This window comes from Peribacillus folii, from assembly GCF_030271255.1.
Lineage (GTDB): Bacteria > Bacillota > Bacilli > Bacillales > DSM-1321 > Peribacillus.
Genome location: NZ_JASJOM010000001.1, coordinates 1 through 57,671, shown reverse-complemented (window position 1 = coordinate 57,671; position 57,671 = coordinate 1). Strand labels below are relative to the sequence as shown.

General features: G+C 45.1%; 61 protein-coding genes (1 of these 61 running past the window's edge). 53 read left to right on the top strand and 8 right to left on the bottom strand.

Annotated elements, in window-relative coordinates:
- The 20 genes from mnmA to QNI08_RS00210 all read left to right on the top strand — a co-directional run.
- A protein-coding gene (gene mnmA, locus QNI08_RS00305) for a tRNA 2-thiouridine(34) synthase MnmA (protein WP_285765446.1) crosses the window boundary here: on the top strand, positions 1 to 396 show its 3' end. It extends 720 nt beyond the left edge of the window; only the last 396 of its 1,116 coding nucleotides appear in the window; its start codon lies beyond the left edge, outside the window; the stop codon is at positions 394 to 396.
- 119 nt (positions 397 to 515) lie between these two features.
- A complete protein-coding gene (locus QNI08_RS00300; RefSeq protein ID WP_285765445.1) occupies positions 516 to 1,181 on the top strand; it encodes a tetratricopeptide repeat protein in 666 nt (221 codons plus the stop codon).
- Positions 1,182 to 1,218: 37 nt separating this feature from the next.
- Positions 1,219 to 3,627, top strand: a complete 2,409-nt coding sequence (recD2, locus tag QNI08_RS00295) for an SF1B family DNA helicase RecD2 (RefSeq protein ID WP_285765444.1) — start codon at positions 1,219 to 1,221, stop codon at positions 3,625 to 3,627.
- A 93-nt stretch (positions 3,628 to 3,720) separates the two neighbouring features.
- The gene (locus QNI08_RS00290) at positions 3,721 to 4,287 is read left to right on the top strand and encodes a LemA family protein (RefSeq protein WP_285765443.1); all 567 of its coding nucleotides are present in this window, start codon (positions 3,721 to 3,723) and stop codon (positions 4,285 to 4,287) included.
- Positions 4,287 to 5,072, top strand: coding sequence for a TPM domain-containing protein (locus tag QNI08_RS00285; RefSeq protein WP_285765442.1), 786 nt, complete (start codon positions 4,287 to 4,289; stop codon positions 5,070 to 5,072). Before QNI08_RS00290 ends, QNI08_RS00285 begins: the two co-directional genes overlap by 1 nt.
- 149 nt (positions 5,073 to 5,221) lie before the next feature.
- Positions 5,222 to 5,680: a PRC-barrel domain-containing protein gene (locus QNI08_RS00280; RefSeq protein ID WP_285765441.1), complete on the top strand. Its 459-nt coding sequence runs from the start codon at positions 5,222 to 5,224 to the stop codon at positions 5,678 to 5,680.
- A 16-nt stretch (positions 5,681 to 5,696) separates the two neighbouring features.
- A complete protein-coding gene (locus QNI08_RS00275) occupies positions 5,697 to 5,885 on the top strand; it encodes a hypothetical protein (protein ID WP_285765860.1) in 189 nt (62 codons plus the stop codon).
- Between the two features lie 229 nt (positions 5,886 to 6,114).
- Positions 6,115 to 7,191 carry an AI-2E family transporter gene (locus QNI08_RS00270; RefSeq protein WP_285765440.1) on the top strand — a complete coding sequence of 359 codons (1,077 nt, stop codon included), beginning with the start codon at positions 6,115 to 6,117 and terminating at the stop codon, positions 7,189 to 7,191.
- Positions 7,192 to 7,497: 306 nt separating this feature from the next.
- Positions 7,498 to 10,134 carry an alanine--tRNA ligase gene (alaS, locus tag QNI08_RS00265; RefSeq protein ID WP_285765439.1) on the top strand — a complete coding sequence of 879 codons (2,637 nt, stop codon included), beginning with the start codon at positions 7,498 to 7,500 and terminating at the stop codon, positions 10,132 to 10,134.
- A gap of 66 nt (positions 10,135 to 10,200) precedes the next feature.
- Positions 10,201 to 10,470 carry an IreB family regulatory phosphoprotein gene (locus QNI08_RS00260; RefSeq protein ID WP_285765438.1) on the top strand — a complete coding sequence of 90 codons (270 nt, stop codon included), beginning with the start codon at positions 10,201 to 10,203 and terminating at the stop codon, positions 10,468 to 10,470.
- Positions 10,470 to 10,895, top strand: coding sequence for a Holliday junction resolvase RuvX (ruvX, locus tag QNI08_RS00255; RefSeq protein WP_064463555.1), 426 nt, complete (start codon positions 10,470 to 10,472; stop codon positions 10,893 to 10,895). Before QNI08_RS00260 ends, ruvX begins: the two co-directional genes overlap by 1 nt.
- 11 nt (positions 10,896 to 10,906) lie before the next feature.
- Positions 10,907 to 11,197 carry a DUF1292 domain-containing protein gene (locus QNI08_RS00250; protein WP_034308630.1) on the top strand — a complete coding sequence of 97 codons (291 nt, stop codon included), beginning with the start codon at positions 10,907 to 10,909 and terminating at the stop codon, positions 11,195 to 11,197.
- 648 nt (positions 11,198 to 11,845) lie between these two features.
- Positions 11,846 to 12,988 carry an endolytic transglycosylase MltG gene (gene mltG / locus QNI08_RS00245; RefSeq protein WP_285765437.1) on the top strand — a complete coding sequence of 381 codons (1,143 nt, stop codon included), beginning with the start codon at positions 11,846 to 11,848 and terminating at the stop codon, positions 12,986 to 12,988.
- A 254-nt stretch (positions 12,989 to 13,242) separates the two neighbouring features.
- Positions 13,243 to 13,911, top strand: coding sequence for an O-methyltransferase (locus QNI08_RS00240; RefSeq protein ID WP_285765859.1), 669 nt, complete (start codon positions 13,243 to 13,245; stop codon positions 13,909 to 13,911).
- Entirely contained in the window at positions 13,898 to 14,827 is a 930-nt protein-coding gene (locus tag QNI08_RS00235) for a peptidase U32 family protein (RefSeq protein ID WP_285765436.1), read from the top strand. The genes QNI08_RS00240 and QNI08_RS00235 overlap by 14 nt, the downstream gene beginning before the upstream one ends.
- 32 nt (positions 14,828 to 14,859) lie before the next feature.
- Positions 14,860 to 16,131: a peptidase U32 family protein gene (locus QNI08_RS00230; protein WP_285765435.1), complete on the top strand. Its 1,272-nt coding sequence runs from the start codon at positions 14,860 to 14,862 to the stop codon at positions 16,129 to 16,131.
- 1 nt (position 16,132) lies between these two features.
- Complete coding sequence (gene udk, locus QNI08_RS00225) at positions 16,133 to 16,771, top strand: uridine kinase (protein ID WP_285765434.1); 639 nt, start codon at positions 16,133 to 16,135, stop codon at positions 16,769 to 16,771.
- Between the two features lie 292 nt (positions 16,772 to 17,063).
- A complete protein-coding gene (gene greA, locus QNI08_RS00220) occupies positions 17,064 to 17,540 on the top strand; it encodes a transcription elongation factor GreA (RefSeq protein ID WP_285765433.1) in 477 nt (158 codons plus the stop codon).
- 132 nt (positions 17,541 to 17,672) lie between these two features.
- Entirely contained in the window at positions 17,673 to 19,412 is a 1,740-nt protein-coding gene (locus QNI08_RS00215) for a peptidoglycan D,D-transpeptidase FtsI family protein (RefSeq protein WP_285765432.1), read from the top strand.
- 100 nt (positions 19,413 to 19,512) lie between these two features.
- Positions 19,513 to 20,181, top strand: coding sequence for a YrrS family protein (locus QNI08_RS00210; RefSeq protein ID WP_285765431.1), 669 nt, complete (start codon positions 19,513 to 19,515; stop codon positions 20,179 to 20,181).
- Between the two features lie 54 nt (positions 20,182 to 20,235).
- On the opposite strand, the gene QNI08_RS00205 is transcribed toward QNI08_RS00210, so the two are convergent.
- Entirely contained in the window at positions 20,236 to 20,448 is a 213-nt protein-coding gene (locus tag QNI08_RS00205) for a DUF2536 family protein (protein WP_285765430.1), read from the bottom strand.
- Between the two features lie 269 nt (positions 20,449 to 20,717).
- Between QNI08_RS00205 and QNI08_RS00200 the strand changes: the two genes are divergently transcribed.
- From QNI08_RS00200 to QNI08_RS00175, 6 genes are all read left to right on the top strand, one after another.
- Positions 20,718 to 21,356 carry a class I SAM-dependent methyltransferase gene (locus tag QNI08_RS00200; RefSeq protein ID WP_285765429.1) on the top strand — a complete coding sequence of 213 codons (639 nt, stop codon included), beginning with the start codon at positions 20,718 to 20,720 and terminating at the stop codon, positions 21,354 to 21,356.
- 17 nt (positions 21,357 to 21,373) lie between these two features.
- Positions 21,374 to 22,069 carry a 5'-methylthioadenosine/S-adenosylhomocysteine nucleosidase gene (gene mtnN / locus QNI08_RS00195; RefSeq protein ID WP_285765428.1) on the top strand — a complete coding sequence of 232 codons (696 nt, stop codon included), beginning with the start codon at positions 21,374 to 21,376 and terminating at the stop codon, positions 22,067 to 22,069.
- 94 nt (positions 22,070 to 22,163) lie between these two features.
- On the top strand, positions 22,164 to 23,087 hold the full coding sequence (locus QNI08_RS00190) for a PLP-dependent cysteine synthase family protein (RefSeq protein WP_285765427.1): 924 nt from the start codon (positions 22,164 to 22,166) through the stop codon (positions 23,085 to 23,087).
- Position 23,088: 1 nt separating this feature from the next.
- Positions 23,089 to 24,225: a bifunctional cystathionine gamma-lyase/homocysteine desulfhydrase gene (locus QNI08_RS00185; RefSeq protein WP_285765426.1), complete on the top strand. Its 1,137-nt coding sequence runs from the start codon at positions 23,089 to 23,091 to the stop codon at positions 24,223 to 24,225.
- A 116-nt stretch (positions 24,226 to 24,341) separates the two neighbouring features.
- On the top strand, positions 24,342 to 24,605 hold the full coding sequence (locus QNI08_RS00180; RefSeq protein WP_285765425.1) for a YrhC family protein: 264 nt from the start codon (positions 24,342 to 24,344) through the stop codon (positions 24,603 to 24,605).
- 794 nt (positions 24,606 to 25,399) lie between these two features.
- Positions 25,400 to 25,540, top strand: a complete 141-nt coding sequence (locus tag QNI08_RS00175) for a YrzI family small protein (RefSeq protein WP_285765424.1) — start codon at positions 25,400 to 25,402, stop codon at positions 25,538 to 25,540.
- 199 nt (positions 25,541 to 25,739) lie between these two features.
- On the opposite strand, the gene QNI08_RS00170 is transcribed toward QNI08_RS00175, so the two are convergent.
- Complete coding sequence (locus QNI08_RS00170) at positions 25,740 to 25,925, bottom strand: sporulation protein YjcZ (protein ID WP_285765423.1); 186 nt, start codon at positions 25,923 to 25,925, stop codon at positions 25,740 to 25,742.
- A gap of 190 nt (positions 25,926 to 26,115) precedes the next feature.
- Between QNI08_RS00170 and sigK the strand changes: the two genes are divergently transcribed.
- Entirely contained in the window at positions 26,116 to 26,838 is a 723-nt protein-coding gene (gene sigK / locus QNI08_RS00165; protein ID WP_034308596.1) for an RNA polymerase sporulation sigma factor SigK, read from the top strand.
- Between the two features lie 186 nt (positions 26,839 to 27,024).
- Here sigK and QNI08_RS00160 read toward each other — a convergent pair whose 3' ends face one another.
- Positions 27,025 to 27,327: a hypothetical protein gene (locus QNI08_RS00160; protein ID WP_285765422.1), complete on the bottom strand. Its 303-nt coding sequence runs from the start codon at positions 27,325 to 27,327 to the stop codon at positions 27,025 to 27,027.
- Positions 27,328 to 27,485: 158 nt separating this feature from the next.
- Here QNI08_RS00160 and QNI08_RS00155 point away from each other — a divergent pair, with 158 nt between their 5' ends.
- Positions 27,486 to 29,276 (top strand): M3 family oligoendopeptidase, encoded by a 1,791-nt coding sequence (locus tag QNI08_RS00155; protein WP_285765421.1) that lies wholly within the window; start codon positions 27,486 to 27,488, stop codon positions 29,274 to 29,276.
- Positions 29,277 to 29,339: 63 nt separating this feature from the next.
- Here QNI08_RS00155 and pssA read toward each other — a convergent pair whose 3' ends face one another.
- Positions 29,340 to 29,879, bottom strand: a complete 540-nt coding sequence (gene pssA, locus QNI08_RS00150; protein WP_285765420.1) for a CDP-diacylglycerol--serine O-phosphatidyltransferase — start codon at positions 29,877 to 29,879, stop codon at positions 29,340 to 29,342.
- Between the two features lie 137 nt (positions 29,880 to 30,016).
- Between pssA and QNI08_RS00145 the strand changes: the two genes are divergently transcribed.
- The gene (locus tag QNI08_RS00145; RefSeq protein ID WP_285765419.1) at positions 30,017 to 30,802 is read left to right on the top strand and encodes a phosphatidylserine decarboxylase; all 786 of its coding nucleotides are present in this window, start codon (positions 30,017 to 30,019) and stop codon (positions 30,800 to 30,802) included.
- Between the two features lie 48 nt (positions 30,803 to 30,850).
- On the opposite strand, the gene QNI08_RS00140 is transcribed toward QNI08_RS00145, so the two are convergent.
- Complete coding sequence (locus tag QNI08_RS00140) at positions 30,851 to 30,991, bottom strand: sporulation histidine kinase inhibitor Sda (RefSeq protein ID WP_285765418.1); 141 nt, start codon at positions 30,989 to 30,991, stop codon at positions 30,851 to 30,853.
- Between the two features lie 453 nt (positions 30,992 to 31,444).
- Here QNI08_RS00140 and QNI08_RS00135 point away from each other — a divergent pair, with 453 nt between their 5' ends.
- The 8 genes from QNI08_RS00135 to QNI08_RS00100 are packed head-to-tail and all read left to right on the top strand — an operon-like array spanning position 31,445 to position 36,459.
- Positions 31,445 to 31,966 carry a YqeG family HAD IIIA-type phosphatase gene (locus QNI08_RS00135; protein ID WP_285765417.1) on the top strand — a complete coding sequence of 174 codons (522 nt, stop codon included), beginning with the start codon at positions 31,445 to 31,447 and terminating at the stop codon, positions 31,964 to 31,966.
- Positions 31,963 to 33,072: a ribosome biogenesis GTPase YqeH gene (yqeH, locus tag QNI08_RS00130; protein ID WP_483313727.1), complete on the top strand. Its 1,110-nt coding sequence runs from the start codon at positions 31,963 to 31,965 to the stop codon at positions 33,070 to 33,072. The genes QNI08_RS00135 and yqeH overlap by 4 nt, the downstream gene beginning before the upstream one ends.
- 20 nt (positions 33,073 to 33,092) lie before the next feature.
- On the top strand, positions 33,093 to 33,935 hold the full coding sequence (aroE, locus tag QNI08_RS00125) for a shikimate dehydrogenase (protein ID WP_285765415.1): 843 nt from the start codon (positions 33,093 to 33,095) through the stop codon (positions 33,933 to 33,935).
- Entirely contained in the window at positions 33,929 to 34,219 is a 291-nt protein-coding gene (gene yhbY / locus QNI08_RS00120; RefSeq protein WP_064463503.1) for a ribosome assembly RNA-binding protein YhbY, read from the top strand. Before aroE ends, yhbY begins: the two co-directional genes overlap by 7 nt.
- 12 nt (positions 34,220 to 34,231) lie before the next feature.
- Positions 34,232 to 34,801 carry a nicotinate-nucleotide adenylyltransferase gene (locus QNI08_RS00115; protein ID WP_285765414.1) on the top strand — a complete coding sequence of 190 codons (570 nt, stop codon included), beginning with the start codon at positions 34,232 to 34,234 and terminating at the stop codon, positions 34,799 to 34,801.
- Positions 34,791 to 35,363, top strand: coding sequence for a bis(5'-nucleosyl)-tetraphosphatase (symmetrical) YqeK (yqeK, locus tag QNI08_RS00110; RefSeq protein ID WP_285765413.1), 573 nt, complete (start codon positions 34,791 to 34,793; stop codon positions 35,361 to 35,363). The genes QNI08_RS00115 and yqeK overlap by 11 nt, the downstream gene beginning before the upstream one ends.
- Positions 35,363 to 35,719 carry a ribosome silencing factor gene (rsfS, locus tag QNI08_RS00105; RefSeq protein ID WP_285765412.1) on the top strand — a complete coding sequence of 119 codons (357 nt, stop codon included), beginning with the start codon at positions 35,363 to 35,365 and terminating at the stop codon, positions 35,717 to 35,719. The genes yqeK and rsfS overlap by 1 nt, the downstream gene beginning before the upstream one ends.
- Positions 35,716 to 36,459: a class I SAM-dependent DNA methyltransferase gene (locus QNI08_RS00100; protein ID WP_285765411.1), complete on the top strand. Its 744-nt coding sequence runs from the start codon at positions 35,716 to 35,718 to the stop codon at positions 36,457 to 36,459. Before rsfS ends, QNI08_RS00100 begins: the two co-directional genes overlap by 4 nt.
- Before the next feature lie 103 nt (positions 36,460 to 36,562).
- Here QNI08_RS00100 and comER read toward each other — a convergent pair whose 3' ends face one another.
- Positions 36,563 to 37,393: a late competence protein ComER gene (gene comER, locus QNI08_RS00095; RefSeq protein ID WP_285765410.1), complete on the bottom strand. Its 831-nt coding sequence runs from the start codon at positions 37,391 to 37,393 to the stop codon at positions 36,563 to 36,565.
- Positions 37,394 to 37,506: 113 nt separating this feature from the next.
- Between comER and QNI08_RS00090 the strand changes: the two genes are divergently transcribed.
- The 3 genes from QNI08_RS00090 (at position 37,507) to QNI08_RS00080 (ending at position 41,101) form a co-directional block, all read left to right on the top strand.
- Positions 37,507 to 38,127, top strand: coding sequence for a helix-hairpin-helix domain-containing protein (locus tag QNI08_RS00090; RefSeq protein ID WP_285765409.1), 621 nt, complete (start codon positions 37,507 to 37,509; stop codon positions 38,125 to 38,127).
- A gap of 78 nt (positions 38,128 to 38,205) precedes the next feature.
- Positions 38,206 to 38,766 (top strand): ComE operon protein 2, encoded by a 561-nt coding sequence (locus QNI08_RS00085; RefSeq protein WP_285765408.1) that lies wholly within the window; start codon positions 38,206 to 38,208, stop codon positions 38,764 to 38,766.
- Between the two features lie 16 nt (positions 38,767 to 38,782).
- Positions 38,783 to 41,101 carry a DNA internalization-related competence protein ComEC/Rec2 gene (locus QNI08_RS00080; protein WP_285765407.1) on the top strand — a complete coding sequence of 773 codons (2,319 nt, stop codon included), beginning with the start codon at positions 38,783 to 38,785 and terminating at the stop codon, positions 41,099 to 41,101.
- A 71-nt stretch (positions 41,102 to 41,172) separates the two neighbouring features.
- Here QNI08_RS00080 and QNI08_RS00075 read toward each other — a convergent pair whose 3' ends face one another.
- Positions 41,173 to 41,307 (bottom strand): YqzM family protein, encoded by a 135-nt coding sequence (locus QNI08_RS00075; protein WP_285765406.1) that lies wholly within the window; start codon positions 41,305 to 41,307, stop codon positions 41,173 to 41,175.
- A 335-nt stretch (positions 41,308 to 41,642) separates the two neighbouring features.
- On the opposite strand from QNI08_RS00075, the gene holA reads away from it, so the two are divergent.
- Entirely contained in the window at positions 41,643 to 42,650 is a 1,008-nt protein-coding gene (gene holA / locus QNI08_RS00070; protein ID WP_285765405.1) for a DNA polymerase III subunit delta, read from the top strand.
- A 144-nt stretch (positions 42,651 to 42,794) separates the two neighbouring features.
- On the opposite strand, the gene rpsT is transcribed toward holA, so the two are convergent.
- A complete protein-coding gene (rpsT, locus tag QNI08_RS00065) occupies positions 42,795 to 43,061 on the bottom strand; it encodes a 30S ribosomal protein S20 (protein ID WP_064463485.1) in 267 nt (88 codons plus the stop codon).
- A 275-nt stretch (positions 43,062 to 43,336) separates the two neighbouring features.
- On the opposite strand from rpsT, the gene gpr reads away from it, so the two are divergent.
- The 12 genes from gpr to mtaB all read left to right on the top strand — a co-directional run bounded on the left by gpr (position 43,337) and on the right by mtaB (position 57,652).
- Complete coding sequence (gene gpr / locus QNI08_RS00060) at positions 43,337 to 44,455, top strand: GPR endopeptidase (protein ID WP_285765404.1); 1,119 nt, start codon at positions 43,337 to 43,339, stop codon at positions 44,453 to 44,455.
- Between the two features lie 86 nt (positions 44,456 to 44,541).
- The gene (gene spoIIP, locus QNI08_RS00055) at positions 44,542 to 45,741 is read left to right on the top strand and encodes a stage II sporulation protein P (protein WP_285765403.1); all 1,200 of its coding nucleotides are present in this window, start codon (positions 44,542 to 44,544) and stop codon (positions 45,739 to 45,741) included.
- A 17-nt stretch (positions 45,742 to 45,758) separates the two neighbouring features.
- Positions 45,759 to 46,082, top strand: coding sequence for a YqxA family protein (locus QNI08_RS00050; RefSeq protein WP_285765402.1), 324 nt, complete (start codon positions 45,759 to 45,761; stop codon positions 46,080 to 46,082).
- A 169-nt stretch (positions 46,083 to 46,251) separates the two neighbouring features.
- Positions 46,252 to 48,087 (top strand): translation elongation factor 4, encoded by a 1,836-nt coding sequence (gene lepA / locus QNI08_RS00045; protein ID WP_285765401.1) that lies wholly within the window; start codon positions 46,252 to 46,254, stop codon positions 48,085 to 48,087.
- A gap of 86 nt (positions 48,088 to 48,173) precedes the next feature.
- Entirely contained in the window at positions 48,174 to 49,325 is a 1,152-nt protein-coding gene (gene hemW, locus QNI08_RS00040; protein ID WP_285765400.1) for a radical SAM family heme chaperone HemW, read from the top strand.
- A gap of 125 nt (positions 49,326 to 49,450) precedes the next feature.
- On the top strand, positions 49,451 to 50,479 hold the full coding sequence (hrcA, locus tag QNI08_RS00035; protein WP_285765399.1) for a heat-inducible transcriptional repressor HrcA: 1,029 nt from the start codon (positions 49,451 to 49,453) through the stop codon (positions 50,477 to 50,479).
- Positions 50,480 to 50,578: 99 nt separating this feature from the next.
- A complete protein-coding gene (gene grpE, locus QNI08_RS00030) occupies positions 50,579 to 51,169 on the top strand; it encodes a nucleotide exchange factor GrpE (protein WP_285765398.1) in 591 nt (196 codons plus the stop codon).
- Positions 51,170 to 51,205: 36 nt separating this feature from the next.
- Complete coding sequence (gene dnaK / locus QNI08_RS00025; protein ID WP_285765397.1) at positions 51,206 to 53,041, top strand: molecular chaperone DnaK; 1,836 nt, start codon at positions 51,206 to 51,208, stop codon at positions 53,039 to 53,041.
- Positions 53,042 to 53,335: 294 nt separating this feature from the next.
- A complete protein-coding gene (gene dnaJ / locus QNI08_RS00020; protein WP_285765396.1) occupies positions 53,336 to 54,454 on the top strand; it encodes a molecular chaperone DnaJ in 1,119 nt (372 codons plus the stop codon).
- A gap of 36 nt (positions 54,455 to 54,490) precedes the next feature.
- On the top strand, positions 54,491 to 55,432 hold the full coding sequence (prmA, locus tag QNI08_RS00015; protein WP_285765395.1) for a 50S ribosomal protein L11 methyltransferase: 942 nt from the start codon (positions 54,491 to 54,493) through the stop codon (positions 55,430 to 55,432).
- Between the two features lie 123 nt (positions 55,433 to 55,555).
- Positions 55,556 to 56,308, top strand: a complete 753-nt coding sequence (locus tag QNI08_RS00010) for a 16S rRNA (uracil(1498)-N(3))-methyltransferase (RefSeq protein ID WP_285765394.1) — start codon at positions 55,556 to 55,558, stop codon at positions 56,306 to 56,308.
- Positions 56,309 to 56,314: 6 nt separating this feature from the next.
- On the top strand, positions 56,315 to 57,652 hold the full coding sequence (gene mtaB, locus QNI08_RS00005) for a tRNA (N(6)-L-threonylcarbamoyladenosine(37)-C(2))-methylthiotransferase MtaB (RefSeq protein WP_285765393.1): 1,338 nt from the start codon (positions 56,315 to 56,317) through the stop codon (positions 57,650 to 57,652).
- Positions 57,653 to 57,671 lie beyond the last annotated feature (19 nt).

Sequence of the window (57,671 nt, the reverse complement as noted above, 5' to 3'; positions counted from 1 at the left end):
ATCGGTCAGCGTCACGGCCTTGGGATCGGCGGCAGCGGCGATCCTTGGTTTGTTGCGGGAAAAGACTTAAAGCACAACGTTTTATACGTGTGTCAAGGCTTTGATAATGATGTGCTGTATTCCAATTCGCTTCTTGCCGTTAATGTCAGCTGGGTCGCACAGCATATGCCGGCAAGGGAATTTAGCTGTACGGCAAAATTCAGGTACCGTCAAGAAGATAGCGGCGTTAAAGTGAAGGTCTTGGAAAATGGCGATGTCGAGGTCATCTTTGACGAGGCCGTCCGTGCCATCACACCTGGCCAAGCGGTCGTTTTCTATGATGGCGAAGTGTGCCTTGGCGGCGGTACGATCGATGAAGTATTTAAAAAAGGTGAAAAACTGACTTATGTAGGGTAAAATAAGCAAGTCCCCAGCTGTGTTTGCGGTTGGGGACTTCTTTGGATTGCGTGGTCCGCTGAAATCGACCGTGGGCTTATGCTATACTTTTTATTATGAAAATGGAGTGTGAATGAATAATGGATAAAAATCAACAAGGCATCGAATATATGCAACAAGGAAAATATGAGGAAGCGGCGAAGGTCTTCAATGAGGCAATCGAGGAAAATCCGAATGAGCCTGTTGCCTACATAAACTTTGGGAATGTACTCACGGCCGTGGGTGAAACGGATAAGGCGGTCAAGTTTTACAAAAAGGCGATCGAGCTGGATGAAAAGGCAGCTGCAGCATATTATTCATTAGGGAACTTATATTATGAATCAGATTCTAAATTAGTTGAGGCGAAGGACATGTTTGAGAAAGCGATTCGATTAGGTTTGGAAAACAGTGATGCTTACTTCATGCTTGGATTGACTTTGATGGCATTGGAACAGTCTAAATTGGCGATGCCCTATTTACAGCGAGCGGTGGAGCTGAGCCCAGAGGACGTCGATGCGAGATTCCAATATGCGCTTTGCCTCGCCAATTCTGAATTGTATGATGAATTGATCAATCAGCTGAATGCAGTGGTGGAAAAGGATCCTGGTCATGCCGATGCTTATTATAATTTGGGTGTAGCATTTGCCGGTTATAAGGAAGATGCCCAGGCAGCGATAACATACTTTGAAAAGGCGCTAGAAGCCCAGCCTGACCATATGCTGGCAGCGCACGGTAAAAAACTGATGGAAGAAATGAATGCCGAATAATTAAAAGGCATATGCATGGAAAAGGTGGGGAGTAACGTTGAGCCAGCAAGATTCGTTGGATTTGTTTGCAGAAGAGAAAATGTTCATGAAGGGCAGCCATTTGGTGACGATCTTTCATAATGAGGAAAATATGTACTCGGTTGTTAGAATTCGCGTTCATGAAACGAATCTGGATTATGAAGAGAAGGAAGCTGTCGTAACCGGTTATTTTCCAAGGATGCATGATGACGAGATGTATATTTTTTATGGGGCCATGAAGGAGCACCCCCGTTTTGGCCTTCAATTTCATGTGGAGCATTTTCGCAAGGATTTGCCCCAATCCAAGGAAGGCATCGTCAGTTATTTGTCTGGTGATTTGTTTAAGGGGATTGGGAAGAAAACAGCCGAAAACATTGTTGATACGCTAGGGGAAAAGGCGATTTCCAAGATTCTGGCTCAGCCCTCGTTACTTGATGATATTCCGAAACTATCCGGCGAAAAAGCGAAAGGGCTCTATGACACACTAGTGGAGCATCAAGGCCTGGAGCAGGTGATGATTGCCTTGAATCAATATGGCTTCGGTCCGCAGCTCTCGATGAAGATTTATCAAATGTATAAGCAGGATACGATTTCTATGGTCCAGGGAAATCCGTATAAGCTTGTCGAGGATATTGAAGGGATTGGCTTTGGCCGAGCGGATGAGCTTGGTCATCAGCTCGGCATTTCCGGCAGCCATCCTGATCGGATCAAGGCGGCTTGCTTATATACGCTGGAATCCCAATGCCTCCAAGACGGGAATATCTACATAGAAGCCGAGCAGCTGTTGGAAGCGGTAAAAAAGCTGCTAGAGGAAAATAAACGGGACCGGATCGAGTTCACGAACATTTCCTCGGAAATAATCGAATTGACGGAAGAAGGAAAAATCGTTGTCGAAGAGCAACGGATTTATCCGCCATCACTGTTTTATTCCGAAAAGGGAATCGTGATGAACATCAAGCGGCTGCTGGATCAAACCGAGTATGAGGATCAGTTCCCGGAATCGGAATTCTTGCTGGCGCTTGGTGAGCTGGAGGAACGCCTTGGTGTTTCATATGCCCCGGCACAAAAGGAAGCGATACAAACCGCGCTGCAGTCGCCGATGCTCATTCTGACCGGGGGACCGGGAACCGGTAAGACGACGGTCATCAAAGGAATCGTCGAGCTTTATGCCGAGCTGCACGGGGTATCAATGGATCTGAATGATTACAAAAAAGAAGGAAGCGACCCATTTCCCTTCGTCCTTGCGGCACCGACCGGTCGTGCGGCGAAGCGCATGGCTGAATCGACCGGGCTCCCCGCCGTCACGATTCACCGTTTGCTGGGATGGAATGGGAGCGAAGGCTTTTCCCATGATGAGGATAATCAGCTGGATGGCCGGATCGTCATCATCGATGAGGTATCCATGGTGGATACTTGGCTGGCCCATCAATTATTCAAGGCCCTGCCGGAAAATGTCCAGGTTATCTTGGTTGGCGATGAAGATCAGCTGCCATCAGTCGGTCCGGGACAGGTGCTGAAGGACTTGCTTGCATCGGATTGTGTACCGACTGTCAGTCTTGAGCATATTTATCGTCAGGCTGATGGGTCATCGATCATTGAATTGGCCCATGATATCAAAAAGGGCAGGCTTCCTGCCGATGTGACGAAACAGCAGGAAGACCGCTCTTTCATTCGCTGCCAAACCGGCCAAATCGCCCAGGTGATCGAGAAGGTGGTCGCAAATGCGCGGACGAAGGGCTTCACGGCCAAGGATATACAGGTCCTCGCCCCCATGTACAGAGGTCCTGCCGGCATTGATGCCTTGAATAAAATGCTTCAGGAAGTGTTCAATGGCAATGCCGATGAAAAACGGCGGGAAATTAAATTTGGTGATGTGATCTACAGGACGGGAGATAAGGTGCTGCAGCTGGTGAACCAGCCTGAGGAGGGCGTCTTTAACGGCGATATGGGAGAAATCGTCTCGATATTGTTCGCTAAGGAAAATACCGATCATGTCGATAAAGTCATCATATCGTTCGAGGGCATCGAAGTGACCTACACGAAACAGGATTTGAACCAGATTACACATGCATATTGCTGCTCGATCCATAAATCGCAGGGAAGTGAGTTTCCCATCGTCATTTTGCCTGTGGTGAAAAGCTATTATCGGATGCTCCGTAGGAACTTATTATATACCGCGATCACCCGCAGCAAGAATTTCCTGATCCTTTGCGGGGAGGAAGATGCATTCCGCCTGGGTATCGAGCGCAATGATGAGATGCGCAGGAAAACGACTTTGCGTGAAAAGCTGCACGAGGTATTGAGTGAAGCGGATGCTCCGGTCGAAAAGGGAATGGTGCAGGAGCAGCAGGCGAGCTATCTTGACATCCTCATGCATGCCGACCCGATGATCGGGATGGAGAATGTCACACCTTATGATTTCATGTAGCTTATTAAATCGCTTAATTTTGTTTTACATTCATAGTTTTGGTGGAATTACTATAAAATATAACTTATATGTGAAAAGGCAGGGGGGACCAGGATGAAAAAAGGTTGGATAATCGGAATAGTCGTTGTCGTTTTGCTCGTGATATATGGGGCAACCTCATACAACGGCCTTGTAAGTGCCAATGAAGACGTCGACAATAAGTGGTCACAGGTGGATAATCAATTGAAGCGAAGGGCGGATTTAATTCCGAACCTCGTCGAAACGGTGAAAGGTTATGCGAAGCACGAAACCGAAGCCATCAAAGCGGTGAGTGATGCCCGCTCCAAGCTGGCGGGTGCCAATACCACAGAAGATGCGATACAAGCTGACCAACAGCTGAGCGGTGCCTTGAGCCGCCTATTAGTTGTCGTCGAGAACTATCCGGATTTAAAGGCTAATGAGAACTTTAAGGGACTCATGGATAGCCTGGAGGGGACGGAAAACCGTCTGACGGTGGCACGAAAAGACTATAATGATGAAGTCACGACATATAATAAGACAATTAAACGCTTTCCGAAGAATGTAATGGCGGGCGCATTCGGGTTCGAAACCAAGCCGTATTTTGAAGTAACCGATCAAGAAAAAGAAACGCCAAAGGTTGATTTCGGGAGCGATAAATAATGAAAAAACTCGCTGTGTTTGCGCTATTCTTCTTTTTCACGCTCCTTTTTGCAAACGTAGCCGCAGCACAACCCAACATCCCGGAACCAGTTGGGGACATCTATGTCCAGGATTTTGCCGGATTGCTTGATGATCAGGAAAAATCGGAATTGATCGAGCTGGGAAAACGCTTGGATGATGCCACCAAGGCACAGATTTCCGTATTGACCGTTGATTCGCTGGAGGACTCTGATATCAATGAGTACTCTGTCGAAGCTTATAGATCCTTCAAGCTTGGGGATGCCGAACTGAACAATGGAGTCCTCATCGTGCTGGCCAAGGAAGAACGGAAGATACGGATCGAAGTCGGGTATGGTCTGGAAGGGGCCATCACCGATATCAGGTCGGGACAGATTTTGGACAACGTTGCGATTCCAGAGCTGAAAAAAGGCAATTATGATTCTGCACTGACTGAGACCTATAAGGCTGTCTATAACGATGTGACGAAAGAATATGATCTAGGCAAAGAGTTTCATCAAGATCTTTCCGTCCAGCCAGAGCCGGAGCCGGATACCTTTCAGCCATCCGGCCTGCAGGTTTTACTCATGATCATCGTCATCATCATCGTGTTCATCCTCGATGCCAAATTCTTCAAAGGGTTTTTTCTTCGAACGCTCCTCAATATCCTCTTGATCTTCATCAGCCGCGGAGGTGGAGGCGGAGGCGGCGGCGGCCGAGGTGGCAGCGGACCGCGCGGCGGAGGCGGCGGAAGCTCCGGTGGGGGCGGTTCCAGCAGAGGTTGGTAAGATCGAATAGCATGGACATGGTTTGCACCCCAGACAAATGGGGTGCTTTTTTTGCCGTCCCATAAGCGAACCGACAATGGAAAACCTTTCAGCACATCTATTTTCATGCTGAAAGGAATAATAAAAATGTTCGGAAAGGCGGGATGACCTTGCGGACGTTTTCTTTATTGAAAGGGATGCCGGTTTTCACGATTAACGGAGAACGGATCGGCACCGTCCATGATTTATCGATTTCAGGATCGGGTCAGGTAACAGGCTTGGTCATTCATCAGCAAGCATTGTTCAAAAGAGCCTTCCATTTGCTTTTAACCGACATACGATCTTTCGGACAAGACGGGATCGTCATCGAGCTCAAAGATTCGCCTATGAGGAAAATTCCCTCGAATTCCATCTGCCTGACCAAGGACGAGCTACTGGGACGGATGCTTTTTTCGGAAATGGGTGAGGAGCTTGGTTTACTGCAGGATGTATACTTCAGGGAAAAAATGGGCACGATTATAGCGTATGAAACAACGGATGGTTTTTTTTCGGAGCCCACAGTGATCGAGTCAAAACAGCCGCCTACGTTTGGGAAGGATACCATCATTGTTTCAGTTAATAAACAGTGAGGTGTCCATTTTGGAAATTAAATGCCCGAATTGCCGCAGCAAAGATGTGGGGAAAATTGGCGTGAATCAATATTATTGTTGGAATTGTTTTATTGAGATGACCTTATCGGAAGGGCTCATCAATACGCACCAGGTCGAGGAAGATGGAAGCTTAAGCTCATTGGACGATTTGTTTGAAGAAAATGACCGCCGCTTCAGTATGTGATTATTGGAAGAGGTGTTTGGTATGGCTAAACGTTCACGCAATAGTCTTATGAACTTCGGTTCGGACATGATGAATTCAAAGATGCTTAAACGGAGCATGAAAAAAATCCGTAAAAGATTAAAGTCATTATTATGACGTGTGCTAGGGTGTCCTCATCAGGACACTCTCTTTTTTATGTATGAAAACCCGCCGCCTTTCGAAGAATAAACGAGCGGGAGGTGTTTTTGAAGTGGGTATTCGTGTTAAGTGGTTTTATCGCCTCGGTTTTTTGCTGCTCTTATTTTTCGTCATTTATATTTTCATGAAACTCAAACCTTTATGGGGGCCGATTGTCACTGTATGTGTGACGGTGCTGATCCCTTTTTTGATTGGCGCATTCATCAGTTACTTACTGCATCCGGTAGTTGAATATTTAAAGGGAAAAGGGATGAGGCGCTGGCTTTCGATTACGATCATTTATTTATTGTTTTTCGGTGGAATCGGCTTTGCCGTGTATAAAGGTATACCGGTGATGGTCAGTCAGGTGCGGGAGCTGTCGGAAAGCGTGCCGGAACTGGTTGAACAATACCGGAGCCGGATAGATAATCTGAATCATCAAACCGCCGCTTGGCCATTCGGGATCCATGAAAGGGTGGAGGAAGGCATTCTCCTGTTCGAGGGCTGGTTGAAGCGTATGCCTGAAAAAGCGATGGAGTATGCCGTGAAATTGATCGACTTCATCGTTCTGATCGCCTTGATTCCCTTCATCGCATTTTATATCCTGAAGGATTTCACCGCCTTGAAAAAAATGGCCTGGTATATGACACCGAAAAAATGGCGCAAGCAAGGACGGGACTTCGTCCGTGACGTCGATGCGTCGCTTGGCAGTTACATTCGCGGTCAAATCATCGTTTGTGCCGTGATCGGCTTGTTATCCTCGCTGCTTTTCTGGATAGTCGGAATGGATTACCCGTTGCTATTGGGTGCAATCATCGGGGTTACGAACGTGATACCGTACTTCGGTCCGATCATCGGCGCCATTCCCGCCGTGATCCTTGCTGCGACGATATCGGTGAAAATGGTGGTGATCATTGCAATCATCGTGGTCGTGCTCCAATTCCTTGAAGGAAATGTGCTGTCTCCGTTAATTGTCGGCAAAAGCCTCCATATGCATCCGCTTTTCATCATGCTGGCATTACTGGCCGGTGGCGAAATCGGCGGCATCACGGGGATGGTCCTGTCCATTCCGATTCTGGCTGTGCTGAAAGTTTTTGTTTTGCATGCCCGCGTTCATTTTAGAAAGAAGCCGCCGCTTATTGACAAATAAAAGTCTTGTGAATATAATCCATTACATAAGATAATTCGTTGAAGGATGAAGTATGCTGAAGTCCACCAAGAAGAGAGGCATCCCCTAGGCTGAGAGGGATGGCCAGGTGAAGAGCGGCAGAAAGCTAGTCCCGAGAGCAGCTAATACCTGCCGTCATGCCGCGTTAAGGCTTTTATGAAGGTGATGGACATAGGATTTCCTGCGTCCGTAATCAGGGTGGTACCGCGAGTTGACTCTCGTCCCTGTTTTGGGATGGGGGTTTTTTGTGTGCTCAAAAATGACAAGACCTTAAAGGAGGATATACATATGAAGTATTTAACTGGTGCTCAAATCCGCCAAATGTATTTAGATTTTTTCAGTGAAAAAGGCCATAACATCGAACCGAGTGCATCCTTGGTTCCTCATGAAGATCCATCATTGCTTTGGATCAACTCCGGGGTGGCGACATTAAAGAAATATTTTGATGGACGGGTGATTCCCGAGAATCCGCGGATCACGAATGCCCAAAAAGCGATCCGTACAAACGATATTGAAAACGTCGGAAAGACGGCACGCCACCATACGTTTTTCGAAATGCTGGGTAACTTCTCGATTGGTGAATACTTCAAAGAAGAAGCCATCACATGGGCTTGGGAGTTCTTGACTGATGAAAAATGGATTGGTTTCGATAAAGATAAATTAGCGGTGACCATCCACCCTGAAGATGATGAAGCGTTTGAACTCTGGAATAAAAAAATTGGTGTTCCTGCTGAAAGAATCATCCGCCTTGAAGAAAACTTCTGGGATATCGGCGAAGGTCCAAGCGGTCCCAACACGGAAATATTCTACGATCGCGGACCAGCATATGGAGATGATCCAAATGATCCGGAACTATATCCAGGCGGGGAAAACGAACGTCATCTAGAAGTATGGAATCTTGTGTTTTCCCAATTCAACCATAATCCGGACGGTTCTTATACACCGCTTCCAAAGAAAAACATCGATACGGGCATGGGGCTTGAGCGTATGGCTTCCGTCGTTCAAGATGTACCGACGAACTATGATACAGATTTATTCATGCCGATCATCCGTGCAGTCGAGGAGATTGCCGATGTGAAATATGGTGTCGATGCAGAAAAGGATGTTGCCTTCAAGGTGATCGCCGACCATATCCGTACGGTGGCATTTGCTGTTGGGGACGGAGCCCTTCCATCCAACGAAGGCCGTGGGTATGTATTGCGCCGCTTGCTCCGCAGGGCCGTTCGCTATGCGAAGCAAATCAACATCAATCGTCCATTCATGTTCGAGCTGGTGACGGTCGTTGGTGAAATCATGAAAGACTTCTACCCTGAGGTCCTCAATAATAAAGATTTCATTGCAAAAGTAATCAAGAATGAAGAGGAACGCTTCCATGAAACCCTTCATGATGGATTGGCCATCCTGTCAGAGGTCATTAAAAAGGAAAAGGAAAAAGGAAACTCGACCATTCCTGGCAGTGATGCCTTCCGTTTATATGACACATATGGCTTCCCGATCGAGTTAACGGAAGAATATGCCGAGGAAGAAGGCATGACGGTCGATCAAGCTGGATTCGAAAAAGAAATGGACGCACAGCGTGAACGTGCACGGTCAGCACGTCAAGATGTGGATTCCATGCAAATCCAAGGCGGAGTATTGGGAGATATCAAGGTCGAAAGTGAATTTGTCGGCTATGATCAAGTTGCGGTCGATGCAAAGGTTGCGGCCATCATAAAAAATGGCGAGCTTGTCACAGAGGCACAGGAAGGGGAGGAAGTGCAGGTCATTCTGGACAAAACTCCTTTCTATGCGGAAAGCGGCGGACAAATAGCGGATAAAGGAACGATGTCAAGTGAATCCTTGAAAGTGGACGTCCATGATGTTCAAAAGGCCCCTAATGGTCAAAACCTGCACCGTGTAACGGTCGTTGCCGGTACTTTAACGACAGATTCCGATATCGTAGCTGCAGTCAATCAAGAAAACCGTATCCATATCACCAAAAACCATACCGCGACACATTTGCTGCATCAGGCGTTAAAGGATGTTCTCGGTACACATGTCAATCAGGCCGGCTCGCTCGTACAAGCTGAACGCCTTCGCTTCGACTTCTCTCATTTCGGACAGATAACGGCCGAAGAAATAGAGCGGATCGAAACGATTGTAAATGAAAAGATCTGGCAAAGCCTGCAAGTGAATACAGACTATAAAAATATTGACGAAGCTAAAGCGATGGGCGCCATGGCCCTGTTCGGCGAGAAATACGGCAAGGTCGTCCGTGTCGTTCAGATCGGTGATTATAGCCTAGAGCTTTGCGGGGGCGTGCATGTCCCGAATACGGCGGTGATCGGCTTGTTCAAAATCGTCTCCGAAAGCGGGATCGGTGCGGGCACACGCAGGATCGAAGCGGTGACGGGTGCTGGTGCATACCAATTGATGACGGATCAAATCGGCATCCTGAAAGAGGCGGCAGCTAAATTGAAAACGAATTTGAAGGATGTTCCTTCAAGGATCGAAACGGTCTTGGCTGATGTGAAGGAGCTACAACGTGAAAACGAAAGCCTGACTGCCAAATTAAGTAATATTGAAGCGGGAAGCCTTGTTTCAAACGTGAAAGAAATCAATGGGGTACAAGTACTCGTGGCCAAGGTTCAAGCTACGGATATGAATAACCTGCGTGCCATGGCGGATGATTTGAAACAAAAGCTTGATTCTGTCATCATCGTATTAGGATCGGCACAAGGCGATAAAGTCAACTTGATTGCAGGTGTTACGAAAGACTATATCGACCGCGGTTTCCATGCAGGTAAATTGATTAAAGAAGTGGCTTCACGTTGCGGCGGCGGCGGCGGCGGCCGTCCGGATATGGCCCAAGCCGGCGGAAAAGACCCAGAAAAACTGGATGCAGCACTTAATTTTGTTGAAGAATGGGTCTTAACGATTTCATAATCCATGAAAAGTGTTGTACAATGTAGGTAATAGTGGATTCTGGACGCTGAGGAGAGGTGCATGTTAATGAGTTCGTTTGATAAAACGATGAAATTTAATTTTCCCGAGGAACCATTCGAAAGAGATGTACAAGAAGTATTGTCTCAAGTATATGTTGCACTTCAGGAAAAAGGGTATAATCCGATCAACCAGATTGTCGGTTATCTATTATCCGGTGACCCAGCTTACATCCCGCGCCATATGGATGCACGAAACATCATCCGTAAGCTTGAACGCGACGAAATCATCGAAGAATTGGTCAAGTCGTATCTTAAGAAACAACGAGAGGAATTCTAATGCGCACAATGGGGCTTGACTTGGGTTCAAAAACCATCGGCGTCGCCGTAAGCGACGCGATGGGCTGGACTGCACAAGGTTTGGAAACGATCAAAATCAACGAAGCTGGAAACGACTTCGGCTTTAAACGTCTCAATGAAATTATAAAAGAGCACGAAGTTTCTAAAATCGTCCTCGGTTTACCTAAAAATATGAACGGGACTGTAGGACCGCGAGGCGAGATCAGCCAAGATTTCGCCAAGCGATTAGAAAAAAAATTCAAGCTGCCTGTGTTTCTCTGGGATGAACGGTTGACAACTATGGCGGCTGAACGTGTCCTTCTTGAGGCGGACGTGAGCCGAAGCAAACGTAAGAAAGTCATTGATAAAATGGCAGCTGTCATGATTCTGCAAGGGTTCTTGGACAGACAAACAAATTCAATATGAGGTGAATGCAAATGGAACACGGCGAAAACAACATTACAGTAGTAGATGAAAACGGAAACGAGCAGCTTTGCGAAATCCTTTTCACATTCGATTCAGATAAATTCAACAAATCTTATGTCCTTTATTATCCAATGTCAGCAGAAGATGAGGAAGAAGAGATTGAAATCCACGCTTCTTCATTCGTACCGAGCGAAGATAATAAAGACGGTGAGCTTACTCCGATCGAAACCGAAGAAGAGTGGGACCTAGTCGAAGAAATGCTAAACACATTCCTAGACCAGGAAGAAGCCGAAGAAGAATAAGAATACTGACCTGGATTTTTTATGAAACCAGGCAACTTGAAGGAGATGCTGTCTGTATTTTGCAGGCGGCATCTTTTTTTAGGTTCCATTACCACTCGAAAAAAGGATGAGATATCGTTGCACACTCGTGAGTTTTGTTGTTTTGTCGGTTATTGCTGTGGGGGGAAGCACATGACTCGTGAATTCAATGAATACTTATCTTTTCTCTGCAAATAAAAGGATAAAAGTCGCTAAAGGACCTAAAAATAATGAGAGCAAGAACCAATTCAAAGCCGTTCTGTTTTTCCCTTGAGCCAGTCCTGCATTTATGAGGGCCAACGTCCCCCACCCGACAAAATAAGAATTTTCCAACTCCTTGCACCGCCTTTCCTTATCTTTCAAATAAAGCCTATGATAAGATTATTCCGGTTCGGGGATGAAATGTCTACCATAAAAGTGGAAAAATCGAATGCAGCAGAAATCTTCTCACTATTTCCTGATTAAAGACAAAAACAGTGCTTTTTTGCCATAAATAGCGTAATTATGAATGTAGTTTCACAAAAAACATGTATTTTTTTGTTGGTTTTAGTATAATGTTCGAAGCAAAGTCTAATTAGAGAAAGCATCATCTAGAAGCCATTCTGTAGTTGGTGTGAGTTTGCAGGGGGAATGAAAATGGATGAAAAAGATCATAATTTATCTAAAAAGGAACATATTCAAATGAAATTGTTGGAACGGCAAGGAGAAGCAAGGCTTGTTCGTAAAATCATCATGATTACGATCGCTTCGCTTATAGTACTAATCGGGATCGTTGGTCTCGTGGGGTTCTTATATATTAATTCCGCCATGAAGCCCGTCGACCCTGATGATGATACCATCAAGAAAGTGAAAATCCCTATCGGCTCTTCCGTGAACGGCATTTCAACATTGCTTGAGGAACAGGGAATAATCAAGGACGCACGTGTATTCAAATATTATATTAAATTCCGCAATGAATCCGGTTTTCAGGCAGGAGAGTATAAGTTATCTCCCTCCATGCCGATCGAAGATATCGTCACAAGCATCAAAACCGGGAAGCTGATGAAAGAAGCGGCATTGAAGATCACGATCCCCGAAGGGAAGCAGCTTGTCCAAATTGCCGACATCATTGCGGTCAAGACGGGGCAAGACCCGAAAAAAGTCTTCAAGGAAATGAATGATAAGAAATTCGTTAAGTCGATGCAGGAACAATTCCCGGAGCTATTGACTTCCGAAATCGAAAATGAAAAGGTTTTATATCCGCTCGAAGGGTATCTTTTCCCGGCAACCTACGACTTCTATGAGGAAAAACCCAACTTGGAATCGATCGTTGTCGAGATGCTGAAGAAAACGGATGAAACCCTTCAGGCATATAAACCGCAGTTGGAAAAGGATGATTATTCCGTGCACGAGATGCTGACCTTCGCTTCGCTTGTAGAAGAAGAAGCGACGGCTCAAGTTGACCGGGGAAAAATAGCCTCCGTCTTCTACAACCGGATCAAGGAGGATATGCCGCTTCAAACCGATCCTACCGTGCTGTATGCAAAAGGCTCCCATAAAAGCCGGGTATATTATAAAGACCTGGAGGTGAAGTCCCCGTATAATACGTATAAGAATAAGGGGCTGCCGCCTGGACCGATTGCCAATGCAGGAACGACATCGATCGAAGCTGCATTGAAACCCGAAAAAACGGATTTCCTCTACTTCCTGGCCACACCGGAAGGAGAAGTCTTATACTCCAAAAACCTGGATGACCATAATATTAAAAAAGCAGAGCATATTTCCAATAAATAAAAGCACCGCATCGAAAGGGGAGAGATATTACTTTCCCCTTGTTTTTATGATAGAATAGTACAAGTGAATTTTCGGATCCGTATTATCGATGATCAGTAACTCGGCGAATGCCGGGTTTTATTTTGAAAGATAAGGAAAGGTAGCTCGTCGAGCATAGTTGCTTCAGGCCAAGGTGATGACTTGCAGGCACTCAAACCTCATAATATTGCCTGGACTGACCAAACGCTTTCGTTTTTCTTATAATTGGAGGAAACATCTTGAACGGAAAAATAGAACCATATCTTCATTCCTTGATTCCGGAGCGTACGGGACTGATCAAGGAGATGGAAGATTTCGCATTGGAAAATAATGTGCCGATCATGGAGCCGGAAGGCATTGAAGTGCTGCTTCAGATCTTACGGCTTCATCAGCCGCGTGTGATATTGGAGGTTGGTTCGGCAATCGGCTACTCCGCGATAAGGATGGCAGAAACCCTTCCAGGAGCAACCATCGTGACGCTTGAACGCAATGAAGCCCGTATTGAACAGGCAAGGGCCAATATCGAGAAAGCTGGACTGAATGATAGGATCACCCTCATTGAAGGCGATGCTCTTGAGGCCGGGCCGAAAGTAGCCGAACTCGGACCATTCGATATCATCTTCGTGGATGCTGCCAAGGGGCAGTATAAGCGCTTCTTCGAACTTTTTGAGCCGTTCCTTGCCCATGCTGGAGTGATCATAACTGATAATGTCTTATTTAAGGGCTTGGTTGCAGAAAACATTGAAGAAATGGAAATGACGAGACGCAAGCGAGCTCTCATCAAAAAAATCAGGGACTTTAACATATGGCTGCATGACCATCCTCATTTCGATACCGTCATATTGCCGATTGGTGATGGTGTAGCCATAAGTAAACATAGAGGTGACAAAAATGAAAAAGCCTGAATTACTCGTGACACCGACAAGCCTCAAGCATATCGCAGAGCTCATCGATGCTGGTGCTGACGCCTTCGTCATTGGCGAGCAGCGGTACGCTCTTAGGCTGGCAGGAGAGTTCAACCGTGAGGAAGTCAAGAAAGCGATAGAAATCGCCCATGCCGCAGGCAGGAAGGCATACGTGTCGATGAACGCCATCTTTCATAATGAAAAGGTGGACGAGCTTGAGGACTACGTCACATTCCTTAAAGAAGCCGGCGCAGACCGGATCATATTCGGTGATCCGGCAGTCCTGATGGCAGTCCGTGCCGTTGCTCCTGAAATGCCATTGCATTGGAACACGGAGATGACGGTGACGAATTGGTATACCTGTAATTATTGGGGACAGCGCGGTGCTGTCCGCGCCCTCGCTGCCCGTGAAATAAGTTTGGACGAGATAATTGAAATGAAGGAAAATGCCGAGGTCGAGCTTGAAGTGCAGGTGCACGGCATGACCTGCATATTCCAGTCCAAGCGTACGCTTCTAGGAAACTACTTTGAATATCAAGGCAAGGATCTGGAAGTGGAAAATCGCAAGGAAAGCAGAAATATGTTCTTGCATGATACGGAACGGGAAAACAAATATCCGATTTATGAAGATGAAAATGGCACACATATCATGAGCCCGAATGATATGTGCATGATTGATGAACTGCAGGAATTGATGGAGGCGGAAATCGATTCTTTCAAAATCGAAGGATTGCTGCAAACTCCTGAATATATTACGGAAATGACAAGGCTATACCGGGAAGCGATAGACCTATGTGCAGAAGATCCCGACCGGTATGAAGATTCGAAATGGGAGCTTTACGAAAAAGTCAAAGCGGTTCAGCCGGTTAACCGGGAGCTGGATACAGGATTCTTCTTCAAAGAGTCGGTTTATTAAAGAAAAGGGTAAGAGAAAGAGGAGGAATAGCCTTGAATGCTATTGCTGATAAAATTTCCAGGATCGTGGATGGAAAAAGAGTCATTGTTAAAAAACCTGAATTGCTGGCCCCTGCCGGCAACTTGGAAAAACTAAAAATAGCCGTCCATTATGGCGCAGATGCTGTTTTCATTGGCGGTCAGGAATATGGACTGCGTTCCAATGCCGGCAATTTCACGTTTGAGGAAATGACAGAGGGCGTCGAGTTCGCGAATAAGTATGGTGCGAAGGTATATGTAACGACCAATATCTTTGCCCATAATGAAAATATCGAAGGGCTTGAAGAATATTTGGCGGGCCTTCAGGAGGCTGGCGTTCATGGCATCATCGTCGCCGACCCGCTGATCATCGAGACGTGCAAAAAAGTCGCCCCGAACGTGGAAATCCACTTGAGCACGCAGCAATCCCTTTCAAACTGGAAGGCGGTACAGTATTGGAAAGAGGAGGGCTTGGAGCGTGTCGTGCTGGCCCGTGAGACAAGCGCTGAAGAAATCCGTGAAATGAAGGAGAAAGTCGATATTGAAATCGAAGCCTTCGTCCATGGTGCCATGTGCATTGCTTATTCAGGACGATGCACGCTCTCGAACCATATGACGGCCCGTGATTCAAACCGCGGCGGCTGCTGCCAGTCCTGCCGTTGGGATTACGATTTATATGAGTTGGATCAAGACGGGGAAAAGGCTTTATTCGAAAAAGAAGATGCCCCATTCGCCATGAGCCCGAAAGACCTGAAGCTGATCGAATCCTTGCCAGGCATGATCGAAATCGGCATTGACAGCTTAAAGGTCGAGGGAAGAATGAAATCGATTCATTATATTGCGACTGTAATCAGCGTCTATCGCAAGGTCATTGATGCGTATTGCGCCGATCCCGACCATTTCACGATCAAGCAGGAGTGGCTGGAAGAGCTCGATAAGTGTGCAAATCGTGAGACGGCTTCATCCTTCATGGAAGGGGGAATTCCTGGGTATAAACAACAAATGTTCGGGAATCATACCGTAAAGACTCGCTTCGACTTCGCTGGATTGGTGCTCGCTTATGACGAGGAAACGAAAATCGCCACCATGCAGCAGCGAAATTTCTTCAAGCCTGGAGATGAAGTGGAGTTTTTTGGGCCGGAAATCGGAAACTTTACACAAAAAATCGGAACGATCTGGGATGAGTCAGGCAAAGAGCTGGAGGCAGCTCGCCATCCGCTTCAAATTGTCCGCATTCAAGTAGATGATCGAGTATATGTGAACAATATGATGCGGAAGGAGAATTGACATGACAAGAAAAAAACCAGTGGTCATCGGCGTTACAGGAGGATCGGGATCAGGGAAAACAAGTGTGACCCGTTCCATTTTCGAATTCTTTCAAGGACACTCGATCTTGATGATCGAACAAGATTATTATTATAAAGATCAAAGCCATTTGCCATTTGAAGAGCGGTTGAAAACGAATTATGATCATCCGCTGGCATTTGACAATGACTTGCTGATTGAACACATTAACGCTTTGCTGCGCTATGAAACGATAAACAAACCCGTTTATGACTATTCGATCCATACTCGTTCGGAGGAGGTCATCACCGTCGAACCGCAGGATGTCATCATCCTTGAAGGGATTTTGGTGCTGGAGGATGAACGTCTCCGTGACCTGATGGACATGAAGCTCTATGTGGATACGGATGCGGACCTGCGGATACTCCGCCGGATGACCCGAGACATCAAAGAACGCGGACGTTCGATCGAATCCGTCATCGATCAATATATCAGCGTCGTCCGCCCGATGCACAACCAGTTCATCGAACCGACGAAACGCTATGCCGACATCATCATTCCAGAAGGCGGACAAAACCATGTCGCGATTGATCTCATGGTGACTAAAATTCAAACAATCCTTGAACAAAAGTCTTTTTTGTAATAACATAGCATAAATAATGATAGGTGCCTTTTTCCTCCGTTTTTGAAAGAATCCCATTTATTTAGGGGGAAATACTGGACAAATGTTGGAAAACGCAATAATCTATTCTTGATACAGAACGAACCGGCTGCTCATCGCAGTCGGTTCATATACTAAAGAACGGTTGTTTCTTAGTATCGATTGTGCGTGCTTTTAAAGTCTCGCACTTATATAGTTTGACTCAAGTATTTTTCGAGTTGAGACCTGTATAGTACATAAACTTGGCATAAAGAATTTGAAGGAGTGAAGGGTTTTGGCAATTGAAAAAGAATATCCAATGACTAATGAAGGTAAGTTGAAGCTTGAACAGGAACTGGAGCAATTAAAAACGGTTAAACGGAAAGAAGTAGTGGAGAGGATCAAGATTGCCCGCAGTTTCGGCGACCTTTCCGAGAACTCCGAGTATGATTCGGCAAAAGAAGAACAAGCTTTCGTAGAAGGCCGTATCACAACGATTGAAAATATGATCCGCAACGCAAAGATCATCGAAGGCGATGATTCGAATACAGATACGGTTTCACTTGGAAAGACGGTAACATTCGTGGAACTTCCTGATGGTGACGAAGAAACATATTCCATCGTAGGAAGCGTTGAAGCCGACCCATTCGAAGGGAAGATTTCCAATGATTCCCCTATCGCAAAAAGCCTGATGGGGAAAAGGGTCGGTGACAAGGTATCGATCATGACACCTGGCGGCGAAATGAGCGTTAAAATCGTTTCCATCAGCTAATCCATTAACGAGTGAAAAGAGGATGTCCATTTGGGCATCCTCTTTTTTGCGCAAAAAAAATAGTTGCGGCAAAGTTGTTCATAATTGTTTAAAAATTCGCACCTCGTCAACAATGTTTACGAGGTGTATTTTATGAAAAAGAAACGATTGAGGATGCTAGCTATTTTCTTGACCACTTGCATGCTGGTACTCATAGGCAGGCTTGTTTACATCCAACTTGTAGCGACAGAATCTTTTTCGAAGCATAATGTGAACCTGATAGAAGCAAGCGTGGAGCAGCGTTCCCAAATATTGAAGATCGATGATGGACGCGGAAAGTTTTATGACAGGAATGGGGAGCCGCTTGCTCATGAAGAAATCCCCACGCTTGTGCTGTTTCCATTCCTGAAAAAAATGACATGGCCTATAGATGAAATTGCATCGATTATCGGTAAATCGGAAAATGAGCTGAGACAGGCAATCGAACAAGCGGATGAACCGTTCATATTCGGCGGGGATGATCCGATAGAATTGACGGCGAGCCAATCGAAGGCGATCAATCAATTGAAGATACCCGGGGTCTTTGCCGTGAACGAAAAGCTGTATCACAATCAGACACCTGCTGCGCAATTGATCGGCACGACGAATATATCGGATGCTGAGAAGAAAAAACGTTATCCGGACATGAATTTGTCCCCAGAAACGAAAATTGGCAATACAGGACTGCAAAGGACATTTGATGAATTTTTGCTTTCGACCGGGGAATCGAAGCTCGTTTTTCATGTGGATGCAAGCGGCGGTCCGATGTTCGGTGTGGATGTCAAATACGTCGAACCAGCAAACCCTCTATACCCGGTGAAGGTCGTGACGACGATTGATAAAGAAATACAGGAAAAGGCGGAGAAGCTTGTCGATGAACGCGGCATTAAGAAAGGCGGACTCGTACTGATTGATATCAAGAAAAGCGAAATCGTCGCCATGGTATCGCGTCCCGCCCTTAATATCAAGGACCCGAATGGTGCAGGAGCTGTCAATATGATGCTGACGCAAAAAACGCCAGGGTCCGTCTTTAAGACGGTCACGGCAGCAGCTGCCATCGATCATAAAGCGGCAAGCCCATCGAGGAAATTTGACTGTAACTTGACGATTGACGGAAGGGCGGATAAGCAGAGGGAATTGGGGATGTTGAATTTCGAAAGCAGCTTTGCCCAAAGCTGTAACAGGACCTTTGCCGAATTGTCACAGGAAATCGCCGACAAAGATCCCGACTTTCTGGAAAACTATGCGAAAAAGCTGGGCCTGGTTGGTGAAACGGGCTGGCAAGGGGATGTTTATCATACGAAAGTCACTCAGCTGTACCACGAACAAACCGGAAAGGTCTGGCACGATGATGATTTAAAGAAGGATCCCAAGATGATTGCCAAAACCGCCATCGGCCAGCAGGATGTCCAAACGACGCCGCTTGCGATAGCGAACATGATGGCGACGATTGCCCGCGGCGGTAAGAAGGAACAAGTCAAGGCCGTATCCAAGGTGGAATTTAACAATAGTACGACAGTGGTTGATTTTCCTGACCAAAGCATGGGAGGAGATACCATTTCTCCCTACACGGCAATGAAGATGCAGCAGCTTTTAAGGAAGGTCGTGACCGAAGAAAAGGGGACTGGTGCTTCCTTGAAAGATTTACCTGTGGAGGTGGCGGGCAAATCCGGAACAGCACAGACGAATATCGAAAAAGGTGAGCTCAATAAATGGTTTGCCGGCTACTTCCCATATAAAAATCCCCAATATGCGCTAGTTACCGTAAGCTTTGAAACGAAGGAGAATAGCTCGAGCATGACGCCGCTTTTTTCAGATATTGTAAAAGTTTTATACACCAAGGACCAGGACTGATACGAGAAATGACGAAAAGTGTAGGAAACCATTCCCTTCTATCTGCCGCTGAATCATGTTAAAATGGGGCAGTAATGAAATGGTAAGGGAGGAATGGACCTTGGGCTCACGATTCGATCAGCGAGATCAAAAAAGAAAAGTAAATAAAATATACAATATTGCAATAACCATCGTTTCGATTTTAATCGTAATTGTCGCCATCACCATTTTCTTGAGTGATGGCGGTAAAGAAGCAAATCCGACAACGACTGAACCGAAGCAAACGACCGATAAAGATAAAGGCAAGGTGGACAAGCCTGCTGGGAAAGTGGAAGAAAAGGCTTCAGAGAAGAAAGAGGACGAGGATCTTAAAGCAACTGAGGAAAAGGAAGAAGAGGCAACGGAGGATGAAGAAGCTTCTGATAAAGGCACGGATGCCGAGTTAGTCGAAGTGGAAGGCAGCGGTGATGGCAATGTTGCGTCCACTTATACGAGCGAGGGCTGGAAACCGGTCGGGACCGAGCAATCCGGGGAGCATAAGACAAGCTTTCAAAAGGGCTCCGTCGACTGGAATGAAATGAGTAAGGCCATTGCGCTCGGAGCGGGGATCGATGAAGGCGGCATGAGGCTATGGTGGCTTCAAAACGGCGGTTCGCCCAACACCGCAATCGGTACCGTTTCTGAAGGGGACAATCCGAAAACATACCGGGTCCATATTGAGTGGGTGGACGGTTCAGGGTGGAAACCTGTAAAAGTCGAAGAATTGAAGGTTAATGATAAACGCAAATAGTCCTGAAATAAAAAGCCCCCGGAAATAGAATCTTCCGGGGGCTATTTGTGCTGGTCATTTTTTTGCCTTGAAATGGACCACGGCACTATAAAAGCGTCTGCCTTCCTCGCTTACATACATCTGGTGTGAGACCGAATGAACCTGGAGCATGATCGCTTTATTGATTTCGATTTGCGCCTGGATTTTTTCTTCGAGATTCTTGATGCCTTCTGCCTCGAAAAATTCTATTTTATCTTCGAATAAATTTAAGTCGAGCTGAAAATTCATTAAGGCTTCCCTCCAACAATATAGATAATGCTAGTTTAACATACCATTTTAGCCGAATCTAAAGAGGAATGAGAGTTTGCCTAAAAAAACGGCACGGTTTTTTATATTATTTCATATTATACTTATAGGTTTTATTGTATTATAATAAAAGAGTGCTTAGATGAATCGATGCAATATCATCCATTCGCCTAAAAAAACAGCACGGTTTCATGTTTAATTCATATTATACGTATAGGCTTTATTATATTATAATAAAAAGGTGATAAAAAATGGGCAGAGAATTTTTGGATTTATTTGAGGAATGGTCGAAATCATATGATGATACTGTCGGTGGGCACGATATTGAATATCAAGAGGTATTTAAACACTATGATAGGATCTTGGATAGCGTGACGGATCGGGCTCACGGTCATGTTCTGGAGTTTGGTGTGGGCACCGGGAATTTAACGGAGAGGTTATTGAAGAAAGGCCTTAAGGTTACGGGGATCGAGCCTTCGCCTGCGATGAGGGAAATTGCGATCGGCAAGTTGGGCGATAGAACGGAAATAGCCGATGGCGATTTCATGGATTTCCCGGAGCCGGAACGTGTCGATTCGATCGTCAGTACGTATGCATTTCATCATTTAACGGATGAAGAAAAAGAAAAAGCGATAGCCAGCTATGGAAAGTTACTGAATACTGGTGGTAAAATAGTGTTTGCGGATACGATGTATCAATCAAAGGAAGCGCATGAAAAAGCGATTTCCGATGCAAAGCAGGCAGGCTTTCATAATTTGGCGAACGATTTGCAAACGGAATATTATACAACCATTCCTTATTTGGAAAGTGTACTTGAAGAACATGGGTATTCAGTGAACTTCGAGCGCTGCAATCAATTTGTCTGGATTATGGAGGCGGAAAAATTATAGGAAGAGGTTTTTTACTAATGAAAGTAGCCATAATCGGAGCAATGGAAGAAGAAGTTACGATTTTACGTGATAAATTGGAAGGTTTGGAGCAGGTGACCATAGCCGGTTCCGAGTTCAATACTGGTAAACTGGACGGTGTCGAGGTCATCTTGCTTAAATCCGGCATCGGTAAAGTGAATGCCGCCATGTCAACGGCAGTGCTCTTGGAAAAATTCAAACCGGATGCCATCATCAATACTGGTTCTGCCGGCGGATATCACCCAGCACTTAATGTAGGGGATGTTGTCATTTCTACCGAAGTGCGCCACCATGATGTCGATGTGACGGCTTTTGGATATGAATATGGCCAGGTTCCTCAGCTGCCGGCAGCCTTCATCCCGGATGAGAAGCTTTTTGCCCTTGCACAAGAAGCGGCTAAGGAAATCCAGGATATACAAGTGGCGAAAGGGCTGATCGTGACGGGGGATTCGTTCATGAACGACCCAGTCAGGGTTGAGTTCGTCAGGGGGAAATTCACGGATCTATATGCAGTGGAAATGGAAGCGGCAGCGATTGCACAGGTGGCCCACCAATTCCAAACACCATTTGTCATCATACGTTCCCTATCGGACATCGCAGGTAAGGAGTCCAATATTTCCTTCGATAAATTCCTGGAAACGGCGGCGCTTCATTCGGCTGATCTGATCGTGAAAATGGTTGGGAAAATGAAATGAATGGGCAGTGATCAGCGTGAGATTCTCCGCTGATTACTCTTTGATTTTATTACTCACTAAATTGGTAGGGGAACTATGAAAGGATGTACGAATAATGAAGGTCTTTCAAAACATACATGAGTTGGTCGGAAAGACGCCGATGATGGAAATCACCCATTTCCCGCTTCCGGATGGCATCCGCATCTTTGCCAAACTGGAATACTTCAATCCGGGAGGCAGTGTGAAGGACCGTCTCGGCCAGGAGCTTTTAACAGAAGCCTTGGAGACAGGAAAAGTGAAAATGGGAGGGACCATCATTGAACCGACTGCCGGGAATACCGGGATTGGACTGGCGCTGGCGGCGATAAACAGTGGCGTCGATGTGATATTTTGTGTACCCGAGAAATTCAGTGCCGAAAAACAGGAATTGATGCGCGCCCTTGGAGCTAAAGTGGTCCAGACCCCGACAGAGGAAGGCATGACAGGTGCGATCGCCAAGGCTAAGGCATTGCTTGCAGAGATTCCCGGGTCTTATTGCCCTCAGCAATTTGCGAATCCAGCTAATCCCGACGCATATTACAAAACACTGGGACCTGAAATTTGGGAACAGCTTGATGGCGAAGTCGATGTGTTTGTTGCCGGTGCCGGGACGGGCGGGACCTTCATGGGAACATCGCGTTATTTAAAAGAAAAAAAGACTGCGGTCAAAACGGTCATTGTCGAGCCAGAAGGGTCGATTTTGAACGGAGGCGAATCGGGACCTCATAAAACAGAGGGCATAGGAATGGAATTCTTACCAGCTTATATGGATGAAGCGTACTTTGATCAAATTCATACGATAAGCGATCGGCAAGCGTTCGAAATGGTCAAGGAATTGGCACTGAAGGAAGGCCTGCTGGTCGGCAGTTCCTCAGGCTCAGCATTCGCTGCGGCTTTGGATGAAGCGGCCATGGCTTCCCCGGGGACGAATATCGTCGTGGTATTCCCCGATTCCAGTGAACGTTACTTAAGCAAGAAAATTTATCAGGGAGGTATGTAAAATGAGAAAGAAAACACAATTGATCCACGGTGGCATTTTTGGAGATGAAGCAACTGGAGCCGTTTCGGTGCCGATCTATCAAGTAAGCACCTATAAACAGGATGGTCCGGGAGATCATCGCGGCTTCGAATATTCTCGTACAGGCAATCCAACCCGCCATGCCCTTGAGGAATTGATCAAGGATCTTGAAGAAGGGAAAAGAGGATTCGCCTTTGGCTCCGGGATGGCAGCGATGACGGCTGTCATGATGCTGCTGAGCAGCGGAGATCATGTTTTGATGACCGACGATGTTTACGGAGGTTCTTTCCGGGTGATGACGAAGGTGCTGAATCGCTTCGGAATCGAAGCTTCATTCGTCAATACGAGTGACGTGGATTCGATCCAAAACGAAATCAGGGACAACACGAAAGCTTTGTTCATCGAAACCCCGACAAATCCATTACTAAAGATCACGGATCTGGAAGCCGTGGCAAAAATAGCGAAAGCTAACAGCATCCTCACGATTGTCGATAATACCTTCAGCACGCCATACTGGCAGAATCCGCTTACGCTTGGTGCGGATATCGTCCTTCACAGCGCTACGAAGTATCTGGGGGGGCACAGCGATGTTGTAGCGGGTCTTGTCGTGGTGAATGATGAAAAAATCGGCAATGACCTTCACTTCATCCAAAACTCCACAGGGGGCGTGCTAGGGCCTCAAGATTCATGGTTACTGATGCGAGGCATCAAAACGCTCGGAATCCGGATGGAGGAACATGAAAAAAATACTTCCCGGATCGTTGAGTACTTATCCGGTCATGCCGGCGTTTCGAAAATCTATTATCCAGGTCTCGAAAGCCATCCAAACCACGAAATCGCGAAAAAACAATCGCGCGGCTTCGGCGGCATGGTTTCATTCGATGTCGGCAGTGCCGAAAAAGCCGCAGCCGTCTTGAATAAAGTGAAATTCTTCACGCTGGCGGAAAGTCTTGGAGCAGTGGAAAGCCTAATTTCCGTTCCGGCTTTAATGACGCATGCTTCCATTCCTGCCGCGCGCCGCGCCGAGCTTGGGATAACCGATGGACTGATTCGCATTTCCGTAGGCCTGGAGGATGCGGAAGACCTTTTGGAAGACTTGGAGCAAGCACTAAGAGGATAAACGGGGAACATGCTGCCGGTTCAAGCTAACTGCCATTATTTACTTTCTGCCATCTGGAATAAATATGGTAGAATGAGATATCGATAACTTATCAGCTTGAAAGAAGGTGGAATGGCATGAAAAACCGTACAAACCAAACGGCGGCTATGCTGCGTTCGAAAATGGCCGATTTTAAACAATTCGGAATCACGTTGCTATGTGTGGGTTCGTTTTTCTACCTAGGAACCATCCTTCCCTCTGGCGGCAAAACGTTGATGGACACATATGCCTATATGGGAGCGACGATCATGTTCCTAGGCGTATCCATATTATTTTTCCGATTATCCAATAAATATAAAAAGACCTTGGCTGACATGGATGACCAAGACTTCATACAATAATAAAATCAAGTTATAAGCTGTAGGCAAACTCTAGTGTTAAGGGAGTTTGCCTGCAGCTTTTTTATTTTACCCTGCATGAACCTGAAATTGGACATGACGTGTCTCATTTCTCTGCAGGCTCTTATCTTTCCGGAGGCGGTCCGTACAAGTAGCTGGCGAGAAACGGTACAAAAGCATGCGGAAAACGCGATTTCTATTGGGGCCATTTCTTTTCAATTACTTGCGTTACTCGCTGATTCGGCTATGATTCTCCGGGTAATTGCTGCTTTTTTTCATCAGTTCGGAGCGTTACTCACGAATTTAACTTTACTCCCGAGTATAGGCTTTCCATCGAATTTGCAACCAAATATACGATAAGCTGATTGGTGCATGGATTTATAATCCTTATTGCCAACCTTTTCAATAAATTCGTACGAAAATGGGTAAAAAGAAAGAAATTTCAAAAAAATGGGCAAAAGCTGTTTACAAATTCCTGAATTGTGGATATACTTACCAAGTAATAAAAAATATTCCAAGGGAGGTCGAAGAAAATGAAATTGTATCTATATGGAGTCGTCTCTAAACCAATTAGCTGGACTGTTTCACATGACAATCAAATACCATTCGACCTGTGCCAAGCGGAATATTTATAAAGCAAATTGGCTTTATTAATCATTCAGACATAGCGGCCGCAGGGAGAAGTCTTTCATCCTGCGGCCTTTTTATATTTTTTGAAAAAGCCGCAGGAGGACATAACTTTCTGCGGCCTTTTTATGCCTTTTTGCAGGGCCGCACCCTAAAAGGAGGTGATATTTATGACACTGAATATGCTTTTTTTCACAATAACGATCAAAATGAAAAAAATGACTGCCGAAGAATGCATGCAGCAGGACAGAATCAATAAAATTCGTGAAGAACATTTAGACAAAGCGATGAAGCATCGTCCTTTTTTCTAAAAAATAAGAGGCAGGGTATACCGAAAATTCTATGAAAGGTGGAGGTCAATATGTTGAAAATAATCCATGTACAAGGAGAAAAGCGTTGCCGCTGGCAGGAGAAGGATACCGGCTAACGAAGCGGGCATACGTAACAAGCAGTTGTGAAGATTTCAGGTGAAAAGGAAAAAACTCGGCGGAATGCCGAGTTTTTTTCTGCTTAGCAGCATGAATTTTGTCCGCCATATCCATATCCCGGGAACCAGCAGAACCCGAATATGAGCAATATGATAAACAGGACAATAAACAGTCCATAACCGTACCCGTAACCGCACCCGCCATAATTCGGCGGCGGAGCCGGGTACCCATAGTTGCAGCAGCCGTATGGTCCATAGTTATATCCCATTCTAAGACACCCCTTTCCTTAAAAATTCACTTATATTATATGAAGGGTTGGTGTTGTCCGTTTGGGATTTCATCCATTGCCGTTACGAACATTTTGGCCTTTGATGATTTCTTTTACCGGGACAGACACGAGCAAGCCCATTGCTGCATAGGTATGAATGAAGGAACCAAAGAAACGGGGGATGAAACCAATGCCCGGAATACTTACAGTTGTCGGATATATCATTAAAGAATTTTACTTATTTGTTTCCTATGTGAAAAACAATGCTTTTCCGCAGCCTTTATCATCTCAGGATGAAAAGAAATATCTGAAGCTCATGAGTGAGGGGGATGGTGATGCCCGTAACATCTTGATTGAGCATAACCTCAGGCTTGTTGCCCATATCGTCAAAAAATTTGAGAATACGGGTGAAGATACGGAGGATTTGATTTCAATCGGGACCATTGGCCTGATAAAAGCGATTGAAAGTTATTCGGATGGGAAGGGTACGAAGCTCGCCACATATGCCGCGCGTTGTATAGAGAACGAAATATTGATGCATTTACGCGCGACAAAGAAAACGAAAAAGGATATTTCCTTGCACGATCCGATTGGCCAGGATAAAGAGGGAAATGAAATCAGTTTAATCGATGTACTGAAATCAGAATCAGAAGATGTCATCGATACGATCCAGCTTAATATGGAAATCGAAAAAGTGAAAAAATATATTGATATTTTGGATGAACGGGAAAAGGAGGTCATTGTGGGGAGGTTCGGACTGGATTTGAAAAAAGAGAAAACCCAGCGGGAAATTGCCAAAGAGCTGGGGATTTCCCGAAGCTATGTATCCAGGATCGAGAAACGTGCGCTGATGAAGATGTTCCATGAATTTTACAGGGCGGAAAAAGAGAAGGAAAAGAAAGCTAAAGGATAAACGTAAGAAGAGTGCCGGGAAATTCCCGGCACTCTTTTTGCATTAATATTTACTTCGAACCATATCTGCAAATGCATGATAAATCTCGATACCCTGAAATAAGAACAGACGTGACGCGGTTAATGAAAATATCCCTATCATAATAAAACGAAACCACATATGAATCACTCCTCGATTTTATTTTTTTTATAAAATGTCAGAGTGGGCGGCTACGTAATTCGCCTGAAAAAACACGGGACTGAGATACCGCTGGCGCAAATTCGAATGGAAATAAAGAAAGCTTAAAATTGAAATCTCGAATACCAGGATAATGATGAGCGCCTGTAATGAGCTTAAGGCAGGGATGAGAGGCACTTTCTTATCGGCCTTATCCCAATGGTGAACATCGGTATGCTCTTCAAGGGTTAGCTGTTGTGCATGCTGATGGAACTGCCCGGGCACGGTCCATAAAAGGAGTATGATGGCAGACAGCTGGATGAAGAATTTCATATGAACCACCCCTTTCCCGAAGAATATATTCATCATAACACTTTTTTAACCGCAGATATAGAAAAACGCATTAAAAAAACTGAAAATTCCTTTTAATTAGAAAAAAATGGGCTAAACCTCTATAATGAGTATATTGGAAAAAAAGGGGGCAAATGCAAATGGGTTATTCATTAACATGGGATTTGGATATTTTTTTTAAAGGAGGAAGCTCTTCGGAAGAATTCCTGCTTTTCTTGGACGAAATCAAGGAAGACGCGCAAGAACTCGACTTGCTTGTCCGCAATATCCATCCATTGGAAAATGATGAAGGCCAATGGATTAAGGCATTCGATCTGTTGAACAGCACCAATATGAAATCAAGGCAGGCAGGTGCCTTCATTAGCTGCCTGGAGGCTCAAAACGCGCAGGATAAAAAAGCTGGCCAGCTGCGGATCAAGCAAATGAAAGCCGTTGCAGCGCTCAAAATGGTTATGAGCAAGCTAGATGAAAAACTGATCCAGCTTGACGATTCCTTTTTTCAAAGCATGCTCGCCAAGGAACCATTGAATGAATTGGAATTCGTCGTTACTGAACGCCGGGAAAGGGCTAAGGAAAAGCTTTCTGTGGAGGAAGAGGCAATAATCACCCAATTGTCCATGGACGGATTCGAAGGCTGGAGCCAGATGTATGATACGATCGTCGGTTCCATGACCATTCCTTATAAAGGGGAAATGCTCTCGGTAGGCCAAGCGGCGAATAAATTTTCAGAGCCCGACCAGAAGGCCAGGAAAGAATTATTCGCTGCTTGGGGACAGGCTTGGGAAGAAAAAAGTGACCTTTTTGCCCGGACGTTGAACCATCTGGCTGGATTTCGCCTCAGTGTGAATGAAAAAAGGGGCTGGAATGATATTTTGAAAGAGCCGCTTGAAATCGGACGGATGAAAAAAGAAACACTGGAAAGCATGTGGAATGTCATTGCCGAACATAAGGAGCCGCTGGTGAGGTTTTTACAAAGGAAAGCGGAATTACTGGATTTGGATAAGTTGAGCTGGGCGGATCTGGATGCACCGCTTGCGGTGACCGCAGAATCTAAAGTGATGAATTATCAAGAAGGTGCAGATTTCATCGTACAGCAATTTTCTAAATTCGGCACGGAGCTGGCTGGCTTCACTCAAAACGCCTTCGAGAACAGCTGGATCGAAGCGGAAGACAGACCAGGCAAGAGACCTGGGGGATTTTGTACAAGCTTCCCGCTAAATAAACAATCCAGGATATTCATGACGTATTCAGGTACGCCTTCGAATGTGTCGACGCTTGCCCATGAACTGGGGCATGCATTCCATTCCTATGCCATGAGGGATATCCATCCAATGAATCGCTCCTATGCGATGAATGTGGCTGAAACCGCCTCTACCTTCGCTGAAATGGTCGTTTCCGATGCCGCCGTGAAGGAAGCGGGCAGTGAGGAGGAAAAACTGGTTCAGCTGGAAGACAAAATTCAGCGTTCGATATCTTTGCTGATGAACATCCATGCGCGCTTTTTGTTCGAGACTAAATTTTATGAGGAGCGGAAGCAAGGCTATGTCAGTGCAGAACGATTGAATGAATTGATGCTTAACGCACAAAAAGAAGCATATGGGGATGCATTAAGCGATTATCATCCAACGTTCTGGGCTTCAAAACTTCATTTCTACATTACAGGTGTTCCATTCTATAATTTCCCTTACACCTTCGGATATTTATTCTCATTGGGGATATATGCGAATGCCCTGAAGGAACCGGCAGGATTCGAAGAAAAATATATCGCTCTATTAAAGGATACTGGTTCGATGAAGGTCGAGGATTTGGCACAGAAGCATTTGGGTGTTGACTTGACGACACGTGATTTCTGGAAAGAAGCGGTCCTTGCCTGCATGGACGATGTCGAGGAATTCATGAGCTTGACCGATCCGCTTGTCAAAAAGGCGTAGGTTTTCAGGGGGAATAGGCGAACGAAAAAGCGGATGTCCGATTGGGGACATCCGCTTTTCCAATTAAACTTTCTTCATTTTAAATGGACTGACCATAAGTAATGATAATATAATCATGAGGGATAAGAAAAAGGCCGGATGGAAATATGGGATGGCCAGAAAGCTTACTGTTGCGATGCAGCCGGCGACCGTAATGGGTACCCCTGTAAAGTAACCATTGCTTTCGCTGATATTGAAGCGTGCGAGGCGGAAAGCGCCGCAGCCAATATAGAAAACGGTGAAAATCGTACCCGGAGCGCCGAATTCTATCAAAATTCCTTGGTATAATAATAGAGCGGGTGCGACACCGAAAGAAATGATATCACACATGGAATCAAGTTGCTTGCCCAATTCCGATTCAATGTTGAATTTCCGGGCAACCATGCCGTCAAAGCGATCTGCAAGGGCAGCAAGGAAAATTAATAGCAGGCTTAAATTCATTTGTCCATGCATTACGGCAATTATTGCGAATCCGCCAAGGGATAAGTTCATTAATGTAAGTATATTTGCTGTTTGGGCCTTCAGTTTTTTTATGGTTTGATCTAGGGCGTGTAGTAGAAACATCTTGTCACTCCTTTCAAATGAAACAAAATAAAACAAAAAATATAGTAAACACAATTGCTTATTATATAATAATATTTTATTTAACACAATTTATGCAAGGTATTTTTGAATAATTTTACAATTTGGAGTGGATTTATTTGTATCAATCTTTGTATCGCATTTTGATCGAATTGACGAATGGAAGGTATTCATCGGGTTTATTGAAGCACTTCAGCCAATCACGCTGGAGCAGAGCCTTGATTTTACCATATGTAAAAGCATTTAACCTCAATCAACAAGAATTCGGAAAGGGTATAAAAGAATATCCCAACCTCCATGAGCTATTCACGAGAAAGCTGAAGGCGGAGGCAAGGCCGATTACGTCTGCCCCATCTGCGGTGGCAAGTCCTGTGGACGGTGTTCTCGAGGACTCGGGTGACATAATGGCAGATAAAAAAATCGTCGTTAAGGGAAAGGTATATTCAATGGAAGAGATGCTCGGGGATGAACTTGCTTTGGAAAAGTACTTAGGCGGCAAATACCTCGTGCTATACTTGAGCCCAAGTCATTACCATAGGATCCATGCACCGGTCGAAGGATCCGTGATCAAACGGTGGACGCTTGGGAGGAAATCGTATCCCGTTAATAGATGGGGCATGAAATATGGCAAAGAGCCTTTGTCAAAAAATTATCGTACAATAACTGAACTGCAAAATGAGACAGGAAGTTTGGCGATGGTGAAAGTCGGTGCCATGTATATTAATTCGATCGTCATTACCGATCAATCAAAGCGATTGGAGCGAGGGCAGGAGTTTTCATATTTCAGCTTCGGATCGACCGTCGTCCTTCTTTTTGAGAAGAACAAGTTTGAGCTTGAAGAAACCCTGTCCGTTCCCGCTGATGTCCGTGTCGGTGAAACGATTGGGTATATGAAGGCCGTTTAAACAAAAAATAAGAAGGCTGACATATGATGTCAGCCTATGTATTCCATATCAAAATAATGCTCGGATTTTATGTGTCAGGGCTCTTCGATGAATTTCCGTTTCTATGAGGCGGATGAATTCGGTACTCAGCTTTAAATTCTGCGCTTTGAAATACGATTCCAGCAACAGGTCATCAGATAGTTTTTGCATCAGGTCGCCATTTACGGCTGCTCACCTCCAGTGGGAAATGCGAGGAATAATTTTGTGTTTTTTTACATAAATTGATAAGTCTTCCTTGCTGTACCCCTACTGTATCAGAAATAAACACAGAGAACAATCGTTCTGTTATCCACAGCTGAAAGTGGATAACCTGTGGTTAAGATGTTTACAAAGTGGGTGAATTGGGGCTGGTCAGCCTGGAAAATGTTAGTAAAGTTATCCACAGGTTGGGATAATGAAATTTTTGTCGAAATCTTTTCGGAATAATTGGGTCTTTCGTTTCGCTGAATTCCTGTTTTGCTTAAAAATGCCTTCCCATATCTTAAAACTTACATTATGATGATTTTTTACCGGAAGCCCGCTTTCCTAAATTTTTTTGAAAGTAAGCCGGAAATTCGATATGATGGAAACGGTAAATTTTAATGAAAATATAGAGGTGCCAATATGCTTAAATTATTTTTGCCGAGTGAACATGTTAAAAGCATTTTTAATATAGATCCTCAAGAATTGAAAAAAAGAGGGATAAAAGGAGTCATCACGGACTTGGATAATACGCTTGTTGAATGGGACAGGCCAACAGCGACCCCGGATTTGATCAAATGGTTCGATAATATGCGGGCCCATGGCATTTTAGTGACGATTGTATCCAATAATAATGAAAATCGGGTTCGGTCCTTTTCCGATCCGCTGCACATTCCATTCATCCATCAGGCCAGGAAGCCGATGTCGAGGGCCTTCCATAAAGCGCGCAAGACGATGGGACTGAAGTTGGAGGAGACGGTGGTAATCGGCGACCAGTTATTGACTGATGTGTTAGGAGGGAACAGAGGCGGGTTCCATACGATCTTGGTGGTACCGGTCGCCCAGACTGACGAATTCAGGACGAAAATCAATCGTTATTTTGAAAGAAAGATCATGGCGTTTTTTAAACGTAAAGGGATGATAGAATGGGAGGATCACAATTGAACAATCAACAAGAATTAGTGTGCATCGGCTGCGGCGTGAAGGTCCAGACGGAGGATCCGAAGGAATTGGGCTTTGCCCCTAAATCAGCTTTAGAGAAAGAGACGATCGTCTGTCAGCGCTGCTTTAAATTGAAGCATTATAACGAGGTTCAGGATGTATCTTTAACCGACGATGACTTCTTGAAAATCTTGAATAAAGTCGGAGAAACAGATTCCTTGATCGTCAAGGTCGTCGATATTTTCGATTTCAATGGAAGCTGGCTGCCGGGCCTTCATCGATTCGTGGGAAGAAATGATGTTCTTTTGATCGGAAATAAGGTCGATCTATTGCCAAAGTCCGTCAAACCCAATAAATTGATCAATTGGATGAAGCAATCCTCTAAGGAATTGGGGCTGAATCCGGTTGATGTTTTACTTGTGAGTGCAGACAAGGGGAAGCACATCCTTGAAGCGGCCGATGCGATTGAACGGTATCGCAAAGGGAAGGATGTTTATGTCGTGGGCTGTACGAATGTCGGCAAATCGACCTTCATCAACCGCCTGATCAAAGAAGTGAGCGGGGAAGGCGACACCATCACGACCTCCCACTTCCCGGGCACGACTTTGGATATGATTGAAATTCCTTTGGAGGATGGGAAGGCATTGATTGATACACCAGGAATCATCAATCACCACCAAATGGCCCATTACGTGGACAAGCGGGATTTCAAGGTGATCATGCCGAAGAAGGAAATCAAACCGAGAGTTTATCAGCTGAATGAGGAACAGACATTATTCTTTGGAGGACTGGCCAGGCTCGATTACGTCTCCGGCGGAAGGCGTTCCCTCACTTGCTACCTTTCGAATGAATTGAACATCCACCGTACGAAATTGGAAAAGGCGGATGACTTGTACCAAAATCATGCCGGGGAATTACTGACGCCGCCGCGGCCTGAACAAATCGGGGAATTCCCGAAGTTGATTCCGCATGAATTCTCCTTGAAAGATGGTAAAATGGATATTGTGTTTTCTGGTCTTGGCTGGGTGACGGTCAATGAGCCAGGAGCAAAAATCGTTGCACATGTGCCAAAAGGGGTCAATGTCATCGTTCGCAAATCATTAATCTAATATAGGGGTCGTCAAAGTCTATGAAAAAGATCTATGGGGTAATGGGAGATCCAATTGCACATTCAATGTCACCGGACATTCATAATGATGCTTTTGAAAGAGAAAATATCGAAGCGGTTTATCACCATTTTCATGTGACGAAAGAAGGGTTGAGCGACGCTGTAAAAGGTATGAAAGCCCTTGGTATAGAAGGGTTTAACATCACCATTCCACATAAGACGTCAATCATTCCCTTCCTTGATGAAGTGGATGAACTGGCCCTGGCAATCGGGGCTGTAAATACGGTTGTTAACAAAAACGGCCGCTTTATGGGGTATAATACAGACGGAAAAGGTTTTTTCAAATCTTTATGCGATGAAATATCAGGTGACATTAAGGCTAAAAAAACGTTAGTGATCGGAGCGGGCGGTGCTGCGCGTGCGATTTATTTTACACTTGTGAAAGAAGGGGTAAAGCAGGTGGATATTGCAAATCGGACGAAGGAAAGAGCGGCCGAGCTTGTTTCTGATTGCCCTTATGATAAAATATCGAAGGCACTCTCGATTATCGAAGCGGAACAAAGCTTATCACAATATGATTTGATCATCCAAACGACTTCATCCGGAATGAGCCCCGATTATGATCATTCACCGTTGAATGTCGACCGGCTCAAAGCCGGCGCAATAGTCAGTGACATCATCTACAATCCCCTGCAGACCAAGCTGCTTCGTGAAGCCGGGGAAAAAGGCGCGAAAACGCAGAATGGCCTCGGTATGTTCATCAACCAGGCTGCGCTCGCTTTTGAGATATGGACGGATATTATGCCGGATACAGCAAGAATGACAGATATTGTCTTGAACAAACTAGGAGGTAACACATGTTAACAGGAAAACAGAAAAGATTTTTACGCTCAAAGGCCCATCATCTCAATCCGATTTTTCAAGTTGGTAAAGGCGGGGTCAATGATAATCTCATCAAACAAATTGGTGAGGCGCTTGAAGTACGTGAGTTGATCAAGGTCAGCATTCTGCAAAACTGTGAAGAAGACCGCAATGACGTCGGACTTTCTTTATCAAAAGGTGCGCGGGCGGAATTGGTTCAAATCATCGGCAACACCATCGTCCTGTATAAGGAATCAAAAGAAAACAAACAAATCAAACTACCTTAAGGGAACCTATCTATGAAAAAAATTGGAATTCTTGGCGGTACATTCAATCCACCGCACATCGGTCATTTAATTATAGCGAATGAAGTGCTGGACGCTCTGGAGCTTGATGAAATCAGATTCATGCCAAATCATGTTCCTCCCCATAAGGAAAAATCGGAGGAAGTAACCGATATGGACAGGCTTGCTATGTTGGAAAATGCGATAGCCACCAATCCAGCTTTTTATATTGAGGGTATTGAAATAGAAAGAAAAGGCACATCTTATACGTATGATACGATCAAGCTCCTGAAAGAACTTGAGCCGACCAATGAATTCTATTTCATAATTGGCGCAGATATGATTGAGTATTTACCTAATTGGCATCGCATCGACGAGTTGATGGAATTGGTCCATTTCGTCGGGGTGAAGCGTCCTGGCTATAATGAGGAGACCTTATACCCGATTTCGATGGTGAAAGTCCCGCAGATGTTCATTTCCTCTTCCATGATACGAAGGAAGCTAAGAACGGGGAAAACCGTGAAATATTTAATTGCAGATCCAGTGGTGAAGTATATTAAAGGGAATGGTTTATATGAATCGTGAAAGAGCACTGGCGCTTGTCAAGGAACAAATCACGGAGCGCAGGTACATCCATACACTTGGCGTGATGGAGTCGGCGATCGAACTTGCCGAGCTCTATGGCGCAAATACCCAAAAAGCCGAACTGGCAGCCATCTTCCACGATTATGCCAAATTTCGTCCAAAGGAAGAGATGGAGCAAATCATAATCGATGAAAAAATGGCGCCGGATTTACTTCAATACAATATGGAACTGTGGCACGCTCCAGTCGGGGCGTACCTGGTGAAAAAGGAAGCAGGCATCACCGACCATGAAATATTGGATGCAATCGCCTATCATACGTCAGGCAGGGTCGGCATGAGCCTTTTGGATAAGATCATTTATCTTGCTGATTATATTGAACCGGGCCGTTCCTTTCCAGGTGTCGAAGAAGTCAGGCAGACAGCCAAGCGGAACTTGGATCATGCGGTCATCCAGGCTTTAAGGAATACCGTCGTTTTTTTAATGAAACGAAATCAGGCGATTTACCCTGATACATTTAAAACATATAATGATTTGATCATGAATTTGAAGGAGAAGATGTAATGACTGAACGTGAACTACTTGTAATTGCAGCAAAAGCGGCGGATGATAAAAGGGCGGAGGACATCGTGGCCCTGAATATGCAAGGCATATCACTTGTTGCGGATTATTTTTTAATCTGTCATGGTAATTCGGAAAAACAAGTACAAGCCATCGCTCGTGAAATGAAAAGTAAAGCCGATGAATCGGGTATCGCTGTCAAGCGTCTTGAAGGGTTCGATGAAGCGAAATGGGTGCTTGTCGATCTTGGCGATGTAGTGGCACACATTTTCCATAAAGATGAAAGAAACTATTATAACCTCGAACGTTTATGGGGAGATGCCCCTTTCGAAGATTTAGAGAGTGAACTGACTTCATGACCTACGGACGCTTTGCCTATGTATACGATGAATTGATGAAGGATGCGCCCTATGAAAAATGGCTGATGATCCTTACGGCGAAGCTGGAACAGTACGGAATTGGGGGAAGGAAGGTTCTCGATTTGGCTTGTGGAACCGGGGAAATGACCGTCGAATTGGCGCAGCACGGATTTGAGGTCACCGGCGTGGACCTTTCTGATGAAATGCTTTTGGTTGCCAATGAAAAAGCGGTGGAGCTCGGATTAACGATTCCTTTATTCCAACAGAATATGGCAGAACTTGAGGGGCTTGGTCAATTTGATTGTGTCACCATTTTTTGTGATTCTTTGAACTACCTTCGCGATGAGGCGGATATCGTTAAAACGTTCAGCCGGGTGCACGAGCATTTGCAGGAGGGCGGATTGTTCTTGTTTGATGTCCATTCCATATATAAAATGGAAGAAGTGTTCCAAAACCATACGTTTGCCGTCAGCGATGACGAAGTTTCCTATATATGGGATTGCTTTCCGGGTGAAGAACCTTACAGTGTGGAACATGAGCTCAGTTTCTTCGTGAAGGACACACAAAGTGGTCTGTATGATCGCTTTGATGAGTTGCACTATCAACGGACCTATCCGGTTGACCAATATAAAACGTGGTTGCAGCAAGCAGGCTTTACCGTAACTGAAGTAATGGCTGATCTTGAGGAAGCTTCCCCTGTAACGGAAACGGAACGGATTTTGTTTATAGCCAGTAAATGATCAAGAGGTCAGGGACCCCTCCTGCATGTGCGCGTGGGGTCCGGCCTCTTTTTTTTTTCATTTTTGGAATTTTTAGCAGGAAATGAAAAAGACGTTGCGAATATTAATAAGGATGGCCAAATTGCTTTTCAACCTCATGAAGATCTTCCGCAAATTTTTCATGCGTCGCCTGAAAAAGGTGATGGAACATTTCCCCAGTCTCTGCTTCCAAAACCTTGATCCCTTCTCCCGTAATCCCACCTTTCACGCAAACCTTTTCCTGTAGGGCCGGTAATGTATAAATGCCCTTACCAAGCAATTCCCCTAATCCAATCAGCATGTTCTCAGTCAAAGTCGTAGCGGTTTCTTTGTCTATTTTCGTCGTCTGGCAAGCTCCGTCAATAAAAGCTTGTGCTAAATAGCTAAAGAAGGCAGGGCCGCAGCTGACAATGTCGGAGGCCACCCGGGTGATATCATTTTCGATGACGACAGGAGCCGATATCGCAGAGGCCAATTCATGCAAGGCTGACTTAGCCTCCTTGCTGCATCCTTCACCAAAGCTTAGCAGCGATACCCCAGAACCGACCCGATTGGTTATGCTGGGGATGAATCGCGCACAAGGCGCCTTTACGGCCGATTCAAGCTGTGCAACCGATAGCGGACTTGTGATGGAGACGACAAGATGTTTCCTGTTTATATGATGCTTGATGTCCGTAAGCAAACTGTCAATTTGTAATGGTTTTACACAAAGAAAAATAAACTCCGCTTCCTGGGCGATTTCGGCTGCGCTTTCCGCAACCTTGATATCTGGATGCTTTTCCTTCAGTGCCAATGCTTTGGATAGTGTCCGATTCGTAATCACCAAATCAGCCGGATTCAAAATCTTTGCCTCCAGCCACGCCTCGATTAAAATGGTGCCCATATTGCCTGTTCCAATTACACCGATTTTCTTCAAAGCCAATCAACTCCTCTCACTTGAAAAACGATTGATTCTCATAGAAACACTATGTGTTTATGCTCTGTCCTATGACTATGTATGCTGCAAAATCCAATAAGGAGGCAAATGAAATGGATAGGATTTTAAAGAATAAACCGACAATGATTGCCCTCGCAATGGCGATTGGCTCCGTGGTCGTTTACTTTTTATTGCAAACTGGCCGTGATCACGATCCTGTTGAACCTAATGATATTTTTGCTCAGTCGGCAACAGGGGATGGAATGGAAAGTGAAACAAATGCCTTGGATGACCTTATCATTAAGGTCGATGTGAAAGGCGCGGTCGAGAAATCTGGTATTTTTACGGCTCAGGCAGGTGATAGGGTAATTGATATGATCTCGAAAGCAGGCAGTTTTTCGGACAACGCCGATAAGGATAAAGTGAATTTTGCCCAGCTAGTCGAGGATCAAATGGTCATTTATGTTCCGGAAATAGGGGAAGAGGATAAGGAAACCATCGAGCAAAACCATCTTGCCCCTTCCGGCGGGGGTGCAGGAGGACAGGTCAATTTGAATACCGCCACACAGCAAGATTTGGAGACACTTACCGGAATAGGGCCATCGAAAGCGGCTGCGATCCTGGAATACAGGGAGTCCATAGGGAAATTCAAGCAAATTGATGAATTGAAGAATGTGACGGGAATCGGTGATAAAACGTTTGAAAAACTACAGGATTCCATTTCTGTACGGTGATTGATGGAATGGACTACACAAACGGGCAGCAAGAGGGTAAAATTGAAGAAAATCTACTGAGTTAGGGGATACAACAACATGAACAGGATAAGCTGGGATCAATACTTCATGGCGCAAAGCCACTTATTGGCGTTAAGAAGCACGTGTACGCGCCTGACCGTAGGGGCGACGATCGTCAGGGATAACCGGATCATTGCCGGAGGGTATAATGGTTCCATTGCCGGAGGGACGCACTGTATCGATGATGGCTGTTATGTGATCGACAACCATTGTGTCAGGACGATACATGCGGAAATGAATGCACTCCTGCAATGTGCCAAATTCGGGGTGCCAACGGACGGAGCAGAGATATATGTGACCCATTTTCCATGCTTGCAATGCTGTAAATCTCTCATCCAAGCCGGAATCAAAGCCGTCTTTTATGCTGAGGATTATAAAAACCATCCATATGCACTTGAACTATTCAAGCAGGCTGGTGTCATGACAGAAAAGGTTGAAGCACAAAGGACCATCGATGTTAACGAAAAAGAAAAAGAGGATTTTGTACTTGCCTTGCTGGCCAAGCTTGAACGAACAGGGCTAGAAAAAGAAGCGGTATTGGAGCTGGAAAGGCAGGCAGCACACCTATTCAATCATTAACTCACGGAGGGCGGGCATGGAAAGATTCCTTCTCTTATTAGCCGTATCAGCCACTTTTGGAGTTGCGGCCCATTCATTTTCCGGTATAACACTTTTATTCGTCATCACCATCTTTCTCTGCTTCCTCTATCATCGGCTGGGGCTGAGTGTGAAGGCCCTTGGCCTTCACCTCGTGATGATGGTGCTTTTTTTTGGGGCTGCTTCCTTCTCCGATTATCGAAATCAAACCAGCTATCAGGGTACTGAAAGCAGTTTTACCATCACCTTCACCATCACCTTCACCGACCAGCCGAGTATAGACGGACATTCATTGAAAGGCTTCATTGCCAGTGAGAAGGGCGAACGGTTCATGCTCCGATATAAAATCGATTCTGAGCAAGAAAAGAAAAAGCTGGACAAGCTATTGCGGATTGGCTTATCTTGTCCTGCAAGGGGAAGCTTGGTGACGCCCGACAAACAGAGGAATGAGAATGGCTTCGACTATCAGCGTTACCTGAAGCGCAAAGGCGCCCACTGGATATTGAAAGCAGACTATATTTCTTTCCAAGAGTGCTTGGAAGGAGGAAGCTCTGTGGTCCCTTCCATACGTAATTTGCGAATGAAGGGGATTGCTTACATCGGGGAAAACTTTCCGAAAGAATCAAGCGGCTTTGTCACTGCACTCATTTTCGGTGATCAAGCCTATATTGATGAAGACGACCTTACCAACTATCAGCGCCTTGGCCTGGTGCATTTACTGGCAATATCCGGTCTTCATGTCAGTTTTTTAACAGGCATGTTATTTTACGCAGGTATCAGGATTGGAATGACCCGGGAAAGGATGATTACCGTCCTGCTGATTTTTCTACCCGTCTATATGGTACTTTCCGGCGGCAGTCCATCAGTCATTCGATCATGCTTAATGGCAATACTCTTCTTTTTCCTATTGTTATTCAAGCATCGCGTCTCTGCAGCTTCAACCATTGGACTGGTGTACCTCGCACTGTTGTTATTCCAGCCGGATATGCTATATGATATCGGCTTTCAACTTTCGTTCGCCGTCACTTTTTCCATTCTCATGTCTTCGGGCATCTTCTTACGCTATCCCCAAAAAACGCTGCAGTTATTCATCATCAGCTTCATCTGCCAATTGTCAGCACTTCCGATTTTGCTTTTTCACTTTTATGAAGCCTCTTTTCTTGGCGTACTCCTGAATGTTGCGTATGTTCCGCTTTATTCCACCATTTTGCTGCCCTTTTCATTGATTTCCCTCATCAGTCATGTCTTCTTCCCTGCACTGGGTGAGCACCTGATAACGCTATTGAACTTCACCTTCATCCTTTGCAATAAAACCGCCGATGCAGCCTCCAGCCTGCCCTTGGCCTCCATTGTATTTGGAAAGCCCCATTTTTTCTTGATCGCCTTGCTAGTTGCATCTCTTTTAGGGCTCTTCCTGTCTTGGGATGAGTCAAATAATAAAAGTAAATGGTGGGGCGGAATGCTGACTGTGCTCCTGCTTTTTCAATATAATATACAAAAGCTATCACCAGTTGGCGAAGTGCACATCATTGATGTTGGGCAAGGTGACTCGATTTTAATAATCCTGCCATTCAACCGCGGCAATTATTTGATTGATACGGGCGGCCAAATTACATTCCCCATCGAGCCGTGGGAGGAAAAGCGCAAGAAATTCAATACAGCAGATAACATCATCATTCCGCTTTTGAAAAGCAAGGGGATCCATCATCTGGACAAGTTAATCCTGACACATGCGGACGCCGATCATGCAGGGAGTGCGAAAGAATTGATCGAGCACTTCAAAGTGAAGGAAGTTATCATTGGGGGCGGCAATGAAGAGCAGTTTCGCGAGATGGATTTTGTCTCGGTTGCAAGGAATCAAAAGGTGCAGATGAAAGTCACCAATAGGGGCGACCGATGGATTGCAGGCGGAGCTGCGTTTTTTGTGCTTCATCCCCATGGGATGGAAGCAAACAAAAATGATTCGTCGATTGTCTTATATGCGAAGCTCGGGGGTTTATCATGGCTGTTTACGGGAGATTTGGAGGAGAATGGAGAGCAGGAGCTGATGACTGCATTTCCGCGTTTGCAGGCGGATGTCCTGAAGATTGGCCACCATGGCAGCAAAACATCTTCTTCTGCATCCTTCCTTTTGCAGCTGCAGCCGAAAGCTGCATTGATTTCGGCCGGAAAGGATAATCGTTACGGCCACCCCCATAAAAGCGTCTTAGTAAATCTTGAAACAAATCGAACTAGGGTGTTCAGGACGGATGAAGATGGCTCGATTATTTATAAGTATGACAAAAGGAAAGGAACCTTTCACACGACCATCCCATAGTATGTTGTATGAAAATCAAAAAGAAAGAGACTGCAACAGCAGTCCCCGTCCGGGAAAAATAAGTGCAGAAATCAGGATCCGACAGCTTTAATGATGACAGCTATGGCGAACATGGCAGCGAAAAATACAAAAGATCCGATGAATCCGATTGCGGAATCAGCGACGTCATCCGTTTTTGACTGGACATTCTTTTCGAATTCGTTCATGATTTACCCCTCCTATTTCTGCTAATAGTATAAAACATTACCAGTAAAAAATCTACAGGTCGCTTTCTTCATTTCCTTTACTGACAAGAGTTGTCACAAATAGTTTGCGGCTATGGGGTCAAAATAAAGATACAAACAAAGCAAGCGAAAAAAACGATTTTCATTCTGCATGAATACCTTACCCGCTTTCAAGGAAGATGACCCGGGCCTTTCTTGACAGTGTTCATATAGATCCGGAATTAGTCCTTTAGGGGGCTAGTTCCCTTTATAGCTTGTCAAATGGTCCATCCACCTATACCATTAGAGAAGAATACATAAAAAAGAGGCGGATTCTATTGGTATTAGACGTTTGGAAGAGTATAAAAAAAGGGCAATTCGCGCCAGTGTACTTGTTGTACGGAACGGAAGCCTATCTTATTAATGAAACGAAGCAGCTGTTGATCGAGAATGCCCTTCATGAAGACGAGCTGGATTTCAACTTCTCTCAGTTTGACTTGGAAGAGACGCCTGTTGAAACGGCACTAGAAGATGTTGAAACCCTCCCCTTTATCGGGGAACGGCGCTTGGTGTTCATGCAGAATCCATTTTTTCTTACAGCTGAAAAAACGAAGTCGAGAGTCGAGCATAATGTGAAAAGACTTGAAGCCTATTTGGCCGATCCCGTCCCTTATTCAATCGTCGTTTTGACTGCGCCTTATGAGAAGCTGGATGAACGCAAAAAAATCACCAAGGAACTTAAGCGAAAAGCGGTCCTCGTGGAAGCGAAGAAGCTTGGTGACCATGAGTTGAAGGGATGGGTGAGGGAGCGCGTTGGTTCTGTCCGTATAGATGAACAGGCGACGGAGCTATTGCTAGAACTTGCCGGAACGAACTTGATGATGCTTACGAATGAATTGGATAAATTGGTGCTTTATGTGGAGGACGAGCAGCACATCACTGCCGAAATTGTCGAAAAGCTGGTCGCCAAGTCACTTGAACAGAATATCTTCACGCTTGTTGATCATGTGTTGCAACGGAAGATGAAGAGTGCGATGACGATTTTGCACGATCTTCTCCGCCAGAACGAGGAGCCGATCAAGATATTGAGCGTGATGGCAGGTCAAGTCAGGCTCATGTATCAAGTGAAGGAGCTATCCCGCCAAGGGTACAGCCAGCAAAAAATTGCCGGGCAATTGAAGGTGCATCCTTTCAGGGTAAAGCTGGCACTTGAAAAGACGGGGAAATTCCAGGAACGCGAACTGCTGAGCATCATGAATGATTTGGCGGAGGCGGATTATAAAATGAAAACGGGCCAAGCGGATAAGGCGATAACGCTTGAATTGCTGCTCTTGAAAATTAGATGATTAAAAAGGTGACAGCGGTGCTGTCACCTTTTTATGTTGTGGGAAAATGAAAATATTGGAGGATGCCTGTAGGTTTAGGGTATAAGATTTCCTAGAAATAGGCACAAAAAAAACGATCCGGCTGGATCGTTTAATTTTTTGTCATTATGCGTTAAGAGCGTTAAGTCTTTTCGCTAAACGAGATTTTTTACGGGCTGCCGCATTTTTATGGATTAATCCTTTAGATGCAGCTTTGTCTAATTTCACAGCAGCTGTTAATAGAGCTTCTTTAGCAGCTTCAACGTTTTCACCAGCTAATGCAACTTCAGCGTTTTTCACTGTAGTACGCATAGTAGAACGAACTGTAATGTTTTGTACGCGTTTTTTGTCGTTGATTTTCACACGTTTAATAGCAGATTTAATGTTTGGCATTCCGTTCACCTCCTACAAAGAAATCGAGATTATATGAACTCGACTTTTCAAATCCATATCAAATAGCACAAGTGATATTCTATCAGACTGCTCATAAATATGCAATACTTCAGATTGAGAATCGAAAAGGAATTATAATTTCAATAATAAATTCATCTCGTCGTATTTCATTGTACCAAAAAAATGAATAATAAAAAAGCAAAAACGACAGAATGTTTAAGAGAGACTAGGCAATTTACTAGATTGGATTATAATTCGAACAGCAGGAGGGCGCTATGGAAAATCATTTGGATCTTAGTGAATACGGAATTCGGACAGATTTGGCAATAGAAGCAAAGGAAATTGCCCTTGAGCATAAAGGTGTAGTTGAGGAAGTGGATGTCTCCCATATCGAAGGGGTCATCATTAAGGAAAAAGAAGTCGATGAACTGAAGGTTTCCTTGGTCGAGGTCACAGCTGCGGGGGAAAAGGAGATTGGCAAAAAGCAGGGCAGTTATTTGACGATCGAGGTCCAGGGGATCCGCCAACAGGATACGGATACGCAGCACCGGGTGGAGAAGGTGTTTGCCAATGAACTGGCTTACTTCCTGCAACGGAATAAAATCACCAAGGAAAGCAGCTGCTTGGTCGTTGGGTTAGGAAATTGGAATGTCACTCCGGATGCGTTGGGCCCTGCAGTCATCGAGAATCTTGTCGTCACGAGACATTTATTCGAGTTGCAGCCAGGGTCCGTGAAAGAAGGATATCGGCCAGTCAGCGCGATTTCCCCAGGGGTAATGGGGATTACGGGAATCGAGACGAGTGACATCATAAAGGGGGTCATCGAGAAAAGTCAACCCGATTTCCTGATTGTCGTGGATGCCTTGGCTGCCCGTTCGATCGACCGTGTGAATTCGACGATTCAAATAACCGATACCGGAATTCATCCGGGATCCGGTGTCGGGAACAAGCGGAAGGAGCTGAGTGAGGATACTTTGGGCGTGCCCGTCATTGCGATAGGGATTCCGACGGTCGTCGATGCCGTATCCATTGCCAGTGATACGATCGATTATATCTTGAAGCATTTCGGCAAGGAATTGAATGAAGGGGACAGACCTTCACGTTCATTGGCACCTGCGGGATTCAGCTTTGGCAAGCGTACGAAGCTGACCGATGAGGACATGCCCGGAGAGAAGGAACGGCAAACCTTCTTGGGGATGGTAGGGGTGCTTCCTGATGAAGAGAAACGGAAATTGATCTATGAAGTGCTGTCACCGCTTGGTCAAAATTTAATGGTGACACCGAAGGAAGTCGATGTTTTCATCGAGGATATGGCCAACTTGATAGCGAATGGGCTGAATGCGGCCCTGCATCAATCCATCAATCAGGATAATGCTGGATATTACACTCGCTGAATCATTTTTTGTGCCCAAAAATGGTGTTCTACCCTTTCTAGCAAAGTCATACGTATTAATAGACAAGCTATAGAGAGGGTGGAAGGATGAAAAGAAGAAATTCCCCAGGTATCATTACAGCCATTCACGGATCAACGATCATAAAAACTTTTCTAGGTATTCTCGCCTTGCTTCTTTTTATTTTTTCAATCAGTGGGGTCATGACATCCTTGCGACCGGAGTATCGCATATCCTCGAATTCGGTGCATACCGTGGCCAACCAATTTTCAGGGAAAATGCTTTTTTCGATGATGGCCAATGAAAACCAATATTTTTTTAACGCATTGCCGGAGGGCAAAAAAGAATCAGTAATCACAGATCAATTGATAAAGGTTTCAACCAACATATCACTGGAGGACCCGCGGAGCCTGCTTGGCAGGGAACTTCCTGGATTCTCGATTTTCGATAATGAGATTCTCGTGGCTGGTGAAGGGACGAATTATACGAATATGCCATATGAATCCTCGCCGCCTGTAGATGTCCTGAATGAAGAAAGAGATGCTTCGCTGCAAAACCTGGATGAAATTGAAGAACCTGAAAAAGGAGAAACCAACCAGCCACATCAAACGACGAATGGCCGGAAGGTGGTCGAGATTTATCACAGTCACAACCGCGAATCGTATCTTCCCTACTTAAAAGGAGTGACCAATCCAGATCTGGCCTACCATTCTAAAATCAATATCACGAAACTTGGGGAACGAATGGTTGAGGATCTAGCTGATAAAGGGATTGGTTCCTCGCTCGATAAAACGGATATCATGGGTGTATTGAACAATAAAGGGCTGAATTACAACAAATCTTATCAAGAATCGCGAAGGTCCGTTCAAACGGCAATGGCAACTAACAAGGATTTGGAGTATCTCATTGATATCCATCGGGATTCAAAACGAAAAAAATTCACAACGATTACGATCAATGGCAAGCAATATGCTAAAATCGCCTTCGTGATTGGCGGAAATAACCCCAACTTCGAAAAAAATGCTGCGCTCGCGAATAAACTTCATAAAGCATTGGAAAAAAAATACCCGGGCATTTCCCGCGGGGTTATGAAACAGGGCGGAGCTGCCCATAATGGTGTATATAATCAGGATTTATCAGGCAACGCCATGCTTATCGAGGTAGGTGGGGTCGACAATACTTTTGAGGAAATGTTTTTAACCGTCGATGCCTTTTCCGACGTTTTCAGCGAATTCTATTGGGATGCGAAAGCGGTGGATAAAACGGCCGGAGAATCGGAAGCTAAGTAAGAAAGGAGACCTCCATCATGGTTCGATTTTGGTTGAAATGTACAGGGATTGTACTCGTATTATTTTTAGGCGTTCTGATTGGGATGCAGCAGGCGAATGATGGAATGAAGAAAATGAAGGGGTACGAAGATCCTGCTTTGAATAGTGCATTCACGATCAACCAATCTGGCGAAGGAGAGATGGAGGCCGATATTCTTGGGCAAAAAGTCACAAGCCATGATTTGGAGACTAAAAAAGAAAAGCTGGAAGAAATGAAGGCCTTCAATTTTTTCTCTTCAATTGGAAAATCGCTCGGTGATACGATCTCAGGGGCCTTTCAAGCGCTTATCGATATGATTTAGTATGAGTGGTAAACCAGCAAAACGCTGGGCTGCATCCATCCGGAATGCAGCCTTTTTTTATGCTTTGCCGCTAAGGGCTGCTTCTTTTGTAACTATTCTGTTGAATCTTGCATTTTCTATTGATATAATAAAAAATAGTGTATTGTGTCGACTAGTGGGAGTGAACGTCATGAATAGAGAAGAAAAATTAAAAAGACAATCAAAGATTCGTAACTTTTCCATCATCGCTCATATCGATCATGGTAAATCAACATTGGCGGATCGCATCATTGAAAAAACGAACGCCATGACTCAACGTGAAATGAAGAGTCAATTGCTCGATTCCATGGATTTAGAGCGTGAGCGCGGAATTACGATTAAATTGAATGCAATCCAATTGAAATATAATGCCAAAGATGGCGAAGAGTATATTTTCCATCTGATCGACACACCGGGGCATGTCGATTTTACGTACGAGGTCTCAAGAAGCCTTGCTGCGTGTGAAGGCGCTGTCCTAGTTGTCGATGCGGCACAGGGAATTGAAGCCCAAACGCTGGCAAACGTGTATTTGGCTTTGGATAATAATCTGGAAATCATTCCGGTCATCAATAAAATTGACTTGCCAAGTGCTGATCCGGAAAGGGTGCGTGGAGAAATCGAAGAAGTGATCGGCCTCGATGCTTCCGATGCAGTCTTGGCTTCTGCCAAAGCCGGAATAGGAATCGAAGAAATCCTGGAGCAGGTTGTCGAATTGGTGCCGGCGCCCCAAGGAGATCCGGATGCCCCTTTCAAGGCGCTTATTTTCGATTCATTGTTTGATGCCTATCGCGGTGTGGTTGCCTATATCCGTGTTGTCGAAGGTTCCATAAAAGTGGGCGACAAAATCAAAATGATGTCTACGGGCAAGGAATTTGATGTTACGGAATTGGGTGTCTTCAATCCCAAAACGCAATTGCTCGATGAACTGAACGTGGGTGATGTCGGTTTCCTTACAGCAGCTATCAAAAATGTCGGCGATACGACGGTGGGTGATACGATCACAAGCGCCGTGAATAGCGCGACAGAGCCGCTCCCAGGTTACCGGAAGATGAATCCGATGGTATATTGCGGGTTATATCCAATTGACGCATCGAAATTCAATGACCTGCGGGATGCTTTGGAAAAATTGGAGTTGAACGATTCAGCGCTTCAGTTCGAGGCGGAATCATCGCAAGCTTTAGGCTTCGGCTTCCGTTGCGGATTCCTTGGGCTCCTTCATATGGAAATCATTCAGGAACGAATTGAACGGGAATTCAAAATTGATTTAATCACGACGGCACCAAGTGTAATTTACGATGTCGTCCAAACGGATGGAACGGTCCAGAAGGTTGATAATCCATCCAACATGCCTGATGCCCAAAAAATCGAGCGTGTCGAAGAACCATATGTAAAAGCGACAATGATGGCTCCGACTGAATTCGTCGGGGCAATCATGGAAATCTGCCAAAACAAACGCGGGAACTTCATTGATATGGAATATATCGACGAAACGCGTGTAAGCATTCATTATGAAATACCGCTATCGGAAATCGTCTATGATTTCTTCGATCAATTGAAATCGAACACGAGAGGTTATGCATCATTCGATTATGAGCTGATCGGCTATAAGATGTCCAAGCTTGTGAAGATGGATATCCTGCTTAATGGCGAAACTGTCGATGCCTTGAGCTTCATCGTCCATAAGGATTTTGCCTATGAACGCGGGAAGGTCATTGTTGAAAAGTTGAAGAAATTGATTCCAAGACAGCAATTCGAAGTGCCGATCCAAGCGGCTATCGGACAGAAAATCGTGGCCCGTTCCTCGATTAGCGCCATGCGCAAAAACGTATTGGCTAAATGTTACGGCGGCGATATATCGCGTAAACGCAAGTTGCTCGAAAAACAGAAAGAAGGTAAAAAGCGGATGAAGCAGGTAGGATCCGTTGAAGTGCCGCAGGAAGCCTTCATGGCTGTTTTGAAAATGGATGATACGACACCGAAGAAATAATAAAATAAGTGATAGAAGGGAAAAGAGGGTAGAGGAAATCTAGCCTCTTTTTCTATCGACTCATTCAATAAAAGGTTGTGAACACGATGATTAAAAGCGCCTATCTCCATATCCCGTTCTGTGAACATATTTGTCACTATTGTGATTTCAATAAAGTATTCCTGCAGGGCCAGCCGGTCGACGAATATTTACAGATGATGAAAAGGGAAATGGCCCTGCAGCTTTCCAAATACCCGACTTCAGGATTGGATACCATTTTCGTCGGCGGAGGGACACCGACCTCCCTTAATGAAAAACAGCTTGCATTCTTATGTGAAGCAATCAATGAAACGTTGCCATTCGACCCGAAAAAAGCCGAGTATACCTTCGAGGCCAATCCAGGCGATCTCTCTAGGGAAAAACTCGAGATCCTCTATCAGTCGGGTGTCAATCGCCTTAGCTTTGGCGTGCAAAGCTTCAATGATGATTTGTTGAAACGGATAGGAAGGACCCACCGGGCTTCCGAAGTTTATGAAACGATCCATTTGGCTCAAGATGTTGGCTTCACGAATATCAGCATTGATTTGATTTATGGATTGCCCGGCCAAACGATGAGCGATTTTCAGGATACGCTGGATAAAGCCCTTGCCCTGCAATTGCCTCACTATTCCAGTTACTCCTTGATCGTTGAGCCGAAGACGGTTTTTTATAATCAGATGAGAAAGGGTAAATTGAACCTGCCGCCGCAGGAGCTGGAGGCTTCCATGTATGAGAAGCTCATGGAAGAGATGGAGAAGCATGGCAAACGTCAATATGAAATCAGTAATTTTGCCCGTCCGGGTTTTGAAAGCCGTCACAATCTGACATATTGGGATAATGTGGAGTATTATGGCATCGGCGCCGGAGCACATGGCTATACTGGAGGAAAGAGAGTGGCCAACCATGGCCCCGTGAAGAAATATATCACCCCGTTATTGGCAAATCAGCTTCCGGTTTTGGAGGAACATCAGGTACCGCTTCATGAACGGATGGAGGAGGAAATGTTTTTGGGACTTCGAAAAACCGAAGGCGTTTCAATTGAGAATTTCCTGAATAAGTTTTCTGTTGAAATGACCGAAATGTTCCAAAAACCGCTCCAGGAAGAAACGGCAAAGGGTCTTTTAGTGGTTGAAAACGGCTTCGTCCGCTTGACTGAACAGGGGAAACTGCTTGGAAATGAAGTGTTCCAATCCTTTTTAGGTGTTGCCGATCCCGAGTAAAGGAAATCGCTTGTTATTTTAACGTGGAAATACGGGTTTTCTTTGTTGACATCATTGGCTGCATTTGATAATTTATTAGTATATTAGCACTCAGAGAGATAGAGTGCTAACAGAGGTGATCACATATGCTAACTGATCGTCAATTGTTGATTCTGCAAGTGATAATCGAGGATTTTATCCATTCGGCCCAGCCAGTCGGGTCACGAAGCTTGTCGAAGAAAGAGGAAATCACGTTCAGCTCTGCCACAATTCGCAATGAAATGTCTGATCTTGAAGAAATGGGGTTTTTAGAAAAAACCCACACATCTTCAGGTAGGATACCTTCTGAAAAAGGGTATAGATATTATGTGGACCATTTACTTTCTCCTCAAGCTCCGAAAAAGAATGAAATGAAATTGTTGAAATCCGTTTTTGTGGAACGAATTTATGAATTGGAAAAGATCGTTCAAAAGTCAGCGAAAATTCTCTCGGAATTGACGAACTATACGGCAATAGTACTTGGGCCCAAAGTGAATGAGCATAAACTCAAGAAAATCCAGATCATTCCCTTGAGCCCCGAAACAGCGATTGCCATCATCATTACCGATACAGGTCATGTGGAGAATCGGATGATTTCCCTTCCGCCCTCTTTTGATATAAACGAAATTGAAAAGATGGTGAACATATTAAATGCCCGTTTGGTCGATGTTCCGTTAGTTGATCTAAAGGACAAGATTTACAAGGAAGTGGCTGTGCTGTTAAGCCGCCACATTCAAAACTATGGATCGATGGCATCCGTGCTTGCGGATACCCTGACGGATACCAAGCCTGAAAAAATATTTTTCGGCGGGAAAACGAATATGCTGAGGCAGCCGGAATTTCATGATATCGCTAAAGTGAGCACACTTTTATCCATGATTGAGCAGGAGCAAGGGTTTTATGAACTCATTACCCAAAACCCATCCGGCATTCATGTCAGGATCGGCCGCGAAAACCAAAACACGGTGCTGGACGATTGCAGCCTGATTACCGCAACCTACTCCATCGGGCAGGAGCAAGTCGGCACTTTAGCCATATTGGGTCCAACAAGGATGGAATATTCGAGGGTGATCAGTTTGCTTTCGTTTTTCTCGAAGGATTTGACCGCCCTCATGACAAAACTGTATCAAAAATAGGAGCAAAGGTAATATTGTTAAGGTGGCGGAAGGCATCAACCCGCTGCCTGGCATGATACTTTAGCATAAATTGTATAACCCTTTTAGGGAGGTGAGATTGTGACAGAAAATAAAAACGAAGAACAAACATTGGAAAATGAAACAATCGAAGAAAATGCGGCAGAAGCGGTTCTCGCTGAAGAAGAAATTCCAGCGGAGCAAAACCAGGAACCGGTTGAAAAGGATGAGCTTCAATTGGCTCAGGAAAAGATTGCCGAGCTTCAAGCAAAAATCGAAGAAATGGATAACCGTTATCTTCGTCTGCAGGCCGATTTTGATAATTCAAGACGCCGTGCCAAGCTTGATATGGAGGCGGCTCAAAAATATAGAGTTCAAAGTATTGCTGGCGATTTAGTGGAAGCCCTTGATAATTTTGAAAGAGCTACGAAAATCGAAGCGGAAAATGAACAAACGAAATCCCTGCTTTCCGGCATGGAAATGGTTTATAAGGCGATTACAGACGCATTGGCCAAAGAAGGCATCGAGCCGATCAGCTCTGTTGGTGAAGAGTTCGATCCTCGTTTGCATCAAGCGGTCATGCAAGTTCAAGATGAAAACTTCGGCTCCAACATCGTCGTGGAGGAATTCCAAAAAGGATACCTGCTTAAAGACCGAGTGATCCGACCTGCAATGGTGAAAGTGAACGAATAAGCATTTTACATATAATTATTGGGAGGTAGTGAAACTATGAGCAAGATTATTGGTATTGACTTAGGTACAACAAACTCTTGTGTATCTGTACTTGAAGGCGGGGAACCAAAAGTAATCCCGAATCCAGAAGGAAACCGTACGACTCCATCCGTAGTGGCATTCAAAAATGGAGAAAGACAAGTGGGGGAAGTGGCAAAACGCCAAGCGATCACAAACCCTAACACGATCATTTCCATCAAACGTCATATGGGTACTGACCATAAAGAAGTAATTGAAGGAAAAGAATATTCACCTCAGGAAGTTTCTGCAATCATCCTTCAATATCTGAAATCTTACGCTGAAGAATACTTGGGCGAAAAGGTTACCAAAGCGGTCATCACCGTTCCTGCTTACTTCAATGATGCAGAACGTCAAGCGACCAAAGACGCTGGTCAAATTGCCGGTCTTGAAGTGGAACGTATCATCAACGAACCGACAGCTGCAGCACTTGCATACGGTTTGGATAAAACGGAAGAAGATCAAACGATCCTTGTATTCGACCTTGGCGGCGGAACATTCGACGTTTCTGTCATGGAACTTGGCGATGGCGTATTCGAAGTTAAATCCACTGCCGGTGACAACCGTCTAGGCGGAGATGATTTCGACCAAGTCATCATCGATTATTTAGTCGAAGCTTTCAAGAAAGAAAATGGAATCGACCTTTCCAAAGACAAAATGGCCGTTCAACGTTTGAAAGATGCAGCTGAAAAAGCGAAAAAAGATCTTTCAGGTGTAACGTCCACACAAATTTCTTTACCATTCATCACGGCTGGGGATGCTGGCCCGCTTCACTTGGATGTTACATTGACTAGAGCAAAATTCGATGAGCTTTCTTCAGGTCTTGTGGAACGTACAATGGGACCTACTCGCCAAGCTATGAAGGATGCAGGCCTTTCAGCATCTGAAATCGATAAAGTCATCCTTGTCGGTGGATCTACACGTATTCCTGCGGTTGTTGAAGCGATCAAAAAGGAAATCGGTCAAGAACCAAGCAAGGGCGTCAACCCTGATGAAGTAGTGGCAATGGGTGCTGCGATTCAAGGTGGCGTATTGACAGGGGATGTCAAAGACGTTGTTCTTCTTGACGTAACTCCACTTTCTCTTGGAATTGAAACGATGGGCGGAGTATTCACGAAATTGATCGACCGTAATACAACGATCCCTACAAGTAAATCACAAGTATTCTCAACGGCTGCCGATAACCAAACAGCGGTTGATATCCACGTACTTCAAGGTGAGCGTCCAATGTCAGCCGATAACAAAACGCTTGGACGTTTCCAATTGAGTGACATTCCGCCGGCACCACGTGGAATTCCACAAGTTGAAGTAACCTTCGATATCGATAAAAATGGTATCGTGAACGTCCGTGCGAAGGATCTTGGCACAAACAAAGAACAAGCAATCACGATCAAATCATCTTCAGGCCTTTCTGATGAAGAAATCGACCGCATGGTACGTGAAGCGGAAGAAAATGCCGATAGCGATAAGCAACGTAAAGAAGAAGTCGAGCTTCGCAATGAAGCGGATCAACTTGTCTTCCAAACGGAAAAAACGCTTAAAGACCTAGAAGGCAAAGTGGACGAAGCGGAAGTAACGAAAGCGAATGAAGCGAAGGATGAACTGAAAGCTGCCATCGAGAAAAATGAGCTTGAAGAAATCCGCGTGAAAAAAGATGCCCTGAACGAAATCGTTCAAGCGTTGACAATGAAGCTTTATGAGGAAGCGGCAAAAGCTCAGCAGGCTGGAGAAGCTGGTGCTGGAGAAGCCGATGCAAAAGACGATAACGTCGTTGATGCAGAGTACACGGAAGTTAACGAAGAAGAGAAAAAATAAAAAGTGACCCATCTGGGAAGCTGATATATATGGCAGTGTTTTTAGCCTGTCATTGTAGAAAAGTCAAAGTCAGGTTATCTTGACTTTGGCTTTTTTATAATGAATGGTCCGTTTTCCCGATATCCATCGTCGCTTGGGGAAACAGGCGCATGGGGGAAATCGTGTGCAAATCTCGGCTTGCCTTGTCATTTGCAAAAAAGTGTCAAAGCCGTTTGTGCTTTTCTAGTTGATTATTATCTTCGTTCAGTGATAATATTACCTTTATGTGAATCGAATCGGGAGTGGATTTTAGATATGAGTAAACGTGATTATTATGAGGTGTTAGGCCTTTCGAAGAGTGCTTCGAAGGAAGAAATCAAAAAAGCGTATCGCAAGCTCTCCAAACAATATCACCCAGATATTAATAAGGCGGACGATGCTGCGGATAAGTTCAAGGAAATCAAGGAAGCTTATGAGGTATTGAGTGACGAACAAAAAAAGTCCCATTATGATCAATTTGGGCATACAGATCCAAACCAAGGATTTGGCGGTCAGGACTTCGGCGGTTTCGGAGGCTTTGAAGACATTTTCAGCAGTTTCTTTGGCGGCGGCGGACGCAGGAGAGACCCTAATGCACCGCGTCAAGGAGCCGATTTACAATATACGATGACGCTTTCGTTTGAAGAGGCGGCTTTCGGAAAAGATACCGAAATTGAAATCCCTCGTGAAGAGGATTGTGATACATGTAAAGGATCGGGAGCCAAACCGGGGACCAAAGTGGAAACTTGTTCACATTGTCATGGAACCGGCCAATTGAATGTGGAACAAAATACTGCATTTGGCAGGATTGTGAACCGGAGAGCATGTCACCACTGTCAAGGAACAGGCAAGATCATACCTCACAAATGTTCGACATGCGGCGGCGACGGAAAGGTTCAAAAACGTAAAAAAATCCAAGTCAAGGTTCCTGCAGGAATCGATGATGGCCAGCAGCTGCGGGTAACCGGTCAAGGCGAACCAGGAATCAACGGCGGCCCGGCGGGAGATCTATATGTTGTCTTCCATGTGCGCAGCCATGAATTCTTCGAGCGGGACGGCGATGACATCTATTGTGAAATGCCGATAACCTTTGCCCAGGCAGCATTGGGGGATGAAATTGAGGTACCTACGCTGCATGGAAAAGTGAAGCTGAAGATTCCTGCTGGTACACAAACAAGTACCCGCTTCCGTTTAAAAGGCAAGGGCGTCCCGAATGTCAGGGGATATGGCCAGGGAGATCAGCATGTTGTCGTGTTGGTTGTCACGCCTAAAAAATTATCGGAAAAACAAAAGGACCTGCTTCGTGAATTCAATGACATCAGCGGGCAATCAGGTATTGATGAACAAGAGGATGGCTTTTTCTCAAAAGTGAAGCGTGCTTTTAAAGATAGGTGAATACAAGTAAAAGAAGAAATTGGGAGTTGGTAGATTATGAAGTGGTCTGAATTTGCAATCCAAACAACGAATGAAGCAGTTGAACCTGTTTCGAATATTCTTCATGAGGCAGGTGCCAGCGGCGTTGTCATTGAGGATCCTCTAGAATTAGTCAAGGAACGTGAAAACGTTTTTGGCGAAATCTATCACTTGAACCCAGATGATTATCCGGATGAAGGTGTACTGATCAAGGCATACTTGCCCGTAAACAGCTTCCTTGGGGAAACCGTTGATGCGATTAAGGAATCAATTAATAATCTCCTTCTTTTTGATATTGACCTTGGGAAGAATATCGTTTCAATCAGTGAAGTGAATGAAGAAGAGTGGGCAACCGCTTGGAAAAAATATTATAATCCCGTAAAGATTTCCGAACGTTTCACCATTGTTCCTACATGGGAGGATTACACTCCTGTAAGCAGTGATGAACTGATCATTGAACTTGATCCAGGCATGGCCTTCGGAACCGGCACGCACCCTACGACGGTCATGTGCATCCAAGCATTGGAGCGTACAGTGAGGCCAGGCGATTTGGTAGTCGATGTAGGAACGGGGTCAGGCGTATTGAGCATTGCTGCCGCGCTCCTCGACGCCAAGCAGATCCAGTCTCTTGACTTGGATGATGTGGCCGTGCAATCCGCAACGCAAAATGTGGAGCTTAACAAAGTACAAGATAGAGTGTCCGTTTCACAAGGAAACTTGTTGGATGGTGTGCATGAACAAGCTGATGTCGTCGTGGCCAATATTCTTGCCGAAGTCATCATGAGCTTTACCGATGATGTAGCTAAGGTAGTCAAGCCAGGCGGATACTTCATTGCATCCGGAATCATCCAGCCGAAGAAACAAGATGTCAAGGACGCGATCACGGCATCCGGCTTCACCATTGAGGAAACGGTCCTGATGGAAGATTGGGTGGCCATTATCGCAAAAAGGAATGACTAATTGGAAAAGTTACTCTGATTATCGGGTATTTGGATAATCAGAGTACCTTTTTTTAGCTTGAATCTTGCATGGCTTGCACTCGGGAAACGGGAATTTTTTAGACTAGGCGAAGTAGGTGGCAGTGTGCAACGGTATTTTCTTAACGAAGAAGACATCAAAGGAAGCATAGTAACGATTTCAGGCGATGACTTTCACCATATTTCCAGGGTGATGAGGATGGCCCCGGGAGAGCGGATCATTACCGTGAGGGCAAACGGTATGGCGGCTGTCACGGAAATTTCGGAAATGACGGATGATGCGGTTATAGGAAACGTCTTGGAATGGAAGAATGAAGAAAAAGAACTGCCGGTAAGGGTGGTAATTGCGAGCGGTCTGCCTAAAGGGGATAAGTTGGAGTATATCGTTCAAAAGGGCACCGAACTGGGTGCCGCTGAATTTATCCCTTTTATTGCTGCTCGTTCGGTGGTAAAATGGGACCACAAAAAGGTAGGAAAGAAATTGGAACGGCTTCAGAAGATATCAAAAGAGGCGGCTGAGCAATCGCATCGAACGGTAATTCCTGAAGTCAGGGAGCCGATGACGGCTGATCAGCTAGCTTCGCTTGCTGCCGGTTTCGACCATAAATTAATCGCTTTTGAGGAAGAAGCAAAGCGGGGGGAAACCTCCGTCCTGGCATCCGTCCTGAAAGATATCGCTGCAGGACAATCGATTTTATTCGTATTTGGTCCTGAAGGCGGCCTGGCAGACAAGGAAATCGAAAGACTGTCCGCCGCAGGATTTGTAGCCTGCGGCCTTGGACCAAGAATATTAAGAACTGAAACAGCACCTTTATATGCACTTTCCGCTGTTTCTTATCATGTAGAACTTTTGAGGTGATGTAAAATGGCAACGGTCGCTTTCCATACATTAGGCTGTAAAGTGAATCATTATGAAACAGAAGCTATTTGGCAATTATTCAAAACTGGAGGATATGATCGTGTTGAGTTTGAGCATGCATCGGATGTATACATCATCAATACATGCACGGTGACCAACACGGGCGACAAGAAGAGCCGCCAGGTTATCCGGCGCGCCATCCGCAAAAACCCGAATGCCGTCATTGCGGTAACCGGATGCTACGCCCAGACATCGCCAGCAGAGATCATGGCCATACCAGGCGTGGATATTGTCGTTGGAACACAGGATAGGGTAAAACTTCTTGATTACATCGAGCAATTCAAGGAAGAGCGTGAACCGATCAATGCAGTCGGCAATATCATGAAAAACCGTGTGTACGAGGAACTGGACGTACCAGCTTTTACAGATCGTACCCGGGCCTCACTCAAGATTCAGGAAGGCTGCAATAACTTCTGCACTTTCTGCATCATTCCTTGGGCCCGTGGCTTGATGCGTTCCCGTGATCCAAAGGAAGTCGTACACCAGGCAAAACAACTTGTCGAGGCAGGCTATAAAGAGCTCGTCCTTACGGGAATCCACACCGGCGGATACGGTGATGACTTGAAGGACTATAACTTGGCCATGCTTCTTCGTGACTTGGAACAAGTCGAAGGGTTGAAGCGGATCCGCATCTCATCCATTGAAGCGAGCCAGATTACCGATGAAATCATCGAAGTGCTGACGAATTCGAAAAAAGTGGTTCGCCACTTGCACATTCCCCTGCAATCGGGGTCCGATACGGTAGTAAAACGAATGAGACGCAAATATACGATGGATTTCTTCGGCGATCGGATCGAAAAATTGAAAATTGCACTGCCAGGTCTGGCGGTCACGTCAGATGTCATTGTCGGTTTCCCTGGTGAAACGGAAGAAGAGTTCATGGAGACCTATAATTTTATCGAAAAGTACAAATTTTCCGAGCTTCATGTTTTCCCTTATTCAAAACGGACAGGCACACCTGCTGCACGAATGGAAGATCAAGTGGATGAAGATGTCAAAAACGAACGTGTACACCGCCTTATCGCGTTGTCCGATCAATTGGCAAAAGAGTATGCTTCCCGTTTCGAGGGAGAGGTCCTTGAAGTCATCCCTGAGACGCAGCTGGACAATGGCCTTTATGAAGGCTATTCCGATAACTACATGAAAATCGTCTTCCCGGCTACAGAAGAAATGGTCGGGGAAATCGTAAAAGTGAAGATTACAAAGTCTGGCTATCCTCACAGTGAAGGCCAATTCGTAACGGTTGTGAAAGATTTTCCGCTGCCGCAAGCAGCAAATATGTAAGACAGCGATATACGCTGTC

Excerpts from the sequence above, each read along its gene's own strand:
- QNI08_RS00300 (WP_285765445.1), top strand. The coding sequence starts at position 516 with ATGGATAAAAATCAACAAGGCATCGAATATATGCAACAAGGAAAATAT.
- QNI08_RS00290 (WP_285765443.1), top strand. The coding sequence starts at position 3,721 with ATGAAAAAAGGTTGGATAATCGGAATAGTCGTTGTCGTTTTGCTCGTG.
- QNI08_RS00285 (WP_285765442.1), top strand. The coding sequence starts at position 4,287 with ATGAAAAAACTCGCTGTGTTTGCGCTATTCTTCTTTTTCACGCTCCTT.
- alaS (WP_285765439.1), top strand. The coding sequence starts at position 7,498 with ATGAAGTATTTAACTGGTGCTCAAATCCGCCAAATGTATTTAGATTTT.
- QNI08_RS00260 (WP_285765438.1), top strand. The coding sequence starts at position 10,201 with ATGAGTTCGTTTGATAAAACGATGAAATTTAATTTTCCCGAGGAACCA.
- ruvX (WP_064463555.1), top strand. The coding sequence starts at position 10,470 with ATGCGCACAATGGGGCTTGACTTGGGTTCAAAAACCATCGGCGTCGCC.
- QNI08_RS00250 (WP_034308630.1), top strand. The coding sequence starts at position 10,907 with ATGGAACACGGCGAAAACAACATTACAGTAGTAGATGAAAACGGAAAC.
- mltG (WP_285765437.1), top strand. The coding sequence starts at position 11,846 with ATGAAAATGGATGAAAAAGATCATAATTTATCTAAAAAGGAACATATT.
- QNI08_RS00235 (WP_285765436.1), top strand. The coding sequence starts at position 13,898 with ATGAAAAAGCCTGAATTACTCGTGACACCGACAAGCCTCAAGCATATC.
- udk (WP_285765434.1), top strand. The coding sequence starts at position 16,133 with ATGACAAGAAAAAAACCAGTGGTCATCGGCGTTACAGGAGGATCGGGA.
- QNI08_RS00215 (WP_285765432.1), top strand. The coding sequence starts at position 17,673 with ATGAAAAAGAAACGATTGAGGATGCTAGCTATTTTCTTGACCACTTGC.
- QNI08_RS00205 (WP_285765430.1), bottom strand. The coding sequence starts at position 20,448 with ATGAATTTTCAGCTCGACTTAAATTTATTCGAAGATAAAATAGAATTT.
- QNI08_RS00200 (WP_285765429.1), top strand. The coding sequence starts at position 20,718 with ATGGGCAGAGAATTTTTGGATTTATTTGAGGAATGGTCGAAATCATAT.
- mtnN (WP_285765428.1), top strand. The coding sequence starts at position 21,374 with ATGAAAGTAGCCATAATCGGAGCAATGGAAGAAGAAGTTACGATTTTA.
- QNI08_RS00190 (WP_285765427.1), top strand. The coding sequence starts at position 22,164 with ATGAAGGTCTTTCAAAACATACATGAGTTGGTCGGAAAGACGCCGATG.
- QNI08_RS00185 (WP_285765426.1), top strand. The coding sequence starts at position 23,089 with ATGAGAAAGAAAACACAATTGATCCACGGTGGCATTTTTGGAGATGAA.
- QNI08_RS00180 (WP_285765425.1), top strand. The coding sequence starts at position 24,342 with ATGAAAAACCGTACAAACCAAACGGCGGCTATGCTGCGTTCGAAAATG.
- QNI08_RS00175 (WP_285765424.1), top strand. The coding sequence starts at position 25,400 with ATGACACTGAATATGCTTTTTTTCACAATAACGATCAAAATGAAAAAA.
- QNI08_RS00170 (WP_285765423.1), bottom strand. The coding sequence starts at position 25,925 with ATGGGATATAACTATGGACCATACGGCTGCTGCAACTATGGGTACCCG.
- sigK (WP_034308596.1), top strand. The coding sequence starts at position 26,116 with ATGCCCGGAATACTTACAGTTGTCGGATATATCATTAAAGAATTTTAC.
- QNI08_RS00160 (WP_285765422.1), bottom strand. The coding sequence starts at position 27,327 with ATGAAATTCTTCATCCAGCTGTCTGCCATCATACTCCTTTTATGGACC.
- QNI08_RS00155 (WP_285765421.1), top strand. The coding sequence starts at position 27,486 with ATGGGTTATTCATTAACATGGGATTTGGATATTTTTTTTAAAGGAGGA.
- pssA (WP_285765420.1), bottom strand. The coding sequence starts at position 29,879 with ATGTTTCTACTACACGCCCTAGATCAAACCATAAAAAAACTGAAGGCC.
- QNI08_RS00140 (WP_285765418.1), bottom strand. The coding sequence starts at position 30,991 with ATGCAAAAACTATCTGATGACCTGTTGCTGGAATCGTATTTCAAAGCG.
- QNI08_RS00135 (WP_285765417.1), top strand. The coding sequence starts at position 31,445 with ATGCTTAAATTATTTTTGCCGAGTGAACATGTTAAAAGCATTTTTAAT.
- aroE (WP_285765415.1), top strand. The coding sequence starts at position 33,093 with ATGAAAAAGATCTATGGGGTAATGGGAGATCCAATTGCACATTCAATG.
- yhbY (WP_064463503.1), top strand. The coding sequence starts at position 33,929 with ATGTTAACAGGAAAACAGAAAAGATTTTTACGCTCAAAGGCCCATCAT.
- QNI08_RS00115 (WP_285765414.1), top strand. The coding sequence starts at position 34,232 with ATGAAAAAAATTGGAATTCTTGGCGGTACATTCAATCCACCGCACATC.
- yqeK (WP_285765413.1), top strand. The coding sequence starts at position 34,791 with ATGAATCGTGAAAGAGCACTGGCGCTTGTCAAGGAACAAATCACGGAG.
- rsfS (WP_285765412.1), top strand. The coding sequence starts at position 35,363 with ATGACTGAACGTGAACTACTTGTAATTGCAGCAAAAGCGGCGGATGAT.
- QNI08_RS00100 (WP_285765411.1), top strand. The coding sequence starts at position 35,716 with ATGACCTACGGACGCTTTGCCTATGTATACGATGAATTGATGAAGGAT.
- QNI08_RS00090 (WP_285765409.1), top strand. The coding sequence starts at position 37,507 with ATGGATAGGATTTTAAAGAATAAACCGACAATGATTGCCCTCGCAATG.
- QNI08_RS00085 (WP_285765408.1), top strand. The coding sequence starts at position 38,206 with ATGAACAGGATAAGCTGGGATCAATACTTCATGGCGCAAAGCCACTTA.
- QNI08_RS00080 (WP_285765407.1), top strand. The coding sequence starts at position 38,783 with ATGGAAAGATTCCTTCTCTTATTAGCCGTATCAGCCACTTTTGGAGTT.
- QNI08_RS00075 (WP_285765406.1), bottom strand. The coding sequence starts at position 41,307 with ATGAACGAATTCGAAAAGAATGTCCAGTCAAAAACGGATGACGTCGCT.
- rpsT (WP_064463485.1), bottom strand. The coding sequence starts at position 43,061 with ATGCCAAACATTAAATCTGCTATTAAACGTGTGAAAATCAACGACAAA.
- gpr (WP_285765404.1), top strand. The coding sequence starts at position 43,337 with ATGGAAAATCATTTGGATCTTAGTGAATACGGAATTCGGACAGATTTG.
- spoIIP (WP_285765403.1), top strand. The coding sequence starts at position 44,542 with ATGAAAAGAAGAAATTCCCCAGGTATCATTACAGCCATTCACGGATCA.
- QNI08_RS00050 (WP_285765402.1), top strand. The coding sequence starts at position 45,759 with ATGGTTCGATTTTGGTTGAAATGTACAGGGATTGTACTCGTATTATTT.
- lepA (WP_285765401.1), top strand. The coding sequence starts at position 46,252 with ATGAATAGAGAAGAAAAATTAAAAAGACAATCAAAGATTCGTAACTTT.
- hemW (WP_285765400.1), top strand. The coding sequence starts at position 48,174 with ATGATTAAAAGCGCCTATCTCCATATCCCGTTCTGTGAACATATTTGT.
- hrcA (WP_285765399.1), top strand. The coding sequence starts at position 49,451 with ATGCTAACTGATCGTCAATTGTTGATTCTGCAAGTGATAATCGAGGAT.
- dnaK (WP_285765397.1), top strand. The coding sequence starts at position 51,206 with ATGAGCAAGATTATTGGTATTGACTTAGGTACAACAAACTCTTGTGTA.
- dnaJ (WP_285765396.1), top strand. The coding sequence starts at position 53,336 with ATGAGTAAACGTGATTATTATGAGGTGTTAGGCCTTTCGAAGAGTGCT.
- prmA (WP_285765395.1), top strand. The coding sequence starts at position 54,491 with ATGAAGTGGTCTGAATTTGCAATCCAAACAACGAATGAAGCAGTTGAA.
- mtaB (WP_285765393.1), top strand. The coding sequence starts at position 56,315 with ATGGCAACGGTCGCTTTCCATACATTAGGCTGTAAAGTGAATCATTAT.